The following is a 57,671-nucleotide window of genomic DNA, read 5'->3' on the forward strand; positions in this document are numbered from 1 at the left end:
GCCGATGCCACTTCCGCCCCCTGATCAACTGCAATCTGATGGTTCAGTTGCTTCGCGGCTGACGCCGCTCCCACAAGCTCACCCGCGGACTTACGCACTGCCTGCGGCCAGAGATAGAGGCACTCCATCGTCACCGAGGAACTGCGGTTGTACGACGGATGCGAGTCCTTGACCGCCCCATGCACCACCTTGGACGGACGTATTGGACATAAATGGTGCTGGCAGTTGCGACAAGAAACCCGCACCGCAACTGCCAGCCCTGCATCACCAGCCCAGCTTCAAACCTACCTGACCGGTGACGTCGCGATGACCGTCACCACCACGTTGGTAACCCACTTGACCCCAGCCGCTCCAGCCCTTGCCCAGTTCCAACTGCGCGCCTGCCTTGGCTTCATACACGCTGCCTGGCAGGTCGTGGTTGAGGCGCTCCTGGTCCATCATCACGCTGGCACTTGCCCCGCCCGACCACCAGTTGATCGCCACGAAAGGCTGCACACGGTTGTGCTCGTTGCCAAGCTCACGACCGTACAAGCGTGCACCCACGCGCGTGGTGGTATCACGCAGCCTACGGTTGCGCACCAAGGTGCCATTGGCTTCCCGCACATCATCGCTGCTGAAGCCGGTATGGATCACCTGCACCTGCGGCTCGATGTAGACGCCATGGCGCTTGCCCGCATGCAGCTGGAACGCCCGGCCGGTTTCCAGTGACAACGACCAGGAGCGTGCGTCGTACTGCTCACGCCCGAGATAGCTGCCCTTGACCGTATTGTCGAAGCGCGCGTACTGCGCAACTACGTCCACATACGTCCCGGGTGCGCCATCAGCCTGCTGGAACCATGTCCCGTACATGCCCGCCATGCTGCCTTTCACCGTGCCGGTGGCGTGGTGATGGGAAACAAGTGACATGGCCTCGGTAGTAGCACGGCCATAACCACCCGTCACGCCGATGTGGACACGGCCCTCACCCACGGCGAGCCGCTTTTCCGCACCCAACTGGACAACATCGGTCTGCATGCGCAGATCGATCTGGCCGCTGACAGTTCCCGCATCCAGCGTGCTGGTCTGGGTGCGCGCCCACACTGCATGGCCGTGATCGTCGGTGTTGCCAGCATTGAGATGCTGCTCGCCGACACGGTCGTGCATGGTGCTGCGGAACATCCGCAGTGCGGCGATCTGGTTGCCCAGGTACGCACCCGGCTCCGGCCGCAGCACCGGTGCCGGAGGAACCACTACACCGGGGTCTACCGGCGGCAGCGGGTCGACTGGATCGACTGGATCGACTGGATCTACTGGGTCTACCGGCTCTACAGGATCTACCGGATCGACAGGGTCAACCGGCTCGACCGGTTCTACCGGGTCAACCGGTTCTACCGGATCGACGGGATCTACCGGCTCTACCGGATCGACTGGATCGACTGGGTCTACCGGGTCAACGGGATCGACAGGATCAACCGGGTCTACCGGATCAACCGGATCAACCGGATCGACTGGATCAACCGGATCAACCGGCGGCAACTCCGAGCGCAGATACCAGCCACCGTCATCCGGTGTATCGCGACCGCCCTGATACAGCCAGTACTCATACAGACCGGCCACCGCGCGCCCCTGCATCTCGAACACGCCCTGCGATGCGCCATTCACCGCGATCAACTGAATGCCGTTCTGGGTCACGCCACCGGTGCCACCGACATTGTTCACCTGCAGCCAGCTGTGACCACTGGTATCACCTTCGACCACCATCCGGTCGGTCAGCGAATCATCGCCGCCCAGCGCGGTATTCATCTGCAACACGCCGCCATTGCCGACGTAATCGCCATGCACGGTCAAGACCGTACCTGGCACTGCGTCGGCTCCGCCAAACGCGACCGTACCGGCTTTATCCAGACTCGCGATACGCTGGTTGAAGCCACCCAGCTGCAACTGCGCGCCGTCGGCTACCAGATGGTGCGAGGCCGCGCTGAGCGCACCGGCCGAACCAGCCCGCAAGGTGCCAGCCAGCACCGAGGTGGCGCCACGATAGTCGTTCTGCGCCAGCAGCGTGGTCACGCCATCGGCCAGCGAATTGAGCGCCAACGAACCAGTGAGCTTCGGCGCGAACGCGGTCACATCGGTGTGATTGAAATTGACCACGGCCACGCCATCGCCGCCTTCGACCACGATCGCATCCAGCAAACCAGCCATGCCACCGTTGCCGATGTTCAAGGTGCCACTGGAACCTTCCGCTGCGGCCAGCAGCAGGTTGTCAGCGACAACCTGGCCACCCTCGGCAATGGTCAACACGCCATCACCCGCAACACCCACGTTCAAACGTCCCGCATTGCTCCAGGTTGCATCTGCACCGGTTACGTTCACGATGCCTTCGCTACCGGCGAGGTGACCCAGCGTTGCGCTGCCGCTGCCGACCGCACCACCAGCTGCGACGTCGAGCATGCCCTTGCCAGCTTCACCGATGGAGAGGCTGCCCGTGCTATCCCAGCGTGAATCTGCACCGGACACCGTCGCACTGCCTTCAGAGCCCGCGAACATGCCCAGCCAGGCATCACCATTGCTTACCGTACCGCCGGCACCAACGTTGAGCTTGCCCTTGCCGCGACCACCAACACCAAGATTGCTGCCTGCATTGAAGCGCGCATCTTCTCCAGCAACCGTGACCACGCCTTCACCAGAGGCGAGTTGCCCCAACAACACATTGCCACTGTTGACCGTACCGCCTGCGCCGATGTCCACCTGGCCCTGGCCGGCTTCGCCCACGGTCAGGTTGCCGGCGTTGGTCCACTGCGCATCCACACCAGCGACCGTCACGCTGCCCTGGCTACCCACGAACTTGCCCACCGTGCCGGAAGCACTGTGTACGCTGCCGTTCTCGGCGATGCTCAATTCGCCCACGCCATACGCACCGACCGTCAGCCCGCCGTCGGCATGCAGCTCGCCACCGTTGGATACACCAACGAACCCATAACCAGAGGAAGCTCCGCCTAACGTCATCTGCCCGCCGGCCGACACCCTGCCGGCGCCAACAACTTGCAACACGCCCATGCCAGCTTCGCCCACAACGAGATTGCCAGCGTTTTCCCAACGTGCATCTGCACCGGACACCGTCGCGATGCCCTCGCTGTCGGCAAACATGCCCATCCACGCATCGCCGTTGCTGACCGTACCGCCTGCACCAACGTTGAGCGCACCTGTGCCGCGACCGCCTATGCCAAAGTTGCTGCCCGCGTTAAAACGTGCACCTCTACCAACGACTTTGACGGTACCTTCGCCACCGGCGAACTGCCCCAGCAACACGTTACCGCTATTGACCGTACCGCCTATGCTGACAGCCAAAGTACCGCTACCAGCCTCACCCACGGTCAGGTTGCCGGCGTTGGTCCACATCGCTCCCTCACCGTAAACGATGACAGAGCCAGTGCTGGAACCCGCCTTGCCCAGGGTGGCTGATCCAGTTTCAACGCTGCCCTTCTCGACGGCCAACAAACCAGTGCCGTGCTGACCTATGGTCAATCCACCGGAACTCAGGCCACCACCATCAGCAACGTACAGCTCGCCGCTGCCGTTCTCGCCAACAACCAAATTGCCCGCATTGCTCCAAAGCGAATCTTTGCCGTTGACGCCAACCACGCCGAAGCCATGTGCATGGCCACCCAGACTAGCGGATGCACTTGCGACAGTACTGCCATCAAAAATTTGGAGGTGGCCATTACCCAGCTGGCCTACAGTCAACTTCTCACCGGCAATCATGCTGCTGCCATACAGATAGGCGTTGCCGGTGCCGGCTAATCCCACAATGATCTCCCGCCCTGCCAAGACGCTCGCACCGCCATAGAGTTCCAGTTCACCGGTACCATCTTCGCCGACCACCAGGCTGTCCGCGTTGCTCCACCGTGCATCTGCACCGGTTAGCGTCACGCTGCCGTAGCTGCCAGAGAACTGGCCTATCGAACTCGAAGCGCTGTGAAGGTTGCCTGCATCGGTGATCCTCAGGTAACCCAAGCCATACACAGCCACAGTCAACTCGCCATCAACGCGCAGCGTGCCACCACTGAGGACGTCGACATTGCCCGTACCGGAATAGCCCAACATCATCTGTTCACCCACTGAAACGCTGCCGCCATCGGCAACGCTCAAAGCCCCCTCCCCCTCATGTCCAACATACATAGCGCCTGCATTCGTCCATTGAGCATCGCGCCCGGACACGGATGCCGATCCTTTTGAAGGGAGCCAATCGCCCAAAAAGGCAAATCCGCTGGAAACATTTCCGCCGGCACCAACAGTCAAGGAGCCCGACCCATTCATGCCTATATCCAACCCACCGGTTACGGCCAGTTTCGCGCCATTGGAAACATGAGCACTCCCCAGGCCGGTCCACATATCCCCCAAAATGAGATGCCTACCTACTGACACACTGCCACCATCGGTGATCAACAGGCTGCCTTGGCCCCGGATTCCAATGCTCATATTCTGGGAGTTGCTCCAATCTGCCGCCTGGCCCGAGACAACAACAAGACCATCAGCAATACCGCTGACGCCTAGTTCAGCAGACTCGGAAACAACGGTGCCGCCCGCACGGATATCAAGTCTTCCTTCCCCGGAATCGCCAATCGTTATGCTGCGGCTGGAAAGAAGTGCGTTGGACACATCCGCCCACCCCTTACCATGGCCGGTAAAATCTCCAAGAGCTACCTCAAAATATTCCGCCTGGACGCTGCCGCCATCGGCGATGGTGATCGATCCTTCACCCACCTCACCGACACTAATCCATCTCCCGGATAGATGACCGCCATCGGTCACCACCGCGTGGCCGCCAACGCCCCCCAACATCATGCCTGTTGTAGCGTCAATGACGCCGCCATCAGTAACGGTCACACGACCTGTCGCCTGGTCGCCTACAAGCATGCTAATGCGGCCATCCATGCGTAAAACAGATCCGGCTCCCGAAACAAAGATCTCTCCGTCCGAGTCAGGAGACTCCCCACCAACACTAATATGTCCGTTGGCCAGCATAGTGCCGCCATTGGTGATGCTCAGCTTACCCTTGCCCTGATATCCAACAACAAGTTCGCCCTGACTTAACCAATGGCCACCGCCGTCGACATTGACAACACCCTCCGATCCCTGGCCATAGCCAATGAATGCCCAGTCGTCGGTGATGACGCGGCCACCATCGGATATATCGAGCGCAGCGCGTGAATTGCCCCCCACCATGAAGTGGCCGCTATTGCGAAACGTCGAATCCAGGCCACGAACTGTGAGACTTCCGCTACTTCCGGCACCATCACCGACAAAGCCAGCACCCTGATTCCAGACACTGCCGCCATCATCGATGAGCAGGGATCCCTTGCCGGTATAACCGATCGACATCCAGCCATTGATGCTCAGCGACGTACCCCGCCCGCTCACGACGACGGTACCTTCTCCGGCTTCCATAGCACCCGAAGTCGTTACGCCGATCAGCAACGGCGATGCAGCGGGCATTTCGATCCCCTCGGAGATCCACAGATTACCAACGCCATTTTTGCCGACTTCCACGGTTTCACCCAACTGCCAGGGATAGGACGGCGAGGCACCGGAGACGTGATGGTCCCCGTTCAAGGCGATCGCCATCGCCGGGCTGGCGATACAAGTCGCGATCCCAGCGGCAATTGCAGAAATCCCGCGTGTACGACGCCCACGCCGTGGCGCCAGCTCCGAGGCGACCGCACACTGCCCGGTTTGAGGGTTGCGGATAATGCGGAAGATTCGATTCATGCCAGCGTCACTCAAAGAAAGTGCGCGGATGATCAGCGGCCTGCAGCCGCGCTTACATCAGACAAGTCTCAAATATGAAACCAGCTGCTTTTTCACTTGGGAAACGCCCATTTTTGCCGCCAAACTGAACTAATGCTTCAGTCTTCAAGCGGTGCTGGCCGCTTGTGTACTAGCCCTCGCGCAGTCCGCATCGACAAAAAGTCACGGGGTTGCGCTGGCAGCATTGATTCCAATCAATGAGAATTATGTTTCACCGGATTGGCTACCAGTACACGCCTGGATTGCCACGCACGCCATTGGCGCAACGCGCTTCAATAGCTTTCGTCGCCACGTCCGCGGATGCGTGAAGCCTAATGAAAGAAGACCGGCGATGTGAATCATCGCCGGTCTTTTGCTGTGCCGGGGTAATGCGTGTGCAGCAGGAGCTACTTCCGCAATCGCTGCTAATTGCGACTTGGTGGTTCGCTGGCTTCGCGGCTTACGCCGCTCCTACAACAAAGCTGGTGGCGCTTACTCCTGCTTTGGCTTCAGCAGCAGGTCCTGGAAGTCGAAGCTGAAATCGGTCAACGAGGACACTGCCTGCATCCGTACCTCACGCACCTTGCCATCCGGGTCCAGACTGAAGTTGACGAAGGCATCGGCGTTGAGCGAGCGGTTGTCCCAGCGCACGATGAAAGTGTCGTGCTGCCAGTGCTCCATCGTGCCGACCAGATCGGCCGTTGCACCAAAGCGCAGGCGTAGCTTGCCGCCTTGCTGCTCGACGAACACATCGCCGTACCAAGCATCGCGATAGGTTCCCGCATAACCAGACAGCGGCAGTGAGGGCTTGCTCTTGGCATCTCGCGCAGCCACATGCTTGTTCCAGCCTTCGTCGGCATTGCCCTGTGCCTTCGCTACGCCAGCCGCATACGCAGCCACCCAGTCATTGCCCTGCGCGCCGAGCATGGCATCTAGCACGCTCATGGTGATCGCGTTGAAAGCGGCACCGGACTCCTGGTTGGTCAGCACCACCACACCCAGGTTCTGTTCCGGTACCAGGGTCAAGCGCGATACCTGGCCCGGCCAGCCACCGGTATGCCAGACCAGCTTCTGCCCGCGGTAGTCGCTCAGGCTCCAGCCCTCGCCGTAGCCGGCGAAGTTCGGCCGTGCCGGCGCCAGCTCAGGCACCGACGGCTTGGGCACCACCTGCGGAATCTGCATCTGCCACATCTGCTGCTGGGTCTTCTCGGTGAACAACGGGGTGCCATCGGCGAGCTTGCCTTCGGCCAGCTGCACGTTCATCCACTTGGCCAGGTCATGCACGCTGGAATAGATGCCACCGGCACCGGCGTTGTTGGACCAGGTCAGCGGTGGCACCGGGCGCAGGTCCTTGAAGTCGAACTTGGCGTGGCCAACGGCGGCCTTGTCACCCGGCTGCAGATGATCGGCGTTGTAGCGGGTTCCGCTCATGCCAACCTTGTTGAAGACGCGCTGCTGCAGGAAATCGGCGAACGACTGCCCGGATACTTTCTCGATCACCTGCTGGGCGACCGCGTACAGGATGTTGTCGTAGGCGTAGCGGTCGCGGAAACCGTTCTTCAACGGCACCTGCGCCAGTCGCGCGACCACTTCCGCATTGCTGTAACGGGTGGTCGGCCAGAACAGCAGGTCGCCCGCGCCCAGGCTCAAGCCGCTGCGGTGCGAAAGCAGGTCACGGATGCGCATCTCGCCGGTGACATACGGGTCAGACATGCGGAACGACGGCAGGTGATCGACCACCCGGTCATCCATTTTCAGCTTGCCCTCTTCGGCCAGCAGGTTCAGCGAGGTCGCAGTGAAGGCCTTGGTATTGGAAGCGATGGCGAACAAGGTATCGGCCTGCACCGGCTCGGGCTTGCCCAATTCACGCAGGCCCCAGCCGCGCTCCAGGATCACCTTGCCGTCCTTGACCACGGCCACGGCCACGCCCGGCACATCGAACTGCTGGCGCACGCGCTCGACCGTGGCATCCAGCTGCTGCAGCTCCGTTGGCACTGCCTCCTGTGCGGAAGCCATCGGTGCCACCACGCCCATCGCGAGCACCAGCCCGCCACCCAACCAACTATTCAAAGTGCTCTCCCTTGGTGTCGATGCCGGCACAAGACCGGTCTTCTCGCGATGGTAACGCGAGCGCGCCCACCCTCGCCTTTCCGCAGCTGCCCGCAAGCCACCATGGACCTCGCCGCCCGCACCACTGCCACCATCATTCCCTGCCTGCGCTACCGCGATGCACCGGCTGCCATCGATTGGTTATGCAAGGCGTTCGGCTTCCAACGTCATGCGGTGTACCAGGACGGCGACGTGGTTCAGCACGCGCAGCTGGTGTTCGGCAACGGCATGGTCATGCTCGGCTCGGTACAGCCCGGCGAATGGGGCAGCAACACGATCCAGCCCGACGAGGTGGGCGGCATGGAGACACAGAGCGCCTGCGTGATCGTCAGCGATGCCGACGCGCACTACGCCCAAGCCAAGGCGGCCGGCGCCGAGATCATCATTGATATAGCCGATCAGGATTACGGCGGCCGTGGCTATGCCTGCCGCGATCCGGAGGGTCACCTGTGGTGGTTCGGTAGCTACGACCCGTGGGCGGCAAGCGTGTAGTGCCGAGCCATGCTCGGCAGGGGCCTTACAAGCATCCCCAGCTGTAGTGCCGAGCCATGCTCGGCAGAGGCGTTACACGTAGCGTCTGAGATTGCCGGTAAGGCCCCTGCCGAGCATGGCTCGGCACGACCTTGTGCGGTTACATTGCTGGCTTCGCGGCTTACGCCGCTCCCACATGACATCGGGGCCTTGTTTTGAACGATCTATTTGCGAGCGCGCCGCATACGCCCGGTGTGCATATCGGCATCGGTGGCTGGACCTATATGCCATGGCGCGGCGGTACGTTCTATCCGGTCGGACTGGTGCAGCGGCGTGAGCTGGAATTCGCCAGCCAGCAGTTGACCAGCATCGAGATCAACGGCACCTACTACGGCGCGCAGAAGCCGCATATCTATGCGGCGTGGCGCGACGCCACGCCCGAGGGTTTCGTGTTTTCGGCCAAGGCGCCCAAGCGCATTGTCACTGCGCGCAAACTCGCCGGCAGCGGCGGGCAGATCGAGGACTTCATCGATGGCATCAGCCATCTCGGCGACCGGCTTGGGCCGCTGCTATGGCAGTTCGAAGCCGGACGCACGCTGGATCGCGAGGATCTCGCCGCCTTTCTGCACTTGCTGCCGCAGCAGGTCAATGGCCGCCGCCAGCGGCATGCCTTGGAAGTCCGTGACCCAAACTGCTTCGATGCCGAGCTGGTGGCGCTGATCCGCCAGCATGGGGTCGCATTGGTTTATACCGACTCGGCGGCCTATCCCAACGCCGCCGATCTGTCAGGCGACTTCGTCTACGCACGCCTGATGGGCAGCCGCGACGAGCACGCTACCGGCTATCCGGCCAGTGAACTTGGACCATGGGCCGATCGCGTCCACCGCTGGCGCCAGGGCGAAGACGTGGCCGAACTGCCGCATCTGGCCGCGCCGTTGGCGGCCGCCGCGCCGCGTGAGGTTTTCCTCTACTTCATCAGCGCCGCCAAGCACCGCAATCCGTCGGCAGCACGCGAACTGCAGCGCTTGATCGACACAAACTGAAGCCGGCAGCACGGCGCTACCAACCCGCATCGGCGACAATAGGCCGATGCCTACCGACGACACCCGCAAAGCCCTGTTGCAGATCCACTTCTGCGTTCTGCTATGGGGCATCACCGCCATTCTTGGCAAATTGATCACCCTGCCCGCGCTGCCTCTGGTGTGGTGGCGCATGTTGCTGGTGGTGGCGATGCTGGCACTGCTGCCACGGGTGTGGCGCGGCCTGTCGGGCCTGAACCTGCGGCTGGTGCTGGGCTATGCCGGTATCGGTGCACTGGTGGCGCTGCACTGGCTCACGTTCTATGGCGCGGTGAAGCTGGCCAATGCCTCGGTTGCCGCGACCTGCATCGCACTGGCACCGGTGTTCACCGCCATCATCGAACCGTGGATCGCGCGCCGTCCGTTCCAGATGCGCGAATTGGCGCTGGGTGTGGTGGTGCTGCCAGGTGTCGCGCTGGTGGTTGGCGGCGTACCTGATGGCATGCGTCTGGGCGTAGCTGTCGGTGCCGCGTCCGCATTGCTGGTGGCGCTGTTTGGCTCGCTCAACAAGCGCATGGTCGGCCACGCCGATCCGCTGACCGTCACTGCTGTGGAATTGGGCGCGGGCACCTTGACCCTGACCCTGTTGGCTCCGGTACTGCCGTTCCTGCTGCCCGCCCTGGCCAGCGATCTGTGGGTGCTGCCCAATCTGCACGATGGCTTGTTGCTACTTGCCCTGTCCGGCCTATGCACGCTGCTGCCGTTTGCCTTGGCACTGGTCGCACTAAGGCACTTGAGCGCCTACACCACGCAGCTGGTGACCAATCTGGAACCGGTCTATGCGATCGTGCTGGCGATGCTTTTCCTCGGCGAACAGCATGAGCTGACACCGCAGTTCTATCTAGGCGTGGCAATCATTCTCGGTGGTGTGTTCCTGCATCCACTGCTCAACCGCCTGCGGCCGGCGGCGGCAAGCGCCGGTTCGGCCTGATCGGCTGTTGATGGTGTAGCCCGACTCAGCTCGCTACCACCACTCGGTCGCGCCCCTCGGCCTTGGCCTGATAGAGCGCAGCATCGGCGCGCCGCAGGGTTTCGCCCGGGGCTTCACCGGCGCGGTGCACGGCCAGGCCGATGCTGACCGAAATAGGCAGGCCGATCGGCAGCAGGCCCACCGATTCGCGCAGGTATTCGCATTGCAGCTCGGCCTGCTGCAGTGGCGTGTCCGGCATCAGGATGACGAACTCCTCGCCGCCATAGCGCGCAGCCATGCCGCGCCCGGCGAACTGCGACTTCAGCACGCTGGACAGCTCGACGAGTACCCGATCACCTTCGTTGTGGCCATGGATGTCGTTGACCAGCTTGAAGTGGTCGATATCGACGATGGCTACCGCCGGCGGCACCCCACCTGCGCGTCCAATCGCTTCCGACAGCGCAGCAGACAGGGCGCGGCGATTGGGCAAGCCGGTCAGCGGATCAGTACGTGTCTGTTCGGACAGCTCAAGATTGAGCTGCTCCAACTGCTGGTAGTACTCAAGCAGGTGCGCCTCGTACCAATCATGCTCAGCCTGATGATGGTCGATCTCAATCCGCAGCAGGCGCATCTCCATCATCCGGCTGACCTGCCGCGACAGCGCGCGCAGCGCCTCGGCCTGCGGCGTGCCCAACTGCGCCGGCACCGAGTCGAACACGCACAGCGAGCCCAGCGCATAGCCATCGCTGCTGAGCAGCGGCGCACCGGCATAGAAACGGATATGCGGATCGCCCAATACCGACGGGTTACCACTGAAGCGCTGATCCTGGCGGGCGTCGGCCACCACCGTCAGCTCCTGCGGCTTGAGGATGGTGTGGGCGCAGAACGCTTCGTCGCGCGGGGTTTGTTCACCGTCCAGACCCTGCAGCGACTTGAACCATTGGCGGTCGCGATCAATCAAGGTCACCGCCCCCATCGGCGTGCCGCAGATGGTGCGGGCGATGGTCACCAGGTCATCGAACTCCTGCTCGCGTGCGGTATCCAGCACCCGGTAGCGCTGCAGCGCTGCAATACGTTCGGTTTCATTGGCAGGCAGGGCGGGCTTGATCATGCACGAGTCCAAAGCGGCAGGATGGAGAGCGCTGCAGAGTCTAGCTGCACCGCGCGCAAGGCGCGGTGAGCACGTCACATTTCACCACTGCTGCTGTTGCGGCAGCAGACCGTGCAGTTCCTGCTCACTCAGGTTGCGCCATTGGCCCGGCTTCAACGCACCGATCTTGACGTTGTCGATGCGCACGCGCCGTAGCGTGTTGACGCGGTAGCCGAACTCGGACGCCATCAGGCGGATCTGCCGATTCAAGCCCTGCTCCAGAATGATGCGGAAGCCATACTTGCCCAGGCGGCTGGTGCGGCACGGCAGCGTGGTCTCGTTGCGGATGCGTACGCCACGGGCCATGCCACGCAGGAATTCATCGGTAACCGGCTTGTTGACCGCTACCAGATACTCCTTCTGGTGGCCGTTTTCGGCACGCAGGATCTGGTTGACGATGTCGCCATTGCTGGTCAGCAGGATCAGTCCTTCGGAATCCTTGTCCAAGCGGCCGATCGGAAAGATGCGCTGCTCGTGGCCAATGAACTCGATGATATTGTCGCTGACCGCGCTCTCGGTGGTGCAGGTGATGCCTACCGGCTTGTTCAGCACGATATAGACATGGCGGCGGCCGGTGCTCTTCTGCACCGTACGGGCACGCAGCGGCTGGCCATCGACTTTTACATCGTCGCCCTCGCCCACCACCGCACCGGTACCGGCGACGATGCCGTTGACGGTGACGCGACGGGCGGAGAGCAGGCGGTCGGCCTCGCGGCGCGAACAGAAGCCGGTTTCGGCAATGTGCTTGTTGATTCGAATTGTCATGGGCGAATTATCCGCCATCGCCTGCGGCCGGAACAGCACGGCCGAATGGCTTGTTCAGGGCACTTCCTGAATATCGCGCGCATCCACCACCTGGTCGCGACCGCTGCGCTTGGCCTGGTACATGGCATTGTCGGCCCGCCGCAGCAGCCCGGCCACGTCATTGTCGCGGTATTGCAGCTCGGCCAGACCGATACTGGCGGTGACCACCAGGCCTTCGTGCTTGAGCCCGCGTGCCTGTACGGTGACCTTTTCGCGCAGTTGCTCCAGCCGCGGCCGCGCCGCATCGGCGCCAATTCCCGGCAGCAGGATCAGGAACTCTTCCCCGCCCATGCGGATCACGTCGCTGCGGCTGCGCACACCAGCCAACAAGGTGCCGGCCACCGATATCAACACCTGATCGCCGCCGTCGTGGCCGTAGCTGTCGTTGATCTGCTTGAACAGGTCGATGTCCAGGAAACCTATCGACAGCGGCAACCCGCCGGCCTTGGCCTCGCGCAGATAGTGGTCCAGCTGGCGCAGGCCAGCGCGGCGATTGGGCAGGCCGGTCAAGGTATCGGTATCGGCAAGCTCGCGCATCTCATCGCGCTGCTGGCGCAGCTGGCTGAGGCTGCGATTGAGTGAGTAGGCCGCCATCATCAAGAACCAGGTCACCGAGACCTGGATCGCCTCGACCCGGAATTCCACCAGCAGGCGGTTGTCCATCAGGTCGGCCAGCGCCATCACCAACAGCGGAATCGCCGCCACCAGACCGTCCAGCGCCTGGAAGTATCGCCGCCGCAAGGCAACGATGGCGATGCCTACCGAGGTCAGGCAGATCAGCGTGAACAGGTCGTCCAGCGCCACCGCCATCCACACCAACAGCGGCCAAGACATGAATGGTGCAGCTACCGCGACCAGCCCCAGCACGATCATCAGCCCCTGCATCCAGCGCCGCGAACCACGCAGCACTCGGCGGCCGCCGCACATGCGCCACAGCACCCAGCCCATCACCGCATAGCTGAGCGCCGACACCGAGACCATCCATACCGGCGCGTGACCATCCACCGGCAGCCATGGCTCGGGATAGCCACTGAGCCCGCTCAACACCGCCTGCCACACCACCAACAGCGCGCAGACCAAGGTGTAGACCAGGAAGTCACGCCCGCGCGTAGTGGCAAAGCCCATCAACGCAGACAAGGCCAAGGCCAGCGCAATCGCCACGCAGGCGGTACGCACCACCAGCCGCAAGGTGTCCTGCTGCTGAAGTGGGCTGGGTGCGGCGAGGTGCACGGTGGGAATCCAGCGCGGCTTCAGCGGCGACTCCCAGGCCACCCGGATCGGCTCGACCGTGCCCTGCTTGGGCACAACCACAAGACCTACGCCGGCACGGAAGCGCGAGTCGCGGGTACGGGCGTCCTGCATGTCACCGCAGACTTGGCGGTCACCATGGAAAATCATCACTTCGCCGGCAAACACGTTGAACACGCCCACGCCTTGCGGCGCGCCGGACCAACCGCCTTCGGGCGCAGCAATTTCAATGGCAGGGCGCATCCGCGCCAAGGCTTCGGCGCTGCAGGCACGCAAGGGGGCCTGTTCAGCGGTTGCGCCGCCAGCAATCAGGAAGTCACGCCCCCCCTGCAGCGGTTGGGCAGCGCCCAGCGAAGGCCACAACGTGAAGAACGCCGACAGCAACAGGAGCACGATCCATCCACGCCTTACCCTGCCAGCAACTGCCGCTCCCCCTTCTGCCATGAGCCTCCCTCTCGCGTTCCCCGACGCGGATGAGCGGCATTATCGCAATAACCCGCCGCGAGCAGTACGTGAAGACCGTCGCGGCTTGAACTTGTCGTCCCATCCGGTCCTGCCGGGCCGACAAACGGTCAAAAACAGACAACCCCGGCATTGCCGGGGTTGTCTGGTCACGCACTTGGACTGGCTGGATCAGTAGTTGCGCGGGCCGCGCGGCTTGAAGCCACCCGGACGCGAACCACCAGGACCACCCGGGCCGCCCGGACGCGGGCCGCGCGGGCCACCCGGACGCGGACCACCCGGCTTGCCGTCGCCCTTGTCGAAGCGCGGCTTGAACGGCGGCGCTGCGCCACCCTGTTCTTCGCCAGCCTCAACCTTGCGCATCTGCAACTGCTGGCCCGACACCCACACCTTCTTCAGGTGCTGCAGCACGTCGGTCGGCATGTCTGCCGGCAGATCCAGCACCGAGTGACCGTCGTGGATGTCGATACGGCCGATGAAACGGCTTTCCAGACCCGCTTCGTTGGCGATGGCGCCGACGATGTTGGCCGGCTTCACACCGTGGGTGTGACCGACTTCAATGCGGTAGGTCTCCATGCCGAACTCCGGCGCGCTGCGCGGCGGCATTTCGCGACGCGGACGCGACTCGAAATCACCTTCGCCACGCGGCGGACGCGGTGCGCGCTCGCCGTCGTCATGACGCGGTGCACGCTCGAAACGCGGCTCGAAACGGGCCGGGCGATCGCCACGGTCACCGCGCTCGTCACGGCGATGGAAGCCGCCGTCACGGGCCGGACGCTCGTTGCGGTCATTACGCTCGAACGACGGCTCGCGGCGCTCACGCACCGGCGGGGTCAGCAGGAACGGCGAATCACCCTGCAGGAGCTTGGCCAGCGCGGCTGCGATATCGATGGCCGGCACGTTGTGCTCGCCTTCGTAGCGCTGCAGCAGGTCGCGGTAGAAATCCATGTCGCCGGCAGCCAGAGTCTGGCTGATACGGTCCATGAACTTGGTCACGCGGTGGTCGTTGACCGCATCCACGCTCGGCAACTGCATTTCTTCGATCGGCTGGCGGGTCGCGCGCTCGATCTGGCGCAGCATGCCCTTCTCGCGCGGGGTGACGAACAGGATCGCCTCACCGCTGCGGCCGGCACGGCCGGTACGGCCGATACGGTGCACATAGCTTTCGGTGTCGTACGGGATGTCGTAGTTCAGCACGTGGCTGATGCGCTCCACGTCCAGACCACGGGCGGCCACGTCGGTGGCAACCAGGATGTCGAGCTTGCCTTCCTTCAGCATGGCGATGGTGCGCTCACGCTGGGCCTGCTGCATGTCGCCATTGATGGCGGCAGCGGCCAGACCACGCGCCTGCAGCTTGCTGGCAAGCTCCTCGGTGCCGGCCTTGGTACGCGCGAAGATGATCATCGCGTCGAAGGTTTCCACTTCCAGGATGCGGGTCAGCGCGTCCAGCTTGTGCATGCCAGCCACCCACCAGTAACGCTGGCGGATATTGGCTGAGGTGGTGGTCTTGGACTGGATGGTCACTTCCACCGGCTCACGCAGATAGGTCTGCGCGATGCGGCGGATCTGCTGCGGCATGGTGGCCGAGAACAGCGCAACCTGGCGGCTTTCCGGCAGCTTCTTGAGCACGGCTTCGACGTCGTCGATGAAGCCCATGCGCAGCATTTCGTCGGCTTCGTCGAGCACCAGCGTCTTCAGCTCGGACAGATCCAGGGTGCCGCGATCGAGATGATCGATCACCCGGCCCGGGGTGCCGACCACCACGTGCACGCCGCGGCGCAGGGCCTGCAGCTGCTGCGCATAGGGCTGGCCGCCGTACACCGGCAGCACGCGGAAGCCCGGCATCGATGCCGAATAGGTCTGGAACGCCTCGGCGACCTGGATGGCCAGCTCGCGGGTCGGCGCCAGCACCAGCACCTGCGGCTTGGTGGCGGAAAGATTGATATTGGACAGCACTGGCAGCGCGAAAGCACCGGTCTTGCCGGTGCCGGTCTGCGCCTGGCCGAGCACGTCGCGGCCTTCCAGCATGGCCGGAATGGTGGCTGCCTGGATCGGTGACGGGGTCTCGTAGCCGACTTCGGCCACTGCCTTCATCACAGGCTCGGATAGGCCGAGATCTGCAAACAGCAGCGGCGCGGGGGTATCTTGGGACATGGTAACTCCGGGGGCACCGCCGCGAACGGGCGGGCGAAAAGACGCATATTGTGCGCTCTAAACAGCTCTGCTGTCGCGCATGGCTTGATTTGCGTTCAGCTTACGAACACAACCGGCCGCCGCTTGGCCCCTGTTGGAGCACCCGCACGGGTCGCCGATGACGCACAATAGCACTCGTTTTTATCCGTGAACACCATGCAGACCATCGAATTTGAACTTGACCGCGATTACGTGGAACTGAAGCAGCTGCTGAAACTGGCCGATCTGGTCACCAGCGGCGGCGAGGCAAAAATGATCATTGCCGACGGACAGGTCACCGTGGATGGCGTGGTGGAGCTGCGTAAAGCCTGCAAGATCCGCGGCGGCCAGCAGGTTGTGCTGGGCGATGTCAGCATCAACGTGCTCGCCGATCCGGACCCGAATCGTGCCGAAGAAGACGACGAGGACGAAGACGAAGACGAGTGATGTAGTGCCGAGCCATGCTCGGCAGAGGCCTTTCTCGCACCCCATCAGCGCTATGGGAGCTGTGGGAGCGGCGCAAGCCGCGAAGCTGGCAATCTGTCAGCCGGTGAACCTGCCACCTTCACCGGCTTCGCGTCTTACGCCGCTCCCACAAACCAGCTTCCCAGCTTTCCGGCTACCCAACTACGCGCGCGCCTGCGTCAGATGCCCGGCGATCAACTTCCTGAACGGAACCACGCCCTGCGCGGCCCGCCAGGCCGCGCCGCCCAGGCAACGCCCCCGCAGCCGGGTGTGGGTTTTAAGCCCGGCAATGGCATTGGTGGCCTCGTACAGCGGCCGTGTCGCCAGCCGGTGGCCGCGCTGGTAACTGCCCAGCAGGCCGTCCGCACCGATATCGCCGCCACCGCGAACCGCATCCAGCAGCAACCGCGCCAGCCGTTGCTGGCTGTGCAGGCCAAAATTGAAGCCATGCGCGGTAACCGGGTGCATGCCGACCGCGGCATCGCCGATCAAGGCATAGCGTTTACCGACAAAACGGTGCGCATACACCCCCACCAACGGGTAGGCATGACGCGTCCCCACCGGGGTCATCGCGCCCAGGCGATGCTCGAAGAAACCGCTGACAGTGCGGCCGAAGTCAGCCTCCTCCAGCGCCAACAACTGCTGCAACTGCTGCGGCGGCATGGTGATCACGGCCGAGGCCTGATTGCCCGGCAAGGGCAGCATCGCCAAGGTACGTTCGTAACCGAACCACTCCCAGGCAGCGTGCTCATGCGGCCGCTCGCACTGCATCCTGCAGACCAGCATGGACTTGCCGAAGTCACGCATCTGCGCGCCGATACCCATCATCCGCCGGGTCGCCGAGAAGCGGCTGTCGGCGGCGACCACCAGCCGCGCGCGCAGCTGGCTGCCGTCACTCAAGGTGACCGTGCTGTACGCCTCACCGGCGTCGATTGCAGTGACCGAGCGTCCATCCAGCAGTTCCAGCCCGGCCTGGCCCTGCACCGCCTCCCAGGCGGCACGCCGGATCAGGTGATTGGGAATCAGCCAACCCAGCTCATCGACGCCCTCGCCCTGCGCGGCGAAACCGAGCGCAAACGGCGAGCTGCCATTCATCACCTTGGCACTGCGCAACGGCGAGATTTCGCCAGCATCGATGCGCTGCCACAGGCCCATGCTGCGCATGATCTGCCGCGAGGCATGGGTCAGCGCGATCTCGCGACCGTCGAAGGCGGGCTCGGCAAGCGCCGCCAGCGGTTGCTGTTCGACCAGCGCCAACGACAAACCGCTCCCCGCCAGGCTGCGGGCCAGACTCAAGCCGGCCGGGCCGGCTCCCACCACCACCACATCCACCTTGCGCATGTGCCACTCCGATAGGCCTACCGCAGGCAGGGTAAGCAGGCTGATGTAAGGATTCATTGATCCAGATCAGCTACCCGGCAATCAGCGCGCAAACACAACGGGCGCCCTGCGGCGCCCGTATGCGATGCCTGCGATGTGATGGCGCTTAGTTGGCCGAGGCCGCGCGCACGCTATAGCCGGAGGCGCGCCACACCTTGTCCTCATCCAGACGGAACGACACCAGCTCGCGTACCGGCTGCGCATTGTTGGCAAAGCGGGTCGGGAAGCTGACGTTCAAATAGATGCCTTCCGGCACCGAGGCACCTGCCGGGTATTGCACGCGGGTGATCGATGGCTTGCCACGCGATACCAGCGCGCCCAACTTGGCGCGATCGGCGTTGACGTTGTTGGCGAACACATCACGGGTCACCGCCTTGCGCGCGACCGCCGAGGCACCGTCCCAGACCGAGGCCGCTTGCTGGCCGTCCACCAACTGCGCCACACGCTGCGCCGCAGCAGTCATTTCCGCATCCTGCTTTGCCACCTGCGCCTGCTGCGCTGCACTGAGCGCTGGCGCCGCAGGAGTCGCAGCCCGCGCCGGAGCAGCGGCCGTGGTTCGAGTTGCAGCCGGGGCAGTGGGCGCAGCGGCAGGCGCCTGGGCAAATGCGGTTGCGGCCGGCACGGCCAAGGTCAACACCATCAACAAACAACTGGATCGCATAGCTCTCTCCATGACGCTTTCAGTTGAACGGAATGCCAATCCAATCACGGTTTTCAGCGTTCCGCATCCTCCCCCCTGTTCATTTCCGTGTGCCAGATGCACCTACCTGCGCGTTGACGGTCGCCGCGGGCGCGGGCGCGGTCGCCGCCGCCGGAGCAGCAAATGCGGCCGCGGCGCCGGTCGGGATGGTGGTCGGCATCGGCTCCAGCATCGCGGTATCGATCTCCGACAGCGGACTTTCCTCCGGACAGGTCTCATCCGGGAACCCGAACTGCTCTTTCAATGCCTGACCGCAGCTATTCACCGCCTCTAGCCCCGCACCCACCGTCTTGCAGTCGCGGTCGAAAGCGATCAGGAACGCATCCTTGCGGCGCACGAAATCATCGCCGCATTTGCGCATCTGCTTGATGCGCTCCAGGTCATCCTGCACCGCATTGGTGCCGTCCAGACCGTACTGCTTGAGCTCTTCGCTGGTCAGCACCCGCAGGCTGCGGTTGGGCACGGTCATCATCAGATCAGCCACGCCCACCGCCACGCCGTTGCGCTGCAGGTAGTCCTTCACGTTGTCGTAGACCTCGTGCAACTCCTTGTTCAACTCCGCGCGCGAACTGGCGCTGGAGCTGATCCGCATCATCCGGTGGATGCCGACCTTGCCGGAGATCAAGCGGTTGTCGCCGGCCGCCAGCACGAATACGCAGGCGCTGTGGCAAACCGAGCCTTCGCGCACCCAGATGGTCCAGCCGGACTCGCCAATGCTGTCGCCAGCGACGATCGCCGCTTCCACCTGGCCACCACTGGAATCCAGATCGAGGATGCGGCGGCTGATCTTCATCACATCGGCCACGACTGCCAGCCGCGTCACCATCGCTGCGAACGAAGGGTTGATCTTGCCGGCATAGCGCACCCGCAGCAGGCCACGCTCTTTGCACGGCTCCAAGGCTGCATCCATGCTGGCGCGGTCAAACGCGGCCAGCTCGGTGCCATCGCCGTTCTCGCCGGCATAGTCGGTGCCGCAGCTGACCCAGGCCTTGCCGTTCTCCAGCACCAACTCGGGCCAGGGCTTGTCCTTGGCCGGCAGCACCGGCGCCGGCGGGGTCGGCGCATCGGCGGCATTGATCGACACCATGTGGTCGCCGTCAGCGGCCAGTGCCGCAGCAGGGTCAACCACAGGCTTTTTATCGCCGGTCTGCGGATTGCAGGCCAACAGCCCGATGCACAACAACGGCGACCAGCAGAACTTGGGCAACATGGAGAGCAATCAGGTCCGTACTACGGCGCAACCGCGCCAGGAAGGTGGACAGTCTAGTGCGCAACACCCTCCCTGCTGCAACGCCCAATGAATCAACACAGCGTCGCGCGCATTGATGTCCGAAAATGGCCAGTACCGGCCGCCGGCCGCACCTAGACTGGGGCCATGCAAAACCTCCTGATGCCCGCCCATATGCAATGCGAACAAGCCCGCCTGGCCCGCGATGCGCGCTTTGACGGCCTGTTCTTCACTGCCGTGCGCAGCACCGGCATCTACTGCCGGCCGGTATGCCCGGCACCGCCGCCCAAGCCCGAGAACGTCAGCTACTACCCCAGCGCCGCTGCCGCCAGCGCCGCTGGCTACCGGCCCTGCCTGCGCTGCCGTCCCGAGCTATCCCCGGACGACGCCAATCTGCTGCAGGACCAGACCCTGCATCAGGCATTGGCCTTACTCAACGAAGGCATCCTGCAGGAGCAGCCGGCCAGCGCCCTGGCCGACGCGATGGGGGTAAGCGCGCGTCAGCTGCAGCGTCTGTTCGTGGCCAAACTTGGCGCCACACCAGCACAGCTGCATACCACCCGCCGCCTGTTGCTGGCCAAGCAGCTGCTGACCGAAACCGCGCTGCCGGTAACCCAGGTCGCACTGGCGGCCGGTTTCAACAGCCTGCGCCGTTTCAACAGCGCCTTCCTGGAGGGCTGCGGCATGCCACCAAGCGCGCTGCGCAAGCAACATGGCGCAGTAGCAGGCGGCGAGCCGGTGCTGCGACTGGCCTACCGGCCGCCGCTGGACTTCCCGTTGATGCTGGCCTTCCTGCGCCGCCGCTCGCTGCCGGGCATCGAGTGCATCGACGAAAGCAGCTACCAACGCGTGGTCCTCGCCAATGGCGCGGCCAGCCTGATCCGGGTCACTGCCGATCCCAAGCGGCCGGAACTGCGCCTGCAACTGGGCACCACCGATCCACGCGCGATTCCCGCCATCGTCGCCAAGGTGCGCCGTGTCTTCGATCTGGATGCCGACCTGCGTACCGTCCATGCCACGTTGGGCCAAGAACCCTTGCTGGCGCGCGGTATCGCCGAGCGGCCCGGCCTGCGCATTCCCGGTGGTTGGGATGGGTTTGAAGTCGCAGCGCGCGCGGTGCTTGGGCAGCAGGTCAGCGTCGCCGCCGCCACCACGCTGGCGCGGCGCCTGGTCGACCGCTTCGGCGAGCACCTGCCCGGCATGCCCGAAGGCCTGGACCGGCAGTTCCCGGCGCCGGCAACCGTGGTCGACGCGCCGCTGGAAAGCATCGGCCTAGCGCGCACCCGCGCCGCAACCCTGCGCGCGATCGCCCGTGCCTGCGCCGAGCAACGCCTGGATTTCAGCCGCGCGCAGACGCTGGAGAGCTTCGTGCAGAAAGCCACTGCCCTGCCCGGTATCGGCCCGTGGACCGCGCATTACATGGCACTGCGGGCAATGGGACTGCCCGATGCCTTCCCGGCCGGTGATCTGGTGCTGCAGCAGGTGCTGGGCGAAGGCCAGCGCCTGAGCGAACGCGAGACCGAGCGTCGCTCGCAACTCTGGCGACCATGGCGCGCCTACGCCGTGCTGCACCTATGGCATCTGGCAGTGCCGACCGAAAGAAAGAATTCCAAGACTGTTACGGAGGCCAGCGCATGAACACCCTCTATTACGACCGCTTTGACAGCCCCATCGGCGCCTTGACCGTCGCCGTCGACGAGGTCGGCGTGCGCCATATCCTGTTCGCCGAGAACCGCCACGACGCCAAGGGCCGTGAGCACTGGCAGCGCGACCCGGATGCGGTCGCCGAGCCGCGCCGGCAGTTGCTGGAGTACCTGCGCGGTGAGCGCCATGAGTTTCAGTTGGAGTTGGCGCCGGTGGGCACTGAGTTCCAGTTGCAGGTCTGGCACACGCTGGCACAGATTCCATTCGGCGCAACCTGGAGCTACCGGCAACTGGCCGAGCGCATCGGCCGGCCCACCGCTACACGTGCGGTAGGTGCTGCCAATGGCCGCAATCCCTTGCCGATCGTGCTGCCATGCCATCGCGTGATCGGCAACAACGGCACGCTGACCGGCTTCGGTGGCGGGCTGCCGACCAAGGCGGCATTGTTAAAGCTGGAAGGCGTGGCCAGCGAAGGCGAGCGTGTGGCAGATCTGTTTGGCTGAATCCTCCGCTTGCCCGGGAGCGGCTCGATTCCTGCGGCTACAGGGTCAATCAGCCCCAAGCAACATGCCGAAGGTTGTATTTGTACGGTCACCGGCCCGGCCTATCATTACGGCATGACTTTTCTACGCATTTCGGCCACTGCACTGGCCTGCGCGCTGCTCGCTGCTTGCGCCAGCACCCCCTCCCCCGTCGCCGCACCGGAAGTTCCGCCCACCGTATTGATGATTTCCATCGACGGCCTGCGCGCGGACAAGCTCAGTGAAGCCGACACTCCCAACCTGATGCGACTTGCCCGCGAGGGCGTGCGCAGCGTTGGCATGCGCCCGTCCTACCCGGCACTCACCTTCCCCAATCACTACACCTTGGTCACCGGCCTGCGTCCGGACCATCACGGGCTGGTGCACAACGCGATGAGCGCCGATGCGCTTGGCGAATTCAAGGTCAGCGATCGCTCTGCCGTGCAGAATGCCGCCTGGTGGGATGGCGGCGAGCCGATCTGGGTCAGCGTACGCAAGGCCGGGTTCAAGAGTGCCACCTGGTCCTGGCCGGGCAGCGAAGCGCCGGTGCGCGGCCTGCATGCCAACCAATGGCGCATGTATGACGAAAGCGTGCCACTGCCCGAGCGCATGAATCAGGTACTGGCCTGGCTGCACGGCGAACCGGACGCGATCAAGCCGCGCTTCGTTGCCGCCTACATGGAACACGTGGACAAAGCCGGCCATGGTCACGGTCCGGATTCGCCCGAGTACAAGGCCGCCTTGCAGCAGGTTGATGCCGCTGTCGGCCAACTGGTCGAAGGCATGCGTCGCGGCGGCCTGCTCGACCACACCAACGTGATTGTGGTTTCCGATCACGGCATGGCAACAGTCAAGTTCGGCAACGCGGTTGCGATCGAAGACATGGTGCCGGCGGATATCGCCAAGGTGGTGTCGGTGGGTCAGTCGGTAGGCTTCGCACCGCTGCCGGGCAAGCAGGCCGATGCGGAAAAGGCGCTGCTAGGCGAGCATGCGCACTACCAGTGCTGGAACAAGGCGCAACTGCCGACACGCTGGCACTACGGTAGTAATCCGCGCGTACCAGCCATCGTCTGCCAGATGCAGGAAGGCTGGGATGCAGTGACTCGCGACACCATCGCCAGGCGCCCACCCGGTGATCGCGGCTCGCATGGTTACGACCCTGCGCTGCCATCGATGCAGGCAGTATTCGTCGCACGTGGCCCCGCCTTCGCGCAGGGCAAGCAACTCACCGCCTTCGACAACGTCGACGTCTATCCCTTGCTTACCCGCCTGATCGGCATCCCGGCCCAGCCCAACGATGGCGACCCGCACGCGCTGGAGCAGGCATTACGCCAATCGAAGTGAGGTGGCCCGGGTGAGCGATGCGCACCCTCGAACGAAGTCCACCCCAAACAACAGGCACAAAAAAAGCGGCGCAATGCGCCGCTTTTCTGTAACCACTGCCTGGCTGGATCAGCCGGCCTTGGCGACGGTCTTCTTGGCGACAGCCTTCTTGGCGGCAGCCTTGGCGACGGTCTTCTTGGCGACCGGCGCAGCTGCGCCCACGGCCACCTTGCTCACGTGCGAACGCGAAATGCCGTAGCTGGCGTTGTAGCGCTTGCCCTTGGCGGTCTTACGGTCACCCTTACCCATGTCGTCAACTCCTTGGTTTGTAATCAGTTACCCCGTGCATGCACGGGTTTGGCGAGGCCACAATCAAGCGCCCTCGCACATGGACAGGAAGCCTACCATGCGCCCCTCAATGTGCGCAGCTGGCGTCGTGTACGTGCACGTGGTTCAAGCGCAGGTTGGCCACATGCGCCAAGCCCACCAACACGCCCCCCAAGGTCATCACCACCGCATGCGGAATACGTGAGTGATGCAACTCGGGGTGCAACAAGCCAGCCCACAACAGCAGCAGGCCAGGCACCAGTAACAACAACGCCATCAGCGCGCGGTGGCGCAGATAACCCCAGATAAGGCTGAACAGACCCAGCACGGTAACGAAGATCACGATGGTGGCTTCCACCCCATCGCTGAGCCAGAACGACAACCCCAATGCCGGCGCCAGCGCCAGCAAGGCCGGCAACAACGCGCAATGCACCGCGCAGATCAGGGATCCGGTCGCGCCAAAGCGATCGAGGAATTTGCGTAGTCCGGTAGGTGGGGTGGGCATGACTTCCAGCAGGGGCGACGGAACGTTATGGAATAATATAACATTATTGTCCTCCCCGCCCTAGCCGCCTGCGCCAGCCCACTGCCGCCTCCGGTTCAGATTGCCACCCAAGTGATACACAGTAACAAAGGAATCCACATGCCCTTCCCCCGTCGCACCCAGCATCACCTGCTGTTCCTCGCCCTTGCCGCCGCCCTGCCTGCCGTCGCCAGTGCCGCCGATGACGACGCCGGGCAGAGCCATCATCTGACCGAACTCACCGCGGTCAAAGTCACCGCCTCGCCGCTGCAGGGCTCGGCCGAGTCGCTGGCGCGCCCGGTCGAGGTATTGGCAGGTGCAGATCTGGACGAGCACAAGGCTGGCACGCTTGGCGACACTGTGGCCAAGCTGCCCGGCGTGCAGAGCACGTTCTTCGGCCCCGGCGTCGGTCGGCCCATCATCCGCGGCCAGGAGGGCCCGCGCGTGGCAGTGGTCGCCAATGGCGTCGGCAACATGGACGCATCCACGGTCAGCGCCGACCACGCTTCCGCCATCGAGCCGTTCCTGGCTGACCAGATCGAAGTACTGAAAGGCCCGGCAACCCTGCTGTTCGGCAGCGGTGCGATTGGCGGCGCGGTAAATGTGGTCGATGGCCGCATCGCCAGCGACGTACCGGACCGCCCAATCAGCGGACGCGCCGAACTGCGCGGCAACTCGGTCAACCAGGAGCGCAGCGGCATGTTCCGCCTGGATGGCGTCAGCGGCGGCAATGTAGTGCTGCATGTCGACGGCCTGATCCGCAATGGCGATGACTACCGCATCCCGGGCTATGCAATAGATCCGCATGCGCTGGATGCCGATGGCCATGACGATCACGACGCCCACGATGAAGACGCCGGCACCCGCGGCCGCCTGGACAACAGCTCGGTACGCACCCGCGCTGGTGGCGTAGGCGCTACCTGGTTTGGCGAAGGCGGCTTCCTCGGCGCATCGCTGGGCACGTACCGCAGCAACTACGGCATTCCCAATGGCGCCCACGTGCATGCCGACGATGACCATGGCCACGACCATGATGATCACGATCACGACCACGCCGAGGAAGGCGAAGAGCACGATGTACGCATCGACATGGTGCAGAACCGCTTTGACCTGAAGGGCGGCCTGTACAACCCGACCTCGTTCCTGAAGAGCCTGACCGTGCGCGGCGGCTACACCGACTACGAACACACCGAACTGGAAGCCGGCACACCGTCCACCCGCTTCACCAACAAGGGCTTCGAAGGCCGCGTGGAAGCCGTGCAGCAGCCGCTGGCCGGCTGGGATGGCGCCTTCGGCCTGCAGTTCGGCAGCAGCGATTTCGGCGCCATCGGCGAAGAAGCCTTCGTACCGGGCACCACCACCGACACCATTGGCGCATTCGTCCTGCAGGAAAAGCAGTTCGGCCCATTCAAGCTGGAGCTTGGCGCGCGCCATGACCAGGTCAAGCTGGACCCGAACGACGCCCAGCGCAGCCGCAGCTTTGGTGCCACCAACCTATCGGCCTCCGGCATCTGGGCCTTGAACGATACCTTCGACCTGCGTTTTGGCGTGGACGCCTCCGAGCGTGCGCCAACCAACGAAGAGCTGTATGCCGCTGGTGCACACATCGCCACTCGCTCGCTGGAAATCGGCAACGCCAACATGGACACCGAGCGCGGCCGTCGCATGGAGCTGGGCCTGCATGCGCATAACGAGCGTATCGACGTACAGGCTGCGATCTACCAGACCAAGTTCAAGGACTTCATCTACCTGGCAGATACCGGCGTGGTTGAAGGCGGCCTGCCGGTGCGTGCCTGGACGCAGAATGACGCGACGTTCAAGGGTGCTGAAGCTGAAGCCACCTGGCACATGCTGGAGAACGTGGCCGGTGACTGGGACCTGCGTGTGTTTGGCGACTACGTGAAGGCCGAACTGGATGGCAGCGGCAGCCGCAATGTCGCCATCGCCGTGCCGCATGGCGATCACGCGCACAACTACAACGTCGAACTGGCCAACGGCGGCTACCTGCCGCGCATCGCGCCGGCGCGCGTGGGCGCGGATCTGCATTGGTCGCTGGGTGGCTGGCGCGCTTCGCTGGGCGCAGTGCGTTACGGCAGCCAAAAGGATGTTGCCGTGAACGAAGAAGCCAGTGCCGGTTATACGCTGGTGGATGCACACCTTGCTTATCGCTGGGACCGCAATGGCAGCAACAGCTACGAAGTGTTCTTTGACGGCAGCAACCTGACCAATCGTGAGGCACGGCCGCATACCTCGTTGCTGCGGGATTACTCGCCGCTGCCGGGCCGTGGTGTGGCGTTTGGTATACGCGCCTGGTTCTAAGCAATAGATTTAGGCAATGGCTCAGAGCTTTTGCTTTGAGCTGTTGCTTTGGCTTTGAGCTTTGGCTCCTGCTTTCCCCTCTCCCGCCTGCGGAAGAGGGGTAGGGGTGAGGGCAAGCTTTTGCTCTTGATTCTTGCTTCTGCTTCTACCGCCCCCTCACAGTCCGAGCACAGATGAAAACCACCGCAAGGTGGTTTTTTTCGCGGTGAGCAATTTATGCGGGAACTATTTCAAAAACTGCCGAAGCCAAATCAATAGCGCCCTCCATCCGCCCTTCGGGCACCTTCCCCCGCAGGCGGGAGAAGGGAAGACAAAAAGCAAAGCCGGAGCAGGAGCAGGAGCAGGAGCCAAAGCCAAAGCCAAAGCCAAAGCCAGAGCCAGAGCCAGAGCCGAAACCGAAGCCGGAGCCGGAGCCGGAGCCGGAGCCTGACCGAAAACCAAATCACAGCAAGAGCAAGACCGCACAGCCCAATCCTCGCAATTACGTGCATATGCACATAAACTCCCACCCATCGCCCTGCCCCACAAACCGATGGACACCTCCAGCCCCTGCACCTGCTTCCAGCTGCGCCGCGCCACACGCCGCGTCACCCAGCTCTATGACCGCCATCTCGCACCCGCCGACCTAAGCCTCAACGCCTATTCCATCCTGCGCCGCTCCAGCCAGCCACGCCCGCTGGGCGAACTCGCCGATGCATTGGGCATGGACCGCACCACCCTCACCCGCAACCTCAAGCCGCTGCTCGAAGCCGGCCTGCTCAGCTCCGCGCCCGGCGCAGATTCCCGCCAGCGCCAGCTGCACATCACCGCCGCCGGCAAACGTCGCCTGCAGAAAGCCTTGCCCCTCTGGCAACAGGCGCAGCAGGAAATCGAAAAACTGTTCGGCAGCGCACGCATCGCGGATCTCAACCAACAGCTGGAAGCACTCACCCAATCACTGGAACAGGAGCAACCAGCATGAGCGCGCAAGCTCCCACCCGCACACCATGGCTGCTGTTGCTGACCGCCTCCAGCATCCTGATGGTGACCATGGGCGTGCGTCAGACCAGCGGGCTGCTGATCGATCCCATCCATGTCAGTACCGGGCTGGGGGTTGCCCAGATCAGCTTTTCGCTGGCAATCGGCCAGTTCGTCTGGGGCGCGGTGCAGCCCTTCTTCGGCGCGATGGCCGACCAGCGAGGACCACTTCCGGTCTTGGTTGGCGGCGGTGTGCTACTGGCCGTCGGCCTGCTCGCGGCAACCCTGCTGCCCGGCGCCTGGGGACTGAACCTCAGCTTCGGCCTGTTGCTGGCCGCCGGTGCCGGTGCCGGCAGTTTCTCGGTACTGATCGGCGCAACCGCTTGGCGCATCCCAGCGCAGAAGCGCTCGATGGCGGCCGGCATCATCAATGCCGGTGGCTCGCTCGGCCAATTCCTGTTCGCGCCGCTGGTGCAGTTGCTGCTCAGCGCCTTCGGCTGGATCAAGGCTTTGTATGCACTGGCCTTCATCGTGTTGTTGTCATTGCCGCTGGCCTGGCCGCTGCGCAAACGTGCACCACGCAGCGAAGGAACGGATGACGGCGAAGCCCTGCGCCCGCAATTGCAGCGCGCCCTGCGCGACCGCAGCTACTGGTGCCTGCACCTGGGCTTCTTTACCTGCGGCGTGCACATCGCCTTTCTGGTCACCCACCTACCCGGCGAGATCGCACTCTGCGGGCTGTCGCCGAACGTGGCCTCGGTATCGATTGCCTTGATCGGCCTGTTCAATGTCGCCGGCAGCCTGATCATCGGCGCGCTCGGCGAGCGCTTCCGGATGAAGTGGCTGTTGTTCTGGATGTACCTCAGCCGCGCGGTATTGATCGCGATCTATCTGGCTTCGCCGCCGACGCCGATGACCTTCTACCTATTTGCCGCGGCACTGGGCTTCACCTGGCTGGCGACGGTGCCGCCTACCGCCGGGCTGGTCGGCAAGCTGTTCGGTCCGCGTCACATGGGCACTTTGTTCGGTCTGACCCTGTTCTCGCACCAGAGCGGCGCCTTCTTCGGTGCCTGGCTGGGCGGCGTGGCGCTGGAGTACGGCGGCGACTACAGCTGGATGTGGTACGCGGACATGGCACTGGCGGCCGCTGCAGCCCTGATCAACCTGCCGATCCGCGAGGCACCACTGCGTCGCCAGTTCGCCGCAAGCTGAACGAAATGGGCCGCTGCAACGGCCCGTTTCACCGCGCCCATTGAAACCGGACACTTTTGTCCGGATCATATGCGACATGACTTCCATTCGTTCCGATGCCGCCGCACGCCGCGCTTTGCTGTTGGATGCGGCCGACGCCGTGTTCGGCGAACACGGCATCACCGCCCCGCTTGACCTGGTGGTGGAGCGGGCCGGCGTGGGACGGGCAACGCTGTACCGCAACTTCCCCGACCGCACCGCGCTGATCGAAGCCCTGCTGCAGCGGACCGTGGAAAAGATCGAAGCGCATCTGCAGGAGCTGGGCGAGCGTGACGATGCGCTGTTCGAGCTGATCATCGGCATGGCCAAGCGCATCGTGTACTCACCAGCGCTGGCCGACTACTGGCGCGCAGTGGACCAGGACGAACCCGCGATCAAGGCCGCACGCGAGCGCATCCTGAGCCTGTCCGAACCTGCCCTGCTGCGGGCAAAGGCCGCAGGACTGTGCCGGCTCGACCTGCAGCTGTCCGATATTTCATTGATCTCCGGCATGCTCGGCGCGGCGTTGCGCGGACGCACCGTCGAAGATCGCGCCACCCTCGCACGGCGTGCGATTGAATTGCTGCGTCCCGGCCTGTCCAAGCAGGCTGCAGCGGAACGCATATGAAGCCACTCAAGCCCATTCCGGACTGGGAAGAGCATGAAAAGCCTTCCCTGCCCGGCTCGGCCTCGATGCCCTGGCATCCGCCACACCGGCGCGCGGCCTATGCCGCGGTGGCGGTGCTGGTGGCGATCACCGGCGGGCTGGGCAATGCGTTGATCAGCGCCAACCTGCCGGTGATCACCGGCCAGATGGGGCTGCAGGCCAGCGAGGCCAACTGGTTGGTGGCTGCCTATCTGATGGTCAACGTCAGTGCCAACCTGCTGGTGTTCAAATTCCGTCAGGAATACGGCATCCGCCTGTTCGCCGAGATTGGCCTTGGCACCTATGCCGCACTGGCGGTGCTGCATCTGTTTGTCGGCAACAACACGACCACCTTGCTGGTACGCGCAGGCAGCGGTTTTGCCGGCGCAGCCTGCACCACGCTGGGCACGCTGTACATGCTGCAGGCGCTGCCGCGCAAATACGTCGGCAACCTGCTGGTGATCGGCGTTGGCCTGTCGCAGCTGGCCGTGCCTTTGGCCTGGCTGTTGTCGCCCAGCCTGCTCGACCATGGCGAATGGCAGAACCTGTATCTGTTTGAAGCCGGTTTGGCGCTGTGCTCGTTCGCTGCCGTGGTGGTACTGAAGCTGCCGCCCGGCATCCAGATCAAGGTCTTCGAGCGCACCGACTTCCTCACCTTCGCTCTGCTCGCGCCAGGACTGGCGTTGCTGGTGGCGGTGCTCAGCCAAGGCTATCTGCATTGGTGGTTCGATTCACCCTGGCTGGGCTGGGCCCTGGCCGCCGCCGTCGTGCTGATCACCACCGGCCTGTGCATCGAACAGCAGCGCCGCAACCCGCTGCTGCAGGTGCGCTGGTTGATGGGACCGGTGATGCTGCGCTTCATCGTCGGCGCCTTCCTGATCCGCTTCCTCACCAACGAGCAGTCTTACGGGATGATCTCGATGATGCGGGCACTGGGCATGGGCCCGGAGCAGATGGCGCCCTTGTTCGGGGTCATTCTGATCGGCGTGCTGGTCGGCATTGCTGCCGGTGCGCTGACCTTCGGGCCGAAGGCGCTGATTCCGCAGTTGCTGGTCTCGATCATCCTGCTCGGCAGTGCTGCCTTCCTCGACCAGCACCGCACCAGCATGGACCGGCCGATGGATTTCGCCCTCAGCCAGTTCCTGGCGGCGGTGGGCAGTGGCATGTTCATGGGCCCGCTGATGCTGATGGGCATACGCCAGGCGATGGCGCGCGGGCTGGACCACATCGTGTCCTTCATCGTGATCCTGTCACTGACGCAGAGCTTCGGCAGCCTTGCCGGCTCGGCCTTCCTGAGCAGTTTCCAGCTGCACCGCGAGCACATCTATTCCACTGCACTGGTCAGCCAGCTCAATCCCGCCGATCCGCAGGTGGCGCGCCGGCTGCAACTGCAGCAACAAGCCTACGCCCGCGTCATCACCGACCCGGTACAACTCAAGGCGCAGGCCAGTGCAGCCTTGGCGGCAGCAGCCAAGCGTGAGGCCAATGTGCGCGCGTTCAATGATGTATTCGCCTTCAGTGGCTGGGTAGCGATCTGCTTCCTGAGCTGGCTGTTGCTGGAAGTGACGCTGCGTAATCCACGCGTGAAACAGGTGATCCGGCGTGACCGCGCCGGGGCCCAGGACAACCGAGCAGAAACATGAGCAACAAGACCGAAAAGAAAGCCTCAGCACCGGCAGCCGAGGCCGTGTCCAAATACAACCGACCCAGCCGCCGCGCGGTAGTGGTGATGATCATCGTCGCCCTGGTCGGATTGACCTTGATCCTGCGCGCTTGGCAGTTGTGGCCATTCAACAGCACACACATGCATACCGACGACGCCTATGTGCGCGGCCAGGTGACGGTGCTTGCGCCGCAGGTCAACGGCTATGTCACCGAAGTACTGGTCAGCGACTTCGACCATGTCAAAAAGGGCCAGCCGCTGCTGCGTATTGATCAGCGCATCTACCAGCAGAAGGTGGATCAAGCGCAGGCTTCCCTAGAAGATGCACGCGCGCAGCTGGCCAACTCCGACCAGAGCCAGGCGCAGAACCGCGCGCAGATCAGCTCGGCCCGCGCAAATCATTCTGCGCAGCAGGCCGAGCAGCAACGCAGTCGCACCGAGTTGCAACGCTATGAAGCCCTGGCCGCACAGCAGCTGGTTTCCAATAGCGACCGCGACAAGCTGCGCTCCTCCGCGCAGGCGGCGACTGCCGGCGTGGCCCAATCGCAGGCGGCCATCCATATCGCCGAGGAAACCCTCACTTCCACCGGAGTGGCGCGCAAGGGCTTGGAAGCGAAGGTCGCCATGGCTGAAGCCGCCTTGGAACTGGCAAAAATCGACCTCGACAACACGGTTATCAAAGCGCCGCGTGATGGTCAGGTATCCGAGGCCACCGTGCGGCTTGGGCAATACGTTACCGCCGGCAGCCAGTTGCTGTTCCTGGTGCCGGACACGCTATGGGTAGTGGCCAACTACAAGGAAGGCCAGACCTGGAACATGGCCATCGGCCAGCCAGCAACGTTCAGTGTCGATGCCTTCCAGGGCAAGAAGCTGACAGGCCGTATCGAGCAGATCGCCCCGGCCACCGGCTCCGAGTTTTCGGTACTCAAGCCCGACAACGCCAGCGGCAATTTCACCAAGGTGGTGCAACGTCTACCGATCCGCATCGCCATCGACCCCGACCAGCCGCTGGCCGCACGCCTGCGTCCCGGCATGTCGGTGGTGGTGGAAGTGGACACCGCCGCAAGGTAGTGCCGAGCCATGCTCGGCAGGGGCACTACCGACCATCTTGTAGGAGCGGCGCCGGGTGGCCTCGGGCCATAAGCCGCGAAGCCGACATTGGTAGAAAGGCCCAAAGAGCCCCCCCTCCCCAACCCTCCCGTGCTGCACAAGGAAGGAAGCAAAGCCTTCACCCGATTGCGCTAGGCTGTACCCCTGTTCACAGCCGGGAGAACCCTCGGTGAAACTGATTCTGGCGCTCTCCGTCCTGGCCGCACTCACGGCCACCTCCGCCAACGCCGCTGACACGCTGTACTCCGGCGGCCCCATCGTCACCGTGGATGACCGCAACCCCGATGCTGAAGCCATCGTCGTGCGCGACGGCCGCATCGCCTTTGTCGGCACCCGCAAGGCAGCACGCCGCTTCAGCCCGCAAGCGCAGCAGATTGATCTGCAGGGCCACACCCTGACGCCGGGCTTCATCGATGCCCACGGCCACGTCTCAGGCGTCGGCCTGCAAGCGCTGTCGGCCAACCTGCTGCCCGCACCCGATGGCGAAGGCAACTCGATCCCCGCATTGCAGAAGATCATGCGCGAGTTCCGCGCACACCCGACCACGCCCGAGGGCTACAAGGTGCTGATCGGCTTCGGCTACGACGATTCGCAACTGGTCGAACAGCGCCATCCGACCCGGCAGGATCTGGATGCGGTCGCCACCGACATCCCGATCATCCTGATGCACCAGTCCGGCCACCTCGGCGCTTACAACAGCAAAGCGCTGGAAATGGCGGGCATCACTGCCGACACACCCAATCCACCAGGTGGCGTGATCCGCCGCGAACCCGGCAGCAACGTGCCTGACGGTGTGCTTGAGGAAAGCGCGCACAACATCGCCTTGGCCAAGCTGATGCCAGCGATGACTGTCGAGCAATCCTTTGCCATGCTCGAAGCCGGCCAGGCGCTGTACATGAAATACGGCTACACCACTGCCCAGGACGCCAAGACCGACGCAGGCACCTTGCAGCTGCTGCCGATGGCGGCCAAGGCCGGCAAGCTCAAGATCGACGTGGTGTCCTATCCGGATATTGAAGTGGCCTTGCAGAATCCAGCAATGCAGGGGCCCTTCTATGGTCTGAACTACACCGACCACTTCCGCATCGCCGGCGTGAAGATCAGCCTGGACGGCTCACCACAGGGCAAGACCGCGTGGCTGACCAAGCCTTATTACAAGGTTCCCGAAGGCGAAAAGCCGGACTATGCCGGCTATCCCGCCTTCCCCACCGCCAAGGTCGATGACCTCATCACCCAGGCGTGGGGCCATGGCTGGCAAGTACAGGCACATGCCAATGGCGATGCCGCCATCGATCAGCTGATCCATGCTGTGTCCGCCGCTGAAGCCAAGTATCCGGACAAGCATCTCGTCCCCGTGCTGATCCACGGCCAAACCCTGCGCAAGGATCAGGTTGGTGAGCTGCGCCGTCTTGGCATCTTCCCCTCGCTGTTCCCGATGCACACCTATTACTGGGGCGATTGGCACCGCGATTCGGTGCTGGGCCCGGAACGCGCCGAGAACATCTCGCCGACACAATGGGTGCTGGATGCGGGAATGGTATTCACCTCGCACCATGATGCACCGGTGGTGTTCCCGGACTCCATGCGCGTATTGGATGCGACGGTCAACCGCGTGACCCGCAGTGGCCGCGTACTGGGGCCAGATCAGCGTGTATCACCGGCGATCGCGCTGAAGTCGATCACCTTGTGGGCAGCGCGTCAGTACGGCGAAGAGAGCAGCAAGGGCTCGATCGAAGTCGGCAAGCGCGCGGATCTGGTGCTGCTGTCGGATAACCCAATGAGCATCGAGCGCAGCCAGCTACACACCATCAAGGTACTGCAGACCATCAAGGATGGCGAAGTGGTTTACGAAGCAAAACCGAAGCCATAAGCCAGACAGCTCTTGTGGGAGCGGCGTAAGCCGCGAAGCCACTGCAACGACCGAAGCCGATAGCGCATTGACCGCACCGAAGTAGCCGGGGCGGTCGAAGCCTATCGGCTTCGCGGCTTACGCCGCTCCCACAAAAATCGTTTCCGCGGGGCGCTTCACCCGCACCCCAACCCCTCTCCCGCAGGGAGAGGGGCTTGAAGCTTCAGCCTGCGCAGTTCGCGCACAGGCCGTGCACTTCCAGCGTCTGCGCCTGCGGCTTGAAGCCAAGCTCCTTGGCACGGGCTTCGAGCTGGCGGACGATGTCACGGTCTTCCAGCTCCACTGCGCTATGGCAGCGATCGCAAATCAGGAACGGTACCGAGTGCTGGTTGCTGCTCGGGTGATGGCAGGCAACGAACGAGTTGACCGATGACAGCTTGTGCACGAAGCCATTGGCCATCAGGAAGTCCAGCGCGCGGTAGACCGTAGGCGGGGCATCAGCGCCCACACCCTTGCCTTCGCGCACCCATTCCAGCAGTTCGTAGGCCTTGACCGGCTTGCCCGCCTCGGCGATCAGCCGCAGCACGTTGGCGCGGATCGGGGTCAACCGCAACCCGCGCTCGCGGCACACCCGTTCAACCACCGCGACAAAGCCCGCCGCGTCTTCGACGTGGTGGTGCGGGGCGGTACAGGAGTGTGCTTCGGTCATGTCTACCTCAGGGTCAGGCCGTTGGGATCTTGATGAGTGCGGCGTCGATGCGTTTCAAGGCCTCGTCGCGCCCCGCCAGATACACGGTATGGGAAATGTCAGGACTAACCTGGGTGCCGGTGATGGCCACACGCAGCGGCTGGGCGACCTTGCCCATGCCGATTTCCAGCTGTGCGGCCACGTCATGCAGCGCGGCCGACACGCCTTCGGCGGTCCATTCAGCATTGGCCAGCAGCTCGCGAGCCTTGGCCAGCGGCAGGTCGGCACCGGGCTTGAAGTGCTTGGCAACCGCCGCTTCGTCGTATTCGTTCAGCGGGGTGTACCAGACCACCGCCTTCTCGGCCATTTCCTTCAGGGTCTGCACGCGCTCACGCAGGGCGATGACCACGTCAACCGGGGCTGGGCCCTTGCTGACGTCCAGACCCAGCTTCTCGAGCTGGTAAACCAGCTGCGGGGCAATGGATTCCGGCGTTTCAGTCTTCAGGAAGTGCTGGTTGACCCAGCCCAACTTGGCCATGTCCAGGCGCGCGGCCTTGGAATTGCAGTTGGTGACGTCGAACAGCTCGATCAGCTCCTGACGGGTGAAGATCTCCTGGTCACCGTGCGACCAGCCCAGACGGGCCAGATAGCTCAGCAGCGCCTCGGGCAGGTAGCCAGCGTCCTTGTACTGCATGACATCGGCCGCGCCGGTGCGCTTGGACAGCTTGGCGCCCTGCTCGTCCAGGATCATCGGCATATGGCCGAACTTGGGCACCGGCGCACCGATGGCCTCGTACAGATTGATCTGGCGCGGGGTGTTGTTGATGTGGTCATCACCGCGGATGACCTCATTGATCTTCATATCCCAATCGTCGACCACCACCGCGAAGTTGTAGGTGGGGAAGCCGTCCGGGCGGAAGATGACCATGTCATCCAGCTCGCTGTTGGCGATCTCGATATTGCCCTTGATCAGGTCATCGAACAGCACCGTGCCTTCAAGCGGGTTCTTGAAGCGGATGACGCGGTTCGGGTCGTCCTTGTACGGCAGGTTCAGCTCGCGGGCAGCGCCGTTGTAGCGCGGTTTTTCCTGCTTGGCCATGGCGGCTTCACGCATGGCGTCGAGCTCTTCCTTGGTCTCGTAGGCGTAATAAGCCTTGCCCGACGCGATCAGCTGCTCGGCTACTTCCTGGTAACGGGCGACGCGCGCGGTCTGGTAGATCGGACCTTCGTCATAGCCCAGGCCCAGCCAGTCCATCGCCTCGAGGATGGCGTCGATGGCAGCCTGGGTGGAGCGCTCGCGGTCGGTATCTTCAATGCGCAGCACGAACTCACCGCCACGGTGGCGCGCTTCCAGCCAGCAGTAGAGCGCGGTGCGGGCGCCACCAATATGCAGGTAGCCGGTGGGACTGGGGGCAAAGCGGGTACGGACGGTCATGACGGGCGCAGAAGTTGGAATCGGGGCATTTTACCTTTTCCCCCCTGCCGGTGCTTTGAACCGGCTGCAGCCCTTCTCGCGCAAGCCGAAAGACGCAACAAGATCCGTCGAACTGCAGCTGTAAGCCCCTCTCCCGTTCACGGGAGAGGGGTTGGGGTGAGGGGAGCTCCGGCTCCGGCTCTGGCACTGGCTCTGGCTTCGGCCCTCGCCGTTGCTCCTGCCTTTGCCTTACCGGGCCCCTTCCGCAGCGACGGAGCTGGCAGACAAGACCCCGCATGGGGCGACGCACATGGATGTGCGTCGTTTTTCGACGAGACAGGGATGTCTCGTCGAAAAATCCTGCCAGCGGAGTGGACCCGCGCCGCGCAGCGGCGTGGGCGCGGAGGCAGGGTGTGTTTCTTTTGGTTACTTGTTCTTTGCACAAGCAAAGAAGAGCTCTTTAACAGCCGAATGGCTGGTCAAAGTGACTCGCTCCCCGCAGGGGAGCGAAAGCCCTTGATCTTGATCTTGCTGCTGCAATTGCTGTTCATGAGAGACCAAGGCGCTAACAACCAGAGCCAAAGCTCCCCTCATCCGCCCTTCGGGCACCTTCTCCCGCACGCGGGAGAAGGAATGCATCAAGCGTCTGCTTGCTCTGCCCCAAAAAGCAGAAGGGCCGCAAAGCGGCCCTTCTCAAATCAGCACTACGCGCCAGCTGCCAGACTCACTTCTCCAACAACGGCTTGCGCGGGAACCGCTCCTCACGCATCGCTGCGTTATAGACAAACGACGCCACAATCGCTGCAGCCTGCTTCAGATCCTCCGCCTCGGCGTGATCCCAGGTATCCAGATGGCTGTGATGCACATTGCTGAAGTAATCCAGACGATCCTGGATGAACTGGAAGCCCGGCAGACCAACCCGGTCATAACTGATGTGATCGGTGCTACCGGTATTGCGCGTAGCCACCGTGGTCGCACCCACATCGTTGAACGGCTTCAACCACGCCTCGAAAATCGGCATCGCCGCCATGTTTTCCTGCGCATAGATGCCGCGGAACCGACCCGAACCATTGTCCATGTTGAAGTAGACCTGGAACTTCTCGTAATCACGCAGCTTCTGCAACGGACCCGTTGGCTCACGCAAGGACGCCGGCAGCGCCTTCTGCGTTGCATCGGCCGGCTCCGGATAACGCGCGAAATGCTGCGCCACATACGCCTGCGAACCTACCAGGCCCTGCTCCTCACCACTCCACAGACCCACGCGGATCGTGCGCTTGGGCTTGGCACCCACCGCCTTGAGAATGCGCATCGCCTCCATCATCACCGCCACGCCCGCAGCGTTGTCAGCCGCGCCGGTGCCGGTGTGCCAGGAATCCATGTGCGCACCCAGCATCACGATCTCGTCGGCCTTGCTGCTGCCACGGATCTCGGCCAGCGTGTTGTGGCCCGGCTGATTGGTGTCGTCGGTGAAGCGAGCATCCACATTGACCCGCAGCGTCACCGTCTGCTTGTCCTTGAGCGCACGCACCAACGGATTGAAGTGCTCGGCAATCATCGCCAGCTCCGGGATGCCCACCGACTCGCCGGCCTTGCGCGAACCACCACCGGCCACGCGGATGATGCCGTTGTCCCAGCCGCTGATGCTGATCGACGCCAACGCACCTTCCTCGATGAAGAACGCATTGACCGCCTTGGTCAGCTCCTGGCGCTCGTTGAACTCCTTCAGCCGCTTTGCGCGGTCCTCTTCCGCCGCCTTGGGAATGGTGAAGGCCTGCAGGCCTTCCAGCGAGGTCGCATCATGCCGATGCGAATCGGATTCGGTGCCACGCTTGTATTCGCGCGCATCACCCAGCAGCAGGATCTTGCCGCGCAGCTTGCCCTTGTACTTCTCGAGGTCGGCCAGCTTCTTGATATCGACCTGGATCAGCTCACCTTCCACCGCACCGTTGGTACCCGGCGTCCACGCCTTGGGCAGGGCGTGCAGCGGCTGTACGCGCTGGCCCAGCATCTCGACGCTGGCCGAAGTGAATTCCCAACCACGACCGAAGTCCTCGAAGGCCTCGTCATGCACATTGACCAGGCCCCACTCGTTGAACTTGCCACGGCTCCAGGCATTGGCCTGGGTCATGGCCGGCGAATTGCTCAGGCGCGGGCCGATGGTTTCGGTCAGATGGCTGAAGGTATCCATCACCTGCGAACGGTGGAACGCCTCCTGGCGGATCTTGCTGACCATATCCAGATCCACCTGTTCGGCCGCCTGCGCCGTAGCGCTCACCGCCAATCCCATGCACAACGCCAACAATCCCCGCTTGATCATGCTTTCCCCAGCCTTAGGCTCAATGACTACAAACCACCGAGTCTAGCCAGTGAACAGCAGCTGCCGAGTCGGCCAATGGTCATGGTTCAGCAACAACGGGGTGATTCAGTCCAGCCGAGTCACCTGCACACGCGCCAGCGCAGGCTACAGCTCACTTTGCCGATCAAGGTCATTGGCTTTCGGAGCACATCCCGGCAGTTTTCAAGGGCTGCGCAACCCAGGTCCGTAGCAGTCCACAGTCGTTGCGCTTGTTGCCGTTGCCGTTGCTGTTGCTGTTGCTGTTGCTTCCGCCGTTGACTTACCGGGCCCCTTCCGCAGCGACGGAGCTGGCGGACAAGACCCCGCACGGGGCGACGCACAAGGATGTGCGTCGTTTTTCGACGAGACAGGGATGTCTCGTCGAAAAATCCTACCAGCGTAGTGGACCCGCGTCGCGCAGCGGCGTGGGCGCGGAGGCAGGGTGTGTTTCTCTTGGTTATCTTCTCTTTGCACAAGCAAAGAGAAGTAACTCGCTCCCCGCAGGGGAGTGAAAGCTCTTGCTCTTGCTTTAGCCAACAGCACTCGAATCAACAGCAACGACAAGAGCAAAAGCTCCCCTCATCCGCCCTTCGGGCACCTTCTCCCGCAAGCGGGAGAAGGGAGGCGTCATGTTGCCGCCAACCTCCCCATCATTCCCACCACCCATAAACCACCATCCGCTCCACAGGCAGTACTACGAACCACGAACGGCCATCTTGAGCGACGGCGGAGTATCCAGCCCCATGCGTCGTCGGCAACGCACCCATACCGACAGATCCACACACATCACCACCGGCATCCAGCGAACAAGCCGCAGCAAACGCCGAATACACCCACTCCCCCGGCTCGAAAAACCGCAGCCCCTTACGCAGGATCGCCAACGCCGTCGACAACGACAAACGCAAGGCAACAACCCCCTGCGCCCCCCCACCAGCAAACACACTGCCCATCAAGGCCCGCTCCACCTGCCCCGGTTCCATGCCGAAGTGCAGCAGGCCGCAGGTCTCGATACCCGCCGGCAACAAGCGCTGCGCACGGCGATGGATCAATGCACGATTCATGTCATTCCTCCTTACGAAAGAGGCGGGATGGCCATTGCCGCCCCGCCCCGTCATCGCAACTGCCAGATCAGGCCTGCTTGCTCACCGCACGATTGCTCAGCTCGTACCAATCGACCTTGCGGGTGATCCACATGATCGCGGCCAGGATGCCGAACAGCAGCAGCGAGCCCATCAGCAACGCGTTGTTCTCCGAGACCAACAGCACATACAGCACGCCGTACAACATGGTCAGCATCGTCGCGAAACCGACACCACGCTTCCAGCTATGCAGCACCCCGCTCAGGTAGAACCCCTGCAGACCAATACACGCCGCTGCCGCAATGAGGTACGCCTGCCAGAACGCAATCTGCTCCGACAGACTCAGCAGCAGCAGGAAAAAGATCGCCAATGCCAAACCAACCAGCAGGTACTGCAGCGGATGGATCTTCAGCTGCTTGATCAGCTCGAACAGTGCGAAGCCAACGAAGGTCAGCAGCACGAACAGGATCCCGTACTTGCTGGCCCGGTCCACCTGCGTATAGGTGTCCACCGGATCCACCAAAGCCACGTTGAGCACCTCGACATTGTTGCCGTCACTACGAATGGCCTGGGCCAGCTGCGACTGCGCCGCCGACGCCAGCGAAGACACTGCCCACTCCGCCTTGAAACCGCTGGTATCGATGCTGCGTTCATTGGGCAGGAAGCTGCCACCAAACAAGGGGTGCTGCCAGGTCGAAGACAAGGAAACCCGGGTATCGTCACCCACCGGCGCAATCGCCAGCGAGCGGGTGCCGCCAAGCACGAACTCCAGTTCAACCTTGCTGCCCTCGCGCAACACGCCCTGCATCGAGTCCGGCAATGGCGACAGCGTTGCATGCAGGCCCTTTGAGGTTCCCTCCAATACCCCAGCGCCCGGCTTCAACTGGATCGCACGGCCGTCGACGCGCAGGTTCGGCGTACCCACAAGACCGCGTACATCGGAGATGCCCATGGCCAGGTACGGGTTGCCATAGGTGCGGCCCGGCACCGCGACATAGCTGGTTTCGGCGAACTCAGCCTGCAGCTTGGCCTGCCAGTTGTAGACCGGCACCTTGAACAGGCCCACGGTGCGCTCGTCAGTGCGCATGTTGCCCTGCACGTTCAAGCGCGTCGGCATCTGCAGGTCATAGCCGCTTTCGACGCGCAGCTCGGTCCGGCGCGGCTTGTCGCCTTCGGCCGGGATGTCCACTTCACGCTGCTGGGTCCACGGTAGCACCCGCACCGGGCCGATCAGCGACTGCTCGCCTGCCCAGCTCTGCGATACCCGTTCGACCGCCTCGTCGCGGTAACGCTCACGCTCATTGATGGTGCTGCGGATCAGCAGCAGGGGAATCAGCAGCAACAACACCAGCCCGCCGACAATGGCGAAGCGCAACAGCAGTTTCAGGGAAGTCATGTCCCGTCCTCGTGTGGAAACAGGGACAGGTTGAACGTCGCTGGTGAGCAGGGTTTGTGCCGAGTTTGAAGCGAATGTGAAGTCAGCCGGCCGGCAGCAACAAGCGCGCTTCGGCACCGCCTTCAGGATGGTTACCCAGCTCCGCGACGCCGCCGTGCAGGCGCGCCACCTCGGCCACGAACGGCAGGCCCAAGCCAGAACTGCGTTGGCCCGTACCCGGACGCGCCAGCGAATAGAACCGCTCGAAGACCCGCTCCTGCGCGTACTCCGGCACACCGGGGCCGTTGTCACGCACGGCAATCCGCCAGTTCTGCTGCTGGCGCTGCACGCTCAGCACGATGCGGCTGCCCGGCGCGGAGAATGCAATCGCGTTGTCCAGCAGGTTCGAAAGCGCCTGCCGCAGCAGGAAGGCATCGCCCTGCACCGCTGCCTGCTCCGGCAATTTCACATCCAGACGAATCTGCCCACCCTGCAGGCGCGGCGCTGCATCGTCAGCCAGCGCGCGGCAGACCGCGACCAGATCCACCTCGGTGCGTCGCTGCAGCCAGCCGTGCTGTTCAACCTCGGCCAGCCGCAGCAACTGGTCGATGGTTTCGGTCAGGCGCCGCTCCTGCTGCACGATGTTGGAGGCAAAGCGCTGCCGGTCGGCTTCGGGCAAGGGCTCCTGCAGCAACTCGGCAGCGCCACGTATCGCTGCCAGCGGGCTCTTCATTTCATGGGTCAGCGATTGCACGTACTGCTCGACGTAGGCCTTGCCTTCGAGCTTGCGGCGCATGGTTTCCAGCGCCTGACCCAGGTCACCGATCTCGTCGCGGCGACGCTTCGGCGGCGGCACCGGCTCACCGGCGCTCACCGCCTTGGCATAACGACTCAGCCCGCCAATGCCGCGCGACAGCCACCAGGTCATCAACAGGCCGATCAAGGCCGACAATCCGATCAACCACGCACCGCGCGCAATGATGGCGCGCTGGCTGGCAACGATGAATGGATCGATGGTGTCGTTCGGTTGCGACAGCGTCAGCACGCCGATCATGCTGCGACCGTCTGCCGGGTCGTACATCGGCGCGGCCACGTGCATGACGGTATTGGTTTCGTCGCCGGGGATCTCCGGGCTGGAACGTGCGCCGTACTCCCCGCGCAGGGTTTTGTAGACGTCATTCCAACGCGAATTGTCGCGGCCCACGTCCTGCCCGCGCGAGTCGTAAACCACGATGCCTTGCGCATTGGTCACGGTCACCCGGTAATCGATGCTGCGTTTGGGAAAGCGCCACACCATCGCCTTGGGATCGCGGCGCTGGGCGGTGGCCAGGCGCGCAGCGAAGTCGCCATCGCCGATATGACCCGCCTTCAGATCCGGCGCAGCCATCACCGCCAGCACATTGGCCGCGTCCACCAAGGTGGATTCCATCGCCTGGCGTACGCCGGGTTTGACCTCGTTGACGAACACCCGCATCACGAAGAACGCGGCGATGCCGACAATCAGGAAAAATCCCAGGAATATTTTCAGCCCAAGCCGCATCGGTCATACATCCAGGGCATAGCCGACGCCGCGATGGGTGCGGATCGGTTCGCCTTGCGCGCCAGCCGCACGCAGCTTTGCGCGCAGGGTTTTTACGTGGGTATCGACGGTGCGGTCAGTGCTGTCGCTGGCGTGGTCCCAGCCACGTTCCATCAGCTGCGCCCGGCTCAGGATCGCCCCGGGGCGCTGCAGCAATGCCGCCAGCAAGGCGTACTCGTAGCGGGTCAGGTCCAGCAGCGCCTCGTCATAGCGGATGCGCCGGCCTTCGTGATCAATGGCAAACCGGCCCAGCTGCTTCCAGCCGCCGGCCTCCGCTGCAACCGGCGTCGCAGGCGTGGTCCGGCGTAGCCGCGCGCGGACCCGCGCAACCATCTCGCGTGGCGAGAACGGCTTGGTCACGTAGTCGTCAGCGCCCAGCTCCAACCCCAGCACGCGGTCGAACTCATCGTTGCGGGCGGTCAGGAAGATCACCGGCACCTGGCTGAAAGTGCGCAGTTCACGGCAGACCTCGAAGCCGCCCAGATCGGGCAGACCGACATCCAGCACCACCACGTCGGCGCCGTCCTGGCGCAGCAAGGCCAAAGCCTCGCGGCCCAAGGCGCAATGACTGGCGGCATAGCCTTCGCTGCGCAGCGCATAAAGAAGGGTGTCGGCGATGGCGGCCTCGTCTTCGACGACGAGTACCCGGGCAGGTTGGCTGGACATTGCATCAGCATAGCTGGCCTTGCCGCAGACGCCAGCGGGGCGCGCCCGGAGCGAGCGGATCAAGCCCTCGGACCAGCCACTTGAGCCGCCGCCCAGCCAGCCCCGTCCAATGAAAACGCCCACACAACGCTGCAAGCCGTAAACTTCGCCGATGAATTATCGCCACGCCTTCCACGCCGGTAACCACGCCGACGTTCTCAAGCACATCGTCATGTTGGCGATGATCGACGCGCTCAAGCGCAAAGACTCGCCCTTCTTCGTGCTGGACACGCATGCCGGCCGCGGCCGTTACCTGCTGTCCGCCGAGGAAAGCCGCAAAACCGCCGAGATCGATGAAGGCGTGCTGCGACTGATGACCACCCCGTCGCTGCCCGAAGTGGTGGAGCAGTACCTGCGCGCGGTGCAGGCCGACAACCCGGTCGGCGCCTTGATCTCCTACCCGGGCTCGCCGCTGTTGGCCGCCCGCGCCCTGCGCGAACAGGACCGCATGGCCGCCTGCGAGCTGCAGAAGGACGAAGTCGCCGCGCTCAAGGAGCTGTTTGCCCACGACCGTCGGGTACAGGTCCACGCCGGCAACGGCTACGAAGCCATCCGAGCCTTCATTCCGCCCAAGAGCGGCGCCATCAAGATCGGCCGTGCGCTGGTGCTGATCGACCCGCCGTATGAAGTACAGGACGCCGAGTACCCGCTGATCATCTCAGCTCTGCGTGAGATTTTGACCCGGATGCCGCAGGCGCAATGCGCCGTCTGGTACCCGATCAAGCAACGCCGCACCCTGCAGCCGTTCTTCCGCAAAGCGGCCGCGCTGCCGGCCAAGTCCATTCTGGTCGCCGAATTCATGGTGAGGGCCGATGACTCCCCGCTGCGTCTGAATGGTAGCGGGATGCTGTTGCTGAACCCGCCATGGCAGTTTGAGCAGGTGCTGGCCCCGGCCTTGCCGGTCCTGAAGCAGTATCTGGGTGAAGCCGGCGCCTCGACCCGACTGGAGTGGCTGAAGACGCCTGAGTGACGGGCGCCGCCGGCAATCTGCAGCTGCTTTGGACCGCGTTCACAGAACGTAGCACCCGCAGTGACAGAATCAGGCGACTTTGGAGGAAACGTAGTCATGGCAACTCGCAACCGCATGCCCCCGTGGCATGAAAATTTCAAGGCACCCAGCGGCCGTGAGCTGCTGATACGACCCATCCGCCCTGAAGACGGTGCGCCGCTGCAGGGCGCGTTCGCCCTGTTCGGACCGGAAGAAGTGCGCGACAAGTTCCTGCAGTCGGTTGAATCACTGTCCGATGAGACCGCCCAGCGCTTGACCCACCCCAATCCCAAGACCGAGATCGCGCTGGTCGCGGCCGAGCCGCTGCCTCCCGGGGAAGCGGTTGTGGGCGCGGTAGCCCGGGCCTCCATCATCCCGGGCACCCGCGATGCCGAATACGCGATCCTGGTAAGCGGCTTCCTCGCTGGTCAGGGTCTGGGCCGGCAGTTGATGCGCAAACTGGTCAAATGGGCGCGCGGCAAGTACCTGGACCGCCTGTACGGCGACATTGCCCAGGACAACGAGCCGATGCTGCAGCTGGCCGCTTCGCTGGGCTTCAAGCAGGTGCCGCACCCCGCAGCCGCCCCCGGGCTGGTGCGGATGGTGCTGGAACTGGCGAACTAAGCGTCAGTTTTCCATTCAGCTCTCGACAGGCGCCGACAAGGCGCCTGTTGCGTTTGCGGCTCTGAGCCGTCCGCGCCCGCAAGCCCGATCAAGCCCAACGAGGCAAACCGGGCGCATCTGGTAAAATTCGCGGTTCATGTCGCCTATTACCTACCCCATTCCGCCGCTGCCCCGTTCGGGCCAGCTCCGCGCCTGGTGGCGCGCTCCGGCTTCCAGCAGTGCGCTGGCCTGGCATGTCGCCTGCGCGGCGCAGGCACACGCCAAACCGCTGCTGCTGGTCACCCGCGACAACCACAGCGCGCATCAGCTGGTGGCTGATCTGCAGACCCTGCTGGGCGCAAACAGTCCGTTGCCGGTGGTGCCATTCCCGGATTGGGAAACCCTGCCCTACGACCAGTTCAGCCCGCACCCGGACATCATTTCGCAGCGTCTGGCCGCCCTGCACCGCCTCCCGACGCTGAAGCAAGGCATCGTCGTGGTGCCGGTGCAGACACTGCTGCAGCGCTTGGCGCCGCTGAGCTACATCGTCGGTGGCAGCTTCGACCTGAAGGTTGGCCAGCGTCTGGATATGGACGCTGAGAAGCGCCGCCTGGAAAGCGCCGGCTACCGCAATGTCGTGCAGGTCATGGACCCGGGTGATTTCGCCGTGCGTGGCGGTCTGCTCGATGTCTATCCGATGGGCGCCGAGGCGCCGCTGCGTATCGAGCTGCTGGACGAGGACATCGACTCCATCCGCGAGTTCGATCCGGAATCGCAGCGCTCGCTGGACAAGGTGACCGCGGTAAAAATGCTGCCCGGCCGCGAAGTGCCGATGGACGAGGCCAGCCTCAACAAGGTGCTGGCCACGCTGCGCGAACGCTTCGACGTGGATACCCGGCGCAGCCCGCTATACCAGGATCTGAAAGCTGGTCTGGCGCCTTCGGGCATCGAATACATGCTGCCGCTGTTCTTCAACCAGACCGCGACCTTGTTCGACTACCTGCCGGACGGCTTCATGACCGTGCTCGGCACCGGCGTCAGCGAAGCCTCCGATGCGTTCTGGCTGCAGACCAGCAGCCGCTACGAGCAGCGCCGCCACGATATCGAACGGCCGCTGCTGCCACCGGAAGAGATCTACCAGTCGCCGGACAGCCTGCGCGAGCAGTTCAACAAGCTGCCGCGCGTGGAAGTGTGTGCTGCCGATCATCCGCGCGCCGCCGAGGCGCAGCCGCTGGGCGACCAGCCGCTGCCACCGTTGCCGGTCGCGGCCAAGGATGCGCCTGCGGGACAGGCACTGAAGTCTTTCATCGAGCACTACCCGGGCCGGGTGCTGATCGCGGCGGATTCGCCGGGACGGCGTGAGGCCTTGTTGGAAGTGTTGCAGGCGGCTGAGTTGCGGCCTGAGGTTGTTGGGAGCTTCAATGATTTCCTGCCTTCTCCGCTTGGCGGGAGTGATGCTGCTGGCAAAAGCCAGAGCAAGAGCGCCCTCACCCCAACCCCCGCTCCGCGCCCCGGCCCTCGCGCTGGCGCGAGTGCGCTCGAAGAGTCGCGAACCAGTGGTTCGCAAACGCCTCTTCTCGCCCCGCAAACGGGAGAGGGGCTTAAGAGCAAAGCGGGGCTCAAGTTCGCCATTACCGTGGCACCACTGGACGACGGCTTTGCGCTCAGCGAGCCGGCCTTGGCGGTGCTTACCGAGCGCCAGCTGTTCCCCGAGCGCGCCGGCCAGGCGCGGCGTACGCGGCGGGCCGGGCGTGAGCCCGAGTCCATCATCCGTGACCTTGGCGAGCTGACCGAAGGCGCGCCCATCGTCCATGAGGACCATGGTGTGGGCCGCTACCGCGGTTTGATCGCGATGGATGTCGGCGGCATGCCCGGCGAATTCCTGGAGATCGAATACGCCAAGGGCGACCGCCTGTATGTTCCGGTCGCGCAGCTGCACCTGATCAGCCGCTACTCCGGTGCTTCGCCGGAAACCGCGCCGCTGCATTCACTTGGTGGCGAGCAGTGGGCCAAGGCCAAGCGCAAAGCCGCGGAAAAGGTCCGTGACGTTGCCGCCGAGCTGCTGGAAATCCAGGCCCGTCGTCGCGCCCGCGCCGGGCTGGCACTGGATATCGACCGCTCGCTGTACGAGCCGTTCGCGGCCGGCTTCCCGTTCGAGGAAACCCCCGACCAGCAAGCGGCGATCGAAGCCACGCTGCGCGACCTGCAATCCAGCCAGCCGATGGACCGCGTGGTCTGCGGCGACGTCGGCTTCGGCAAGACCGAGGTTGCACTGCGTGCTGCGTTCGCTGCGGCAAGCGGCGGCAAACAGGTTGCGGTACTGGTACCGACCACGCTGCTTGCCGAACAGCATTACCGCAACTTCCGTGACCGCTTTGCCGACTATCCACTGCGAGTGGAAGTGCTGTCACGCTTCAAGACCAGCAAGGAAATCAAGGCAGAACTCGACAAGGTCGCCGAAGGCACGATCGATGTGATCATCGGCACCCACCGGCTATTGCAGCCGGACGTGAAGTTCAAGGATCTGGGCCTGGTCATCGTCGATGAAGAGCAGCGCTTTGGCGTGCGCCAGAAGGAAGCGCTGAAGGCAATGCGCGCCAACGTGCATCTGCTGACCCTGACTGCTACGCCGATCCCGCGTACCTTGAACATGGCGATGGCCGGCCTGCGTGATCTGTCGATCATCGCCACGCCGCCGCCGAACCGCTTGGCGGTCAAGACCTTCATCACCGCCTGGGACAACGCGCAGCTGCGCGAGGCCTTCCAGCGTGAGTTGTCGCGTGGTGGCCAGCTGTACTTCCTGCACAACGATGTGGAAAGCATGGGCCGGATGCAGCGCGAGCTGTCCGAGCTGGTGCCCGAGGCGCGTATCGGCATGGCCCACGGGCAGATGCCGGAGCGCGAGCTGGAACGAGTGATGCTGGATTTCCAGAAGCAGCGCTTCAACGTGCTGCTGGCCAGTACCATCATCGAGTCGGGTATCGACATCCCCAACGCCAACACCATCATCATCAACCGTGCCGACCGCTTCGGTCTTGCGCAGTTGCATCAGCTGCGCGGCCGCGTTGGTCGTTCGCACCACCGTGCCTACGCCTACCTGCTGGTGCCGGACAAGCGCTCGATCACACCGGATGCGCAGAAGCGCCTGGAAGCCATCGCCTCGATGGACGAACTGGGCGCGGGCTTCACCCTGGCCACCCATGATCTGGAGATCCGTGGTGCTGGTGAGTTGCTGGGCGAAGACCAGAGCGGACAGATGGCCGAGATCGGCTTCAGCCTGTACACCGAGCTGCTGGAACGCGCGGTACGCTCAATCAAGTCCGGCAAGCTGCCGGATCTGGATGCTGGCGAAGAGGCACGCGGTGCCGATGTCGAACTGCATGTACCGGCCTTGATTCCGGAAGATTACCTGCCCGACGTGCATACCCGCCTGACCTTGTACAAGCGCATCAGCTCGGCACGTGACAGTGAGCGCCTGCGCGAACTGCAGGTGGAAATGATCGATCGCTTCGGCCTGTTGCCGGATCCGGTCAAGCATCTGTTCGCCATCGCCGAGCTCAAGCTGCAGGCCAACGAACTGGGCATCCGCAAGCTGGAGCTGGGCGAAAACGGTGGTCGCATCGTGTTCGACAGCAAGCCCAATATTGATCCGATGGTGGTGATCCAGCTGATCCAGAAGCAGCCCAAGCTGTATCAGATGGATGGCCCGGACAAGCTGCGCATCAAGCATCCGCTGCCGGAAAGCGCTGACCGCTTCAACGCCGCGCGTGCGTTGTTGACCACGCTGCATCCCGGCCGCGCCTGAATGAAAAACGTCGTGAAGATTGCGTGAATGCAGAAGGGCGTTGAAAATAACGCCCCCTCTCTTACGCTCGCAGCCGTTCCCCACACGGCTTCGTCATCATGTTGACCATCACCACGCCTGTGGGCCTGTCGCATCCTCCGGATGACAGTTCCTGCGCCATCGATGTATTGGCTGCCGCGCTGGACCAGCGCGACAGCTATACCGACCACCACTGCGATCGCGTCTCACAACTTGCCCAGGCCATGGGCCGTCGCTGTGATCTGTCCGAAGAGCGCATCGCCCATCTTGTGCTTGCTGCACGCTTCCATGATGTCGGCAAGATCGGCATCCGTGACGAGGTACTGCTGCATCCGGGCAAGTTGGACGAGGACAAAATCTCGGCGATGCGCACTCATCCGGAACGTGGCGCACGCCTGTTCGCCGCCACCGGCCGCAGTGACGCCAAGGCCGTTGCCACGCTGATCCGCCATCACCATGAAGCCTGGGACGGCAGCGGCTATCCGCATGGCCTGCAGGGTGAAGACATTCCACTTGAGTCGCGCATCCTGACCATCGTCGATGGCTTCGATGCGTTGACCTCGCAGCGCCCGTATCGCGGCCCGATGCCGATGCAGCGTGCCATCGAGATCCTGGCCAACGACCGCGGGCGTTTGATCGACCGACGTCTGTTCGGCGAGTTCATGGGCCTGCTGCGCGGTGATAGCGCGCCGGCCACCTGAGCCTTCGCTTCACAACACCGGCGACATCATCGCCACGGCGTTGCGCACCAAACGCGTGGCCAAGGGCCACGCCATCACCTGCGACAACAGTACCGGTTCGGATACCGACAGATAGCGTTGCTGTCGCTGCACGATGCTGGCGGTGACTGCGCTGTCGGCGATCAGCAGATTGCTCTCGAAGTTCAATTCAAGACTGCGCCGATCCATATTGGCCGAGCCGATCAAGGCGATCTCGCCGTCCACGCTCAGCGACTTGGCATGCAGCAGGCCCAGCGGGTACTCGTAGACCTCAACGCCACACTGCAGCAGATCAGCATAGGTGCTGCGACTGCTCTGCCCTACCAGCCAGGAGTCATTGCGCTTGGGGAAGATCAGCCGCGTGCGCACCCCACGACGTGGTGCCGCGCAGATCGCGCGCAGCAGTGCTTCGTCCGGCACGAAGTACGGCGTGCTGATGATCAACTCATGCCGCGCCGCATAGATGCAGGCCACGAACATATCGGTCATCGCGTTGTGGCGGGTGACCGGGCCGGTTTCAAATGCCATCGCAAGGCAGCCATCGTCAAACTGCGGCTGCGGCGTCTTCACCGCATAAACGTCCAGTCCCTGCTCGCCGGTCTCGGGAATCCAGCCACTGAGAAACAGCCGCTGGATCTGCGCCACCACCGGGCCTTCGCAGCGCAACAGCAGGTCGATCCACGGCGCATAGCTCGGCTTGACCCGGAACTCCGGATCGGCACAGTTCTGACTGCCGCAATAAGCGATGCGGTTGTCGATGACCACGATCTTGCGGTGATCACGCAGGTCCATGCGACTGAACGCCACGTGCTGCAGGCGGGTCAGATCATCCAGGGTGCGCACCAGCCTGACCCCGGCCTGCTGCAACTGAGCCCAGCGCGGGCTGCCACTGAATGCCCGCGAGCCCAGCGCATCCACCATCACCCTGCAGGCCACACCACGTCTTGCCGCCGCAGCCACCGCGTCGGCAACGCGGCCACCGGCACCATCATCCAGCCAGATGTAGAAGGCGATATGCACGCTCTGCTGTGCCTGGCTGATGTCCTGCACCAGCCGATCGATGGCCGCACGGCAATCCTCCATGGGTGCGTTCGCAAGCGCTTGCGCTGCGCCCAGCAGCACGACCCGGTTGCCCGGCTGTGGCGCAAAGCCGTTGATCGATTGCGCCAGCGCAAACAAGGAGGCTGCCTTGTCGCCGATTTCCGCAGCAGCAGGGTCGTGCGGATCGCCCGCCGCCTGCAGCATTCGAACGGTCTGCCGCAGGCGTCGTGCACGTGCACGTCCAATACTGGTTTCGCCCAATAGCAGATAGGCGAACATGCCCAGCAGCGGCGCCAGCATGATCACCGCCACCCACGCCGCGCGCGACGCCGGGGCACGATTGGGCCGGGTCAGCGCCCGCGCAGCAACCAGCAGGTGCGCGATGAAAACCAGCACGCTCACCACCCACTGCATGGGAGCCTGCGGCCAGCCCAGTTCAAATACCATGCTGCTCCTCCCAACGCCGGTGGCGGCACAAGCCAGATCAATAGCACGCCGTTCGTGTGGCTGGGATCAGCATGCGCCTCCCTATCCAGCCAACGGCAGATAAACCGGGCATCACGACAAACACCATCGCCCGCTATTTTTCACCCATCGCAAAGGCTCGGCGGCGCCTGCTATGCCGGCAAACAGCCGGATGGTCCGGCTTGAAGGAGAACGTGATGCGCGTGTCCCGATCAGCTCAAATGATGCTGACAGCAGTTTTACTCAGCGGCAGCTATTCATTGGCACTGGCCGCAGCACCAGCTGGCACCACCATGCCAAGCTATACAGAGCTGGACAAAGACAAGGATGGCATCGTCACCCTGTCCGAAATCGATGTCTATCCGCCGGGTGTTGCTGCGCGACTGCACCACTGCGACAGCAACAAGGACAAGCAGGTGAGCCGTCAGGAATACGCGCAGTGCAGCGCTGCGGCTCACTCTCATGCCCCGGCCAAGTAGCGTAGTGCTGTTCAATTACGCAGTTGAGCCAGCCGGAACCCGCTACCAGACCTCTGAAACCTGCCTTTTTGTGGGAGCGGCATGAGCCGCGAAGCACGCTGATCATCAGATGGCACGGGTGCCTGGCCCAGGCAATGTCTGCTTCGCGGCTCACGCCGCTCCCACAAACAATCGCCCAAGGCGTTCACTTGCTTCGCCCGCGAGGAGACTCGGGTTCGTCAAGCGCTACAACGGCAACCACGGCGCCTGCGCCAAAGCCGTCCGCAGGTGAGTCAACAGCAACTCGGATTCCTCCAACTGCTGCTCGCCGATTGCTGCCAAGGGCCAGATACCTGAGGCATTGAATGCCGCCGCGCCAGTGAAGCGAACCAGCGCAGGCAAATGCACGTCGGCATGAAGCTGAGCCTGGCCCAATGCGCTCAAGCCGTCCATCAGCAGACGCTCGGTGCTGCCACGCAACGCCGACGCCTTTGGCCAGCACACCTGCGTGCCATCCCAGAGGGCCAGGTTCCAGGTCGTACCTTCGCTGATGCGTCCTTGCGCATCGACAAACAACGCATCATCGAACCCCCGCTGCAATGCCTGCCGCCGCAACTGGAACAGCGGGAACGTACCCACGTGTTTGATGTGCGCCAACTCGCGCTGATAACGCAGCGGCAGCACTGAACGCGCAAGCGAAGGTATCTGCGCAGGCGCTCCGATGCCGATCAATACATCCACCGGCACCACACGCAGCGGCTGGCGGAAATCGAACTGTCGCGAAAACACCGTGATCCGCACCGATGCGTCTGGTGTATCCAGCTGCCGCAATGCCTGCTGCAGCCACCCCAGCACCTGCGCGCAATCCAGTTCAACCTCGAACAACTCGCGTGTGCCCTGCTGCAAACGCTCAAGGTGCAGCGCCCAGCCCTGCACCGCACCAGCGCGCACCTGCAGTGAAGTGAAGTGTCCGTAATTGACCAGCGCCGCACTCAACGCGCCGACATCCGCCAGTTGCCCATTGCAGAACAGCACCGTCATGGCCGCGTCTGCGCCTGTGCCCACATCGCGCGCAGGATCTGCGCCGCAGGTGCGCGCTTGACCATCCACGCCGATTGTCCTGCCCATGCCTGCATCGCATCGAGCTTATTTGCGGCACTGGCCTGCTTGCGCATGGCCGCGGTCAGTCCACGCTGCACCGGATAGGGCCTTGGCGCTGGCGCATCAAACGCTTCGGCCGCACGCACATAAGCGGTATCCAAGGCACGTCCGAGCCGTCCACTGAAAGCCCGCGTCGCGCGCGTGGTTTCGGGCTCGGCAACGGCCAGCGCCTGTTTCCACACTGCAGGAATATCGGATTCGTCTGCGGCCAGGAATGCCGTACCTACCTGCACCGCGCTGGCACCGAGCATCAAGGCGGCGGCGACGCCGCGTCCATCGGCAATGCCGCCAGCAGCGATCACCGGCACACTCAGGTGATCAACCAGACGCGGCAACAAGGCGAACAAACCGACCATCTGTCGTTCGGCCTGCGCCGCATCAAACGCACCGCGATGGCCACCTGCCTCCATACCCTGTGCGACGACTGCATCGGCACCGGCGGCCTGCGCCTGCAGTGCTTCACTCAAGGTCGTCGCACATGCGAACCAGGCAATACCGGCCGCCTGCAGCCGCGCCACCTGCGCGGCAGAGAACACGCCCATGATGGTTGAAGCCACCGCTGGCCGGGCGGCAATCAGCGCATCGAACTGGGCATCAAAATCGGCAGGACCAGCATCGCCAGCTTCTGCTGCAACCTGTGGCCCCCACTGCGCCAGAAACTCGCGCGTAGCCGCCTCGGCGGCAGGGTCACGTTGCGGAGCAGGATCCGGCACCCATAGATTGACCTGCGCCGGCCCCTGCGACTGCTGGCCAAATGCATGCATCCATTGCGTGATCTGTTCCGGCGTGGACAGCACTGCGCCCATCGCGCCCATGCTGCCGGCATTGGCTACCGCGGCAGACAGTGGCACCGGACAGGCGCCGGCCATCGGCGCCAGCAGGATAGGAAGTTCAAGACCGAAGCGTTGGCAGAACGCTTCGGTCCGCGCTGAAATGACGGCGTTGTGCATGGCGGTGATGTTGCCGCCGGTGCCTATGCCACTCAGCGTAGCGAGAGGGCGTAGGAACGCACCAGCTGGCTGTCCATCTCTTCGTTGAAAGTGAAGTTCACATACTGCGCATCATCGGCGGGGAAATCCACTTCCACCCGCGACCGGCCGATTTCGGCACCCGACTCGTCCAATGCCCGCGCCAGGAATGCACCCTTGTACGGCTTGGTTGCCACCACATACACCGAGGCGTCCTTGGAGCCCATGCCGCGGCTCTTGCCCAAGGTCACGGTCATGCCGTTGCTGACAATTTCCGGCGCCACATCGAGCTTGAGCGACATGCGCTTATCAACGCCTTCGCCCAGACCAGCGACGAAATCGGTAGCGGTGCCGCTGATCGCGCTGCCGGCTTTCTGTGAGATCGAGCGATCTTCACCACACGCGCTCAGCGCCAGCACTGCCAGTACCAGATACATCCTGTTGTTCATGCACCACTCCTTTCTAATCTGTTGGACTAAGTTGCAATCAACGGAACGGCAGGCCGCCCTTGCCACCCATGGCGCCGAGCATGCCCTTCATGTTGCGCATCATGCCCTTCATACCGCCACCGGCCAGCTTGCCCATCATCTTTTCCATCTGCATGTACTGCTTCATCAGCTTGTTGACGTCGGCAGGCTGGGTGCCGGAACCGCGCGCGATGCGGGCGCGACGCGAGCCATTGAGCAGGCCCGGATTGCGGCGCTCTTTCTTGGTCATCGACCCGATGATGGCGATCATGCGCGGCACTTCCTTGCTCTGGCTGACCTGCGCCTTGAGGTGCTCGGGGATCTGGCCCAGGCCCGGCAGCTTGTCCATCAGGCCGCCGATGCCGCCCATGTTCTGCATTTGTTCCAGTTGGTCGCGCATGTCGTTCAGGTCGAACTTCTTGCCCTTGGCGACCTTCTCGGCCAGCTTCTGCGCCTTGTCCTTGTCGACCTGCTGCTCGACCTGCTCGACCAGCGACAGCACGTCGCCCATGTCGAGGATGCGGCTGGCCACACGTTCCGGATGGAACACATCCAGGCCGTCGACCTTTTCACCGGTACCGGTGAACTTGATCGGCTTGCCGGTGATGTAGCGCACGCTCAGCGCGGCACCGCCACGGGCGTCACCGTCGGTCTTGGTCAGCACCACGCCGGTCAGCGGCAATGCTTCACCGAAGGCCTTGGCGGTGTTGGCCGCGTCCTGACCGGTCATGGCATCGACCACGAACAGGGTTTCAGCCGGGTTGACCGCCGCGTGCAGGGCCTTGATCTCGGCCATCATCGCTTCGTCGATGGCCAGGCGGCCGGCAGTATCGACCAGCAGCACGTCGACGAACGACTTGCGCGCGTCATCGATGGCGGCGCGCACGATGTCGACCGGCTTCTGGTCTGCTGCGGACGGGAAGAACAGCACGTCGACCTGTTCGGCCAGCGTCTTCAGCTGCTCGATGGCCGCCGGACGATAGACGTCGGCGGAAACCACCATCACCTTCTTCTTGCGCTTTTCCTTCAGGTGCTTGGCCAGCTTGCCGACCGTGGTGGTCTTACCGGCACCCTGCAGGCCCGCCATCAGGATGATGGCCGGCGCCGGCACATTGAGGTTCAGGTCGGTGGCCTGCGCGCCCATCACGGCGGTCAGCTCATCGCGCACCACCTTGATCAGGGCCTGGCCCGGGGTCAGCGACTTGAGCACCTCCTGGCCGACCGCGCGGACCTTGATCTTCTCGATCAGGGCCTGCACCACCGGCAGGGCCACATCGGCCTCCAGCAGAGCGATGCGCACCTCACGGGTGGCCTCGCGGATGTTTTCTTCAGTCAGGCGGCCGCGCCCACGCAGGCGCTCGATGGTGCCGGAAAGGCGCTGGGTCAGTGACTCGAACATGCGACGGAACCTGCGGAAATCGTGGAAACAGAGACAGTTAGTATAGCGGCCAGCCGCCGCCACCGCCGGTTCAGATCGCCAGAGGCGGGCCTGTATGCGAAACTGCATCGATGACAATCGTTCTCATCGCCGCCGCGCTCTATCTGGTGTCCACCGCCCTGCTGGTGCGCGGGCTGGCCGGCGAGCGCAGTCCGCCCCCACGCAGTTGGCTGTTGCCGACCATCGCCGCCGTGCTGCTGCACGCCGGTTACCACCTGATGGTGGCGATGAACACCGCTGGCGGCCCGGACATGCACTTCTTCGCGGCACTGTCGCTGGTAGGCCTGGGCATGGCGGCACTGACCGCCGTGGTTGGCGCGCGCGGGCGCATGTCGGCGCTGGGCGTGGTGGTGTTCCCGATGGCGGCGATCCTGCTGCTGGCCTACCACGGCTACGGCCATGAGCCGAGCAAACTGCTGGGCTGGCGCCTGGCCACCCACGCCTGGCTTGCGCTGCTGGCCTACGCCACGCTGAGCGTTGCCGCGCTGTTGGCCATCATGCTGTGGCTGCAGGAGCGGGCCTTGCGCCGGCGCGATTTCCGCCCCTGGCTGCGCGCCCTGCCGCCTCTGGCAGACCTGGAGACCCTGCTATTCCGCACGATCACGGTCGGTTTCTGCCTGCTGACCCTGACCCTGCTGACCGGCGTGCTGTTCGTCGACAACCTGCTCGCGCAGAAGCTGGTGCACAAGACCGTGCTCAGCGTGCTGTCGTGGATCGTATTCGGCACCTTGCTGATCGGCCGTCGCCGTTACGGCTGGCGCGGCAGCAAGGCCGTGCACTGGACCCTGACCGCGATGGCACTGCTGCTGCTGGCGTTCTTCGGCAGCAGGTTCGTGATCGAACTGGTGCTGGGCCGCGGCTGAGCCCCGACCGGTAGTGCCGAGCCATGCTCGGCAAGGGCGTTACCAGCAATGCATCGGCTCATTCGCATTTTGTGGGAGCGGCGTAAGCCGCGAAGCTGGCTGCAATGAAATTGCGGGCACCTTTGGATCGGATCGACTATCAGCTTCGCGGCTTACGCCGCTCACACTAGCTGCATCCCCCGGAAAGCCCCTGCCGAGCATGGCTCGGCACTACAGTCGCCGCTTATTCCATCGCTGCTTCCAGCGCCTGCGACAGCCGCTCCACCGCAATCACTTCCATGCCTTTCACCGTACCAGCCTTCGGCGCATTGGCCTTGGGCACGATCGCGCGTTTGAAACCATGCGTCGCCGCTTCGCGCAGGCGATCCTCGCCATTGGGCACCGGACGGATTTCGCCGGACAAACCTACTTCGCCGAAGGCAATGGTTTTCTCCGCCAGCGGCCGGTCCTGCAGCGAGGACAGCACCGCAAGCAGCACCGGCAAATCGACTGCAGTTTCCTGCACGCGAATGCCACCGACCACATTCACGAACACGTCCTGGTCGCCGACCAGCACGCCACCATGGCGATGCAGTACCGCCAGCAGCATTGCCAAGCGGTTCTGCTCCAGACCCACCGCCACCCGGCGCGGATTGGACAGCGGTGAGGAATCCACCAGCGCCTGCACTTCCACCAGCAGCGGCCGCGTGCCTTCGCGGGTCACCATCACGCAGCTGCCCGGCTGGCGGGTACTGCCACCGGACAGGAAGATCGCCGAAGGATTGGGTACTTCCTTCAAACCCTTCTCGCCCATCGCAAACACGCCCAGCTCATTGACTGCGCCGAAGCGGTTCTTGAAGGCGCGCAGGATGCGGAAACGGCTCCCGCTTTCACCTTCGAAATACAGCACCGCATCCACCATATGCTCCAGCACGCGCGGGCCGGCGATACCGCCCTCTTTGGTGACATGGCCGACCAGAAATACAGCTGTACCGGTTTCCTTGGCAAAGCGCACCAGCCGCGCTGCACTTTCGCGCACCTGGCTGACCGAACCCGGCGCAGCCGTCAGCGCCTCGGTCCACAACGTCTGCACCGAGTCGGCGACGATCAGCTTGGGCCGCGCCTTCACCGCGTGCTGCAGGATGTTCTCGACACCGGTCTCGGACAGTGCGTTGATGCCCTCCAGCGGCAGGTCCAGACGCACCGCACGCCCCGCCACCTGCGAAAGCGACTCTTCACCGGTGACGTACAGCACCGGCAAGCTGCTGGCCATCTTGGCCACCGCCTGCAGCAGCAGCGTGGACTTGCCGATACCCGGATCACCGCCAACGAGCACCACCGCGCCTTCCACCAAGCCACCGCCCAGCACCCGGTCGAACTCGCTGATGCCGGTGGAAACCCGCATATGCTCGGTCTGCTGTACGTCCTTCAAGGCAGTGATCTTGGGCGCCTCGACCTTGCCGGCCC

At 63.7% G+C, this 57,671-nt stretch carries 45 protein-coding genes (1 of these 45 running past the window's edge); 20 read left to right on the top strand and 25 right to left on the bottom strand.

What is annotated here, in order from left to right:
• Positions 1-264: 264 nt before the first annotated feature.
• Entirely contained in the window at positions 265-5,748 is a 5,484-nt protein-coding gene (locus ACVOLR_RS08435; RefSeq protein WP_481536053.1) for an autotransporter outer membrane beta-barrel domain-containing protein, read from the bottom strand.
• A 510-nt stretch (positions 5,749-6,258) separates the two neighbouring features.
• A complete protein-coding gene (locus ACVOLR_RS08440; RefSeq protein WP_481536054.1) occupies positions 6,259-7,836 on the bottom strand; it encodes a serine hydrolase in 1,578 nt (525 codons plus the stop codon).
• Positions 7,837-7,938: 102 nt separating this feature from the next.
• On the opposite strand from ACVOLR_RS08440, the gene ACVOLR_RS08445 reads away from it, so the two are divergent.
• The 3 genes from ACVOLR_RS08445 to ACVOLR_RS08455 all read left to right on the top strand — a co-directional run bounded on the left by ACVOLR_RS08445 (position 7,939) and on the right by ACVOLR_RS08455 (position 10,356).
• On the top strand, positions 7,939-8,367 hold the full coding sequence (locus ACVOLR_RS08445; protein ID WP_481536055.1) for a VOC family protein: 429 nt from the start codon (positions 7,939-7,941) through the stop codon (positions 8,365-8,367).
• Between the two features lie 194 nt (positions 8,368-8,561).
• Positions 8,562-9,389, top strand: a complete 828-nt coding sequence (locus ACVOLR_RS08450) for a DUF72 domain-containing protein (protein ID WP_481536056.1) — start codon at positions 8,562-8,564, stop codon at positions 9,387-9,389.
• A 46-nt stretch (positions 9,390-9,435) separates the two neighbouring features.
• Positions 9,436-10,356 carry a DMT family transporter gene (locus ACVOLR_RS08455; protein ID WP_481530599.1) on the top strand — a complete coding sequence of 307 codons (921 nt, stop codon included), beginning with the start codon at positions 9,436-9,438 and terminating at the stop codon, positions 10,354-10,356.
• A 25-nt stretch (positions 10,357-10,381) separates the two neighbouring features.
• On the opposite strand, the gene ACVOLR_RS08460 is transcribed toward ACVOLR_RS08455, so the two are convergent.
• The 4 genes from ACVOLR_RS08460 to ACVOLR_RS08475 form a co-directional block, all read right to left on the bottom strand.
• Positions 10,382-11,446: a GGDEF domain-containing protein gene (locus tag ACVOLR_RS08460; protein WP_481536057.1), complete on the bottom strand. Its 1,065-nt coding sequence runs from the start codon at positions 11,444-11,446 to the stop codon at positions 10,382-10,384.
• Positions 11,447-11,527: 81 nt separating this feature from the next.
• A complete protein-coding gene (locus ACVOLR_RS08465) occupies positions 11,528-12,250 on the bottom strand; it encodes a pseudouridine synthase (protein WP_481530601.1) in 723 nt (240 codons plus the stop codon).
• A 54-nt stretch (positions 12,251-12,304) separates the two neighbouring features.
• The gene (locus ACVOLR_RS08470; protein ID WP_481536058.1) at positions 12,305-13,930 is read right to left on the bottom strand and encodes a GGDEF domain-containing protein; all 1,626 of its coding nucleotides are present in this window, start codon (positions 13,928-13,930) and stop codon (positions 12,305-12,307) included.
• A 240-nt stretch (positions 13,931-14,170) separates the two neighbouring features.
• Positions 14,171-16,153 (bottom strand): DEAD/DEAH box helicase, encoded by a 1,983-nt coding sequence (locus tag ACVOLR_RS08475; protein WP_481536059.1) that lies wholly within the window; start codon positions 16,151-16,153, stop codon positions 14,171-14,173.
• 195 nt (positions 16,154-16,348) lie between these two features.
• Here ACVOLR_RS08475 and ACVOLR_RS08480 point away from each other — a divergent pair, with 195 nt between their 5' ends.
• Positions 16,349-16,618 (top strand): RNA-binding S4 domain-containing protein, encoded by a 270-nt coding sequence (locus tag ACVOLR_RS08480; protein ID WP_481536060.1) that lies wholly within the window; start codon positions 16,349-16,351, stop codon positions 16,616-16,618.
• 180 nt (positions 16,619-16,798) lie between these two features.
• On the opposite strand, the gene ubiM is transcribed toward ACVOLR_RS08480, so the two are convergent.
• The 3 genes from ubiM to ACVOLR_RS08495 form a co-directional block, all read right to left on the bottom strand.
• The gene (ubiM, locus tag ACVOLR_RS08485; RefSeq protein ID WP_481536106.1) at positions 16,799-17,977 is read right to left on the bottom strand and encodes a 5-demethoxyubiquinol-8 5-hydroxylase UbiM; all 1,179 of its coding nucleotides are present in this window, start codon (positions 17,975-17,977) and stop codon (positions 16,799-16,801) included.
• Between the two features lie 145 nt (positions 17,978-18,122).
• Positions 18,123-18,677 carry a DUF4019 domain-containing protein gene (locus ACVOLR_RS08490; protein WP_481536061.1) on the bottom strand — a complete coding sequence of 185 codons (555 nt, stop codon included), beginning with the start codon at positions 18,675-18,677 and terminating at the stop codon, positions 18,123-18,125.
• Positions 18,678-18,756: 79 nt separating this feature from the next.
• Positions 18,757-19,926 carry a COG3904 family protein gene (locus tag ACVOLR_RS08495; protein WP_481536062.1) on the bottom strand — a complete coding sequence of 390 codons (1,170 nt, stop codon included), beginning with the start codon at positions 19,924-19,926 and terminating at the stop codon, positions 18,757-18,759.
• A 165-nt stretch (positions 19,927-20,091) separates the two neighbouring features.
• Here ACVOLR_RS08495 and ACVOLR_RS08500 point away from each other — a divergent pair, with 165 nt between their 5' ends.
• The 3 genes from ACVOLR_RS08500 to ACVOLR_RS08510 all read left to right on the top strand — a co-directional run bounded on the left by ACVOLR_RS08500 (position 20,092) and on the right by ACVOLR_RS08510 (position 23,453).
• The gene (locus ACVOLR_RS08500; protein WP_481536063.1) at positions 20,092-21,582 is read left to right on the top strand and encodes a DNA-3-methyladenine glycosylase 2 family protein; all 1,491 of its coding nucleotides are present in this window, start codon (positions 20,092-20,094) and stop codon (positions 21,580-21,582) included.
• Positions 21,579-22,091 (top strand): methylated-DNA--[protein]-cysteine S-methyltransferase, encoded by a 513-nt coding sequence (locus tag ACVOLR_RS08505; protein ID WP_481536064.1) that lies wholly within the window; start codon positions 21,579-21,581, stop codon positions 22,089-22,091. Before ACVOLR_RS08500 ends, ACVOLR_RS08505 begins: the two co-directional genes overlap by 4 nt.
• Before the next feature lie 114 nt (positions 22,092-22,205).
• The gene (locus ACVOLR_RS08510; protein ID WP_481536065.1) at positions 22,206-23,453 is read left to right on the top strand and encodes an alkaline phosphatase family protein; all 1,248 of its coding nucleotides are present in this window, start codon (positions 22,206-22,208) and stop codon (positions 23,451-23,453) included.
• 108 nt (positions 23,454-23,561) lie between these two features.
• Here ACVOLR_RS08510 and ACVOLR_RS08515 read toward each other — a convergent pair whose 3' ends face one another.
• Positions 23,562-23,741: a 30S ribosomal protein THX gene (locus ACVOLR_RS08515; RefSeq protein WP_481517546.1), complete on the bottom strand. Its 180-nt coding sequence runs from the start codon at positions 23,739-23,741 to the stop codon at positions 23,562-23,564.
• Positions 23,742-23,847: 106 nt separating this feature from the next.
• Positions 23,848-24,264, bottom strand: a complete 417-nt coding sequence (locus ACVOLR_RS08520) for a MerC domain-containing protein (RefSeq protein ID WP_481536066.1) — start codon at positions 24,262-24,264, stop codon at positions 23,848-23,850.
• Between the two features lie 138 nt (positions 24,265-24,402).
• Between ACVOLR_RS08520 and ACVOLR_RS08525 the strand changes: the two genes are divergently transcribed.
• The 7 genes from ACVOLR_RS08525 to ACVOLR_RS08555 all read left to right on the top strand — a co-directional run bounded on the left by ACVOLR_RS08525 (position 24,403) and on the right by ACVOLR_RS08555 (position 34,077).
• A complete protein-coding gene (locus tag ACVOLR_RS08525; RefSeq protein ID WP_481536067.1) occupies positions 24,403-26,601 on the top strand; it encodes a TonB-dependent receptor in 2,199 nt (732 codons plus the stop codon).
• 532 nt (positions 26,602-27,133) lie between these two features.
• Complete coding sequence (locus ACVOLR_RS08530; RefSeq protein ID WP_481536068.1) at positions 27,134-27,562, top strand: MarR family winged helix-turn-helix transcriptional regulator; 429 nt, start codon at positions 27,134-27,136, stop codon at positions 27,560-27,562.
• Positions 27,559-28,770, top strand: a complete 1,212-nt coding sequence (locus ACVOLR_RS08535) for an MFS transporter (RefSeq protein ID WP_481536069.1) — start codon at positions 27,559-27,561, stop codon at positions 28,768-28,770. Before ACVOLR_RS08530 ends, ACVOLR_RS08535 begins: the two co-directional genes overlap by 4 nt.
• A 76-nt stretch (positions 28,771-28,846) precedes the next feature.
• On the top strand, positions 28,847-29,416 hold the full coding sequence (locus ACVOLR_RS08540; RefSeq protein ID WP_481536070.1) for a TetR/AcrR family transcriptional regulator: 570 nt from the start codon (positions 28,847-28,849) through the stop codon (positions 29,414-29,416).
• Positions 29,413-31,077 (top strand): MFS transporter, encoded by a 1,665-nt coding sequence (locus ACVOLR_RS08545; RefSeq protein WP_481536071.1) that lies wholly within the window; start codon positions 29,413-29,415, stop codon positions 31,075-31,077. Before ACVOLR_RS08540 ends, ACVOLR_RS08545 begins: the two co-directional genes overlap by 4 nt.
• Positions 31,074-32,168, top strand: a complete 1,095-nt coding sequence (locus tag ACVOLR_RS08550; protein ID WP_481536072.1) for an HlyD family secretion protein — start codon at positions 31,074-31,076, stop codon at positions 32,166-32,168. Before ACVOLR_RS08545 ends, ACVOLR_RS08550 begins: the two co-directional genes overlap by 4 nt.
• 208 nt (positions 32,169-32,376) lie before the next feature.
• The gene (locus ACVOLR_RS08555) at positions 32,377-34,077 is read left to right on the top strand and encodes an amidohydrolase (RefSeq protein WP_481536073.1); all 1,701 of its coding nucleotides are present in this window, start codon (positions 32,377-32,379) and stop codon (positions 34,075-34,077) included.
• Positions 34,078-34,279: 202 nt separating this feature from the next.
• Here ACVOLR_RS08555 and ACVOLR_RS08560 read toward each other — a convergent pair whose 3' ends face one another.
• The 8 genes from ACVOLR_RS08560 to creB all read right to left on the bottom strand — a co-directional run bounded on the left by ACVOLR_RS08560 (position 34,280) and on the right by creB (position 43,192).
• Positions 34,280-34,765 (bottom strand): transcriptional repressor, encoded by a 486-nt coding sequence (locus tag ACVOLR_RS08560; RefSeq protein ID WP_481517869.1) that lies wholly within the window; start codon positions 34,763-34,765, stop codon positions 34,280-34,282.
• A gap of 13 nt (positions 34,766-34,778) precedes the next feature.
• Complete coding sequence (gltX, locus tag ACVOLR_RS08565; RefSeq protein ID WP_481536074.1) at positions 34,779-36,179, bottom strand: glutamate--tRNA ligase; 1,401 nt, start codon at positions 36,177-36,179, stop codon at positions 34,779-34,781.
• Between the two features lie 405 nt (positions 36,180-36,584).
• Positions 36,585-36,797 (bottom strand): hypothetical protein, encoded by a 213-nt coding sequence (locus tag ACVOLR_RS08570; protein WP_481536075.1) that lies wholly within the window; start codon positions 36,795-36,797, stop codon positions 36,585-36,587.
• Positions 36,798-36,882: 85 nt separating this feature from the next.
• Positions 36,883-38,475, bottom strand: a complete 1,593-nt coding sequence (locus ACVOLR_RS08575) for a M20/M25/M40 family metallo-hydrolase (protein ID WP_481536076.1) — start codon at positions 38,473-38,475, stop codon at positions 36,883-36,885.
• A 668-nt stretch (positions 38,476-39,143) separates the two neighbouring features.
• The gene (locus ACVOLR_RS08580; RefSeq protein WP_481536077.1) at positions 39,144-39,554 is read right to left on the bottom strand and encodes a hypothetical protein; all 411 of its coding nucleotides are present in this window, start codon (positions 39,552-39,554) and stop codon (positions 39,144-39,146) included.
• 67 nt (positions 39,555-39,621) lie between these two features.
• Positions 39,622-40,968, bottom strand: a complete 1,347-nt coding sequence (creD, locus tag ACVOLR_RS08585) for a cell envelope integrity protein CreD (protein WP_481536078.1) — start codon at positions 40,966-40,968, stop codon at positions 39,622-39,624.
• Between the two features lie 82 nt (positions 40,969-41,050).
• Positions 41,051-42,487, bottom strand: a complete 1,437-nt coding sequence (gene creC, locus ACVOLR_RS08590) for a two-component system sensor histidine kinase CreC (RefSeq protein ID WP_481536079.1) — start codon at positions 42,485-42,487, stop codon at positions 41,051-41,053.
• Positions 42,488-42,490: 3 nt separating this feature from the next.
• Complete coding sequence (gene creB / locus ACVOLR_RS08595) at positions 42,491-43,192, bottom strand: two-component system response regulator CreB (protein ID WP_481536080.1); 702 nt, start codon at positions 43,190-43,192, stop codon at positions 42,491-42,493.
• 151 nt (positions 43,193-43,343) lie between these two features.
• On the opposite strand from creB, the gene ACVOLR_RS08600 reads away from it, so the two are divergent.
• The 4 genes from ACVOLR_RS08600 to ACVOLR_RS08615 all read left to right on the top strand — a co-directional run bounded on the left by ACVOLR_RS08600 (position 43,344) and on the right by ACVOLR_RS08615 (position 49,346).
• Positions 43,344-44,201 carry a 23S rRNA (adenine(2030)-N(6))-methyltransferase RlmJ gene (locus tag ACVOLR_RS08600; RefSeq protein WP_481536081.1) on the top strand — a complete coding sequence of 286 codons (858 nt, stop codon included), beginning with the start codon at positions 43,344-43,346 and terminating at the stop codon, positions 44,199-44,201.
• A gap of 96 nt (positions 44,202-44,297) precedes the next feature.
• Entirely contained in the window at positions 44,298-44,843 is a 546-nt protein-coding gene (locus tag ACVOLR_RS08605) for a GNAT family N-acetyltransferase (protein ID WP_057629682.1), read from the top strand.
• Between the two features lie 136 nt (positions 44,844-44,979).
• A complete protein-coding gene (gene mfd / locus ACVOLR_RS08610; RefSeq protein ID WP_481536082.1) occupies positions 44,980-48,627 on the top strand; it encodes a transcription-repair coupling factor in 3,648 nt (1,215 codons plus the stop codon).
• 98 nt (positions 48,628-48,725) lie between these two features.
• Positions 48,726-49,346, top strand: coding sequence for an HD-GYP domain-containing protein (locus ACVOLR_RS08615; protein ID WP_481536083.1), 621 nt, complete (start codon positions 48,726-48,728; stop codon positions 49,344-49,346).
• 9 nt (positions 49,347-49,355) lie between these two features.
• Here ACVOLR_RS08615 and cls read toward each other — a convergent pair whose 3' ends face one another.
• Positions 49,356-50,852 carry a cardiolipin synthase gene (cls, locus tag ACVOLR_RS08620; protein WP_481536084.1) on the bottom strand — a complete coding sequence of 499 codons (1,497 nt, stop codon included), beginning with the start codon at positions 50,850-50,852 and terminating at the stop codon, positions 49,356-49,358.
• 71 nt (positions 50,853-50,923) lie between these two features.
• On the opposite strand from cls, the gene ACVOLR_RS08625 reads away from it, so the two are divergent.
• A complete protein-coding gene (locus ACVOLR_RS08625) occupies positions 50,924-51,349 on the top strand; it encodes a hypothetical protein (protein ID WP_481536085.1) in 426 nt (141 codons plus the stop codon).
• A 225-nt stretch (positions 51,350-51,574) separates the two neighbouring features.
• Here ACVOLR_RS08625 and ACVOLR_RS08630 read toward each other — a convergent pair whose 3' ends face one another.
• The 4 genes from ACVOLR_RS08630 to ffh are packed head-to-tail and all read right to left on the bottom strand — an operon-like array spanning position 51,575 to position 55,323.
• The gene (locus ACVOLR_RS08630) at positions 51,575-52,369 is read right to left on the bottom strand and encodes an aminotransferase class IV (protein WP_481536086.1); all 795 of its coding nucleotides are present in this window, start codon (positions 52,367-52,369) and stop codon (positions 51,575-51,577) included.
• Positions 52,366-53,439, bottom strand: a complete 1,074-nt coding sequence (locus ACVOLR_RS08635; protein WP_481536087.1) for an NAD(P)H-dependent flavin oxidoreductase — start codon at positions 53,437-53,439, stop codon at positions 52,366-52,368. Before ACVOLR_RS08635 ends, ACVOLR_RS08630 begins: the two co-directional genes overlap by 4 nt.
• A 32-nt stretch (positions 53,440-53,471) precedes the next feature.
• Positions 53,472-53,906 (bottom strand): hypothetical protein, encoded by a 435-nt coding sequence (locus ACVOLR_RS08640; protein ID WP_481517790.1) that lies wholly within the window; start codon positions 53,904-53,906, stop codon positions 53,472-53,474.
• Positions 53,907-53,943: 37 nt separating this feature from the next.
• The gene (gene ffh, locus ACVOLR_RS08645) at positions 53,944-55,323 is read right to left on the bottom strand and encodes a signal recognition particle protein (RefSeq protein WP_481536088.1); all 1,380 of its coding nucleotides are present in this window, start codon (positions 55,321-55,323) and stop codon (positions 53,944-53,946) included.
• Positions 55,324-55,433: 110 nt separating this feature from the next.
• Here ffh and ACVOLR_RS08650 point away from each other — a divergent pair, with 110 nt between their 5' ends.
• Positions 55,434-56,225: a cytochrome C assembly family protein gene (locus tag ACVOLR_RS08650; RefSeq protein ID WP_481536089.1), complete on the top strand. Its 792-nt coding sequence runs from the start codon at positions 55,434-55,436 to the stop codon at positions 56,223-56,225.
• 223 nt (positions 56,226-56,448) lie between these two features.
• Here the strand turns inward: ACVOLR_RS08650 and radA are convergent, their stop codons facing one another.
• Positions 56,449-57,671: the 3' portion of a DNA repair protein RadA gene (radA, locus tag ACVOLR_RS08655; protein ID WP_481536090.1), read on the bottom strand. It continues 160 nt past the right edge of the window; only the last 1,223 of its 1,383 coding nucleotides appear in the window; its start codon lies beyond the right edge, outside the window; it ends in the stop codon at positions 56,449-56,451.

It is taken from the genome of Stenotrophomonas sp. STEN030 (assembly GCF_056759995.1).

Excerpts from the sequence above, each read along its gene's own strand:
- creC (WP_481536079.1), bottom strand. The coding sequence starts at position 42,487 with ATGCGGCTTGGGCTGAAAATATTCCTGGGATTTTTCCTGATTGTCGGC.
- ACVOLR_RS08545 (WP_481536071.1), top strand. The coding sequence starts at position 29,413 with ATGAAGCCACTCAAGCCCATTCCGGACTGGGAAGAGCATGAAAAGCCT.
- ACVOLR_RS08635 (WP_481536087.1), bottom strand. The coding sequence starts at position 53,439 with ATGCACAACGCCGTCATTTCAGCGCGGACCGAAGCGTTCTGCCAACGC.
- ACVOLR_RS08435 (WP_481536053.1), bottom strand. The coding sequence starts at position 5,748 with ATGAATCGAATCTTCCGCATTATCCGCAACCCTCAAACCGGGCAGTGT.
- ACVOLR_RS08510 (WP_481536065.1), top strand. The coding sequence starts at position 22,206 with ATGACTTTTCTACGCATTTCGGCCACTGCACTGGCCTGCGCGCTGCTC.
- ACVOLR_RS08530 (WP_481536068.1), top strand. The coding sequence starts at position 27,134 with ATGGACACCTCCAGCCCCTGCACCTGCTTCCAGCTGCGCCGCGCCACA.
- ACVOLR_RS08505 (WP_481536064.1), top strand. The coding sequence starts at position 21,579 with ATGAACACCCTCTATTACGACCGCTTTGACAGCCCCATCGGCGCCTTG.
- ACVOLR_RS08525 (WP_481536067.1), top strand. The coding sequence starts at position 24,403 with ATGCCCTTCCCCCGTCGCACCCAGCATCACCTGCTGTTCCTCGCCCTT.
- ACVOLR_RS08495 (WP_481536062.1), bottom strand. The coding sequence starts at position 19,926 with ATGTTGCCCAAGTTCTGCTGGTCGCCGTTGTTGTGCATCGGGCTGTTG.
- ACVOLR_RS08540 (WP_481536070.1), top strand. The coding sequence starts at position 28,847 with ATGACTTCCATTCGTTCCGATGCCGCCGCACGCCGCGCTTTGCTGTTG.
- ACVOLR_RS08650 (WP_481536089.1), top strand. The coding sequence starts at position 55,434 with ATGACAATCGTTCTCATCGCCGCCGCGCTCTATCTGGTGTCCACCGCC.
- creB (WP_481536080.1), bottom strand. The coding sequence starts at position 43,192 with ATGTCCAGCCAACCTGCCCGGGTACTCGTCGTCGAAGACGAGGCCGCC.
- ACVOLR_RS08570 (WP_481536075.1), bottom strand. The coding sequence starts at position 36,797 with ATGCATTCCTTCTCCCGCGTGCGGGAGAAGGTGCCCGAAGGGCGGATG.
- ACVOLR_RS08575 (WP_481536076.1), bottom strand. The coding sequence starts at position 38,475 with ATGATCAAGCGGGGATTGTTGGCGTTGTGCATGGGATTGGCGGTGAGC.
- ACVOLR_RS08535 (WP_481536069.1), top strand. The coding sequence starts at position 27,559 with ATGAGCGCGCAAGCTCCCACCCGCACACCATGGCTGCTGTTGCTGACC.
- ACVOLR_RS08500 (WP_481536063.1), top strand. The coding sequence starts at position 20,092 with ATGCAAAACCTCCTGATGCCCGCCCATATGCAATGCGAACAAGCCCGC.
- cls (WP_481536084.1), bottom strand. The coding sequence starts at position 50,852 with ATGGTATTTGAACTGGGCTGGCCGCAGGCTCCCATGCAGTGGGTGGTG.
- ACVOLR_RS08600 (WP_481536081.1), top strand. The coding sequence starts at position 43,344 with ATGAATTATCGCCACGCCTTCCACGCCGGTAACCACGCCGACGTTCTC.
- ACVOLR_RS08615 (WP_481536083.1), top strand. The coding sequence starts at position 48,726 with ATGTTGACCATCACCACGCCTGTGGGCCTGTCGCATCCTCCGGATGAC.
- ACVOLR_RS08580 (WP_481536077.1), bottom strand. The coding sequence starts at position 39,554 with ATGAATCGTGCATTGATCCATCGCCGTGCGCAGCGCTTGTTGCCGGCG.
- ACVOLR_RS08465 (WP_481530601.1), bottom strand. The coding sequence starts at position 12,250 with ATGACAATTCGAATCAACAAGCACATTGCCGAAACCGGCTTCTGTTCG.
- gltX (WP_481536074.1), bottom strand. The coding sequence starts at position 36,179 with ATGACCGTCCGTACCCGCTTTGCCCCCAGTCCCACCGGCTACCTGCAT.
- ACVOLR_RS08445 (WP_481536055.1), top strand. The coding sequence starts at position 7,939 with ATGGACCTCGCCGCCCGCACCACTGCCACCATCATTCCCTGCCTGCGC.
- ACVOLR_RS08515 (WP_481517546.1), bottom strand. The coding sequence starts at position 23,741 with ATGGGTAAGGGTGACCGTAAGACCGCCAAGGGCAAGCGCTACAACGCC.
- mfd (WP_481536082.1), top strand. The coding sequence starts at position 44,980 with ATGTCGCCTATTACCTACCCCATTCCGCCGCTGCCCCGTTCGGGCCAG.
- ACVOLR_RS08475 (WP_481536059.1), bottom strand. The coding sequence starts at position 16,153 with ATGTCCCAAGATACCCCCGCGCCGCTGCTGTTTGCAGATCTCGGCCTA.
- ubiM (WP_481536106.1), bottom strand. The coding sequence starts at position 17,977 with ATGCGCAAGGTGGATGTGGTGGTGGTGGGAGCCGGCCCGGCCGGCTTG.
- ACVOLR_RS08630 (WP_481536086.1), bottom strand. The coding sequence starts at position 52,369 with ATGACGGTGCTGTTCTGCAATGGGCAACTGGCGGATGTCGGCGCGTTG.
- ACVOLR_RS08480 (WP_481536060.1), top strand. The coding sequence starts at position 16,349 with ATGCAGACCATCGAATTTGAACTTGACCGCGATTACGTGGAACTGAAG.
- ACVOLR_RS08640 (WP_481517790.1), bottom strand. The coding sequence starts at position 53,906 with ATGAACAACAGGATGTATCTGGTACTGGCAGTGCTGGCGCTGAGCGCG.
- ACVOLR_RS08520 (WP_481536066.1), bottom strand. The coding sequence starts at position 24,264 with ATGCCCACCCCACCTACCGGACTACGCAAATTCCTCGATCGCTTTGGC.
- ACVOLR_RS08625 (WP_481536085.1), top strand. The coding sequence starts at position 50,924 with ATGCGCCTCCCTATCCAGCCAACGGCAGATAAACCGGGCATCACGACA.
- ACVOLR_RS08560 (WP_481517869.1), bottom strand. The coding sequence starts at position 34,765 with ATGACCGAAGCACACTCCTGTACCGCCCCGCACCACCACGTCGAAGAC.
- ACVOLR_RS08460 (WP_481536057.1), bottom strand. The coding sequence starts at position 11,446 with ATGATCAAGCCCGCCCTGCCTGCCAATGAAACCGAACGTATTGCAGCG.
- ACVOLR_RS08455 (WP_481530599.1), top strand. The coding sequence starts at position 9,436 with ATGCCTACCGACGACACCCGCAAAGCCCTGTTGCAGATCCACTTCTGC.
- creD (WP_481536078.1), bottom strand. The coding sequence starts at position 40,968 with ATGACTTCCCTGAAACTGCTGTTGCGCTTCGCCATTGTCGGCGGGCTG.
- ffh (WP_481536088.1), bottom strand. The coding sequence starts at position 55,323 with ATGTTCGAGTCACTGACCCAGCGCCTTTCCGGCACCATCGAGCGCCTG.
- ACVOLR_RS08490 (WP_481536061.1), bottom strand. The coding sequence starts at position 18,677 with ATGCGATCCAGTTGTTTGTTGATGGTGTTGACCTTGGCCGTGCCGGCC.
- ACVOLR_RS08550 (WP_481536072.1), top strand. The coding sequence starts at position 31,074 with ATGAGCAACAAGACCGAAAAGAAAGCCTCAGCACCGGCAGCCGAGGCC.
- ACVOLR_RS08605 (WP_057629682.1), top strand. The coding sequence starts at position 44,298 with ATGGCAACTCGCAACCGCATGCCCCCGTGGCATGAAAATTTCAAGGCA.